This is a genomic window from Thermococcus sp. GR5 (genome assembly GCF_012027535.1).
In the GTDB taxonomy this organism is placed as follows: domain Archaea; phylum Methanobacteriota_B; class Thermococci; order Thermococcales; family Thermococcaceae; genus Thermococcus; species Thermococcus onnurineus.
Window position 1 is genome coordinate 1 of record NZ_SNUN01000006.1, and the last position, 53961, is coordinate 53961.

Consider the following 53961-nt stretch of genomic DNA (forward strand, 5'->3'; position numbering starts at 1 on the left):
TAACGTACTCCTCCACCACTGCCTCAGGACCACCTATTATTATGACCTCATCCGGAGCGTAGCTCATAATCTCAGCAGTTACGTTCGGATCGTAAACACCCCACGTAGTCATCACAACAACCGCACCCGTCTCGTTGGCCAAGTACTCCGCTATACACTTATCTGCAGCGTTGTCGCTGACGAGTATCACTGTGACGCTTTCGGTGGCCGCGCTGACGCCTGTGAAGCTTACTGGCATTGCTAACATCAGCAATCCGAACAGGATTGCAAGGACTTTCTTTCCTATCATAACACTTCACCCCAGTTATCTTTATGAAAAAGGATATATTTAAGCTTTTTTAAGGAAATCGTCCAGTTGTGTTACCCATTGTTTAGAAAAAAGTGTTGAGATCAGATTTTTATCCAGTAACTGTTAACAAAGGTTTCTCAATGTTTAGCTGCGTTTAAAAATCAAGGATTCACCGCCAAATCTAGAAAACGGCTGAGATGTGGAAGGCCAAACAGATATCAGCATGGACTTATTTGGTTATAGCAACTGCTCGGACTGGACTACCCGAACCCGTCCTAACTTTCAGTGGAAATGCTATGAATGTGAACTCTTCCCCCACCAAAAGCTCGAGATTGGTAAGGTTCTCGAAGATAGGTACCTCCTCACTGAGGAGTATCCTGTGCACGGCATCATCCCCTATGCTCATGGCATCTGTTCCAACAGCTCTAGCCCCCTCCGCAACAAGGAACAGGGCGACTTCAGGTGATAATTCCCTTCCTCCAGTGAGAAACAGAACGATCCTCCCCAGGAATCCAGAGTCAGGCACCTCTTCAAGCCCTACCAGTCCTTCACCGCTCCGGACATCGATAACGAGACCGGGGCCCATAAACTTCTCAAGGGGAAGCTCATCAACTGTTTTTCCCCCAGGTATGAAGTGCGCCGGCGCATCGACATGGGTCCCGCTGTGCTCACCCAGCTTTAAGACGTTCATGTAGTAGCCGTCACGTTCTATAACCGCCCAGGGCTTTATCCGTACCTCCGGGTCTCCAGGATAAACCCGGGTCTCCTCGGAGAGGGAAAGGGAAAGGTCGATTATCATGGAACCACCAATGGACTTTTAACGTTAAAGGATTAAAACCCTGCGGTGATAACGATGGACTGCACGAAGGATTACTGCGTCAAGGACATCAACCTGGCACCCAGCGGGGAGAAAAAGATAGACTGGGTATCACGCTTTATGCCGGTTCTCCAGAACATAAGGAATGATTTCGAGAAGAGGCAGCCCTTCAAAGGGGTTAGAATCGCGGCAACACTCCACCTCGAAATGAAAACGGCATTTTTACTGCTCACCCTCAAGGCAGCCGGTGCAGAAGTTTCGGCCGCGGCGAGCAATCCACTTTCAACCCAAGATGACGTTGTTGCGGCTTTGGCCAAGGCTGGCGTTAAGGTCTACGCGGTGAGGGGCGAGAGCCGGGAGGAGTACTACGAGAACATGCATAGAGCGCTGGATATTAGGCCGAACATAATAATAGACGATGGGGCAGACATGATAAGCGTTGTCCACCGCGAAAGGACGGAGCTGATAGACGAGGTTTGGGGTGCCAGTGAAGAGACTACGACCGGCGTTATAAGACTCCGCGCAATGGAGAAGGACGGCGTGCTGAGGTTCCCGATAATAGCTGTGAACGATAGCTACACCAAATATCTCTTCGACAACCGCTACGGAACGGGCCAGTCCACGTGGGATGGCATACTAAGAACTACCAACCTGCTTATAGCCGGGAAAAATGTCGTCGTTGTCGGCTATGGCTGGTGCGGAAGAGGCATAGCTATGAGAGCCCGGGGACTCGGAGCAACCGTTATCGTTGTCGAAGTTGACCCGATCAGGGCTCTCGAGGCAAGAATGGACGGCTTCATGGTCACGAACATGCTCGAGGCTGCAAAAATTGGCGATATCTTCATTACGGCAACCGGAGACATCAACTGTATCCGCAAAGAACACTTCGAACTCATGAAGGACGGTGTTATCCTTGCCAACGCCGGCCATTTCGACGTTGAGATAAGCAAACCCGACCTAGAGGCACTGGCTGTAGAGATAAACCAGCCGAGGCCAAACATCACCGAGTACAAGCTCGCCGATGGAAGAAGGCTCTATCTCCTCGCGGAGGGTAGACTCGTCAATCTGGCTGCGGCAGATGGCCACCCTGCCGAGATAATGGATATGAGCTTTGCTCTGCAAGCTAAGGCGGCCGAATATATCAGAAATAACCACGAGAAGCTTGAGCCCAAAGTCTATGTGCTCCCAAGAGAGATAGATGAGATGGTAGCGAGGATTAAACTCAAGGCAATGGGCATCGAGATTGAAAAACTCACGCAGGAGCAGAGAAAGTACCTTGAGAGCTGGGAACACGGCACATAAGGGGCAACGTTGATTTTTACTCACACAGATAATACAGAAGCCCTGCCGAATTTTATTCATTTTTGAAAACTCTTTTGTTGCTACTTGTAACGATAAGGGCTGCCATCAAGGCAAAATCTGAGGAAAATCTTTTATACATAAATCCATATCCCGCTGCGGTGGTACCCATGAAGAAGTTTTCAACCATATTCGTGGTGTTAGTAGTACTGCTTAGTCTACCCATGGCTGCCTCTGTCCAGCAGAGGCACGGCATAGACTACTCCAAGCCACTCTATGCAGAGGACGTAAAGATAGGATATAAAATGACCGTAGACTATATTCCAAGGGCCGCAGGATTCCGGGGCGGACAAGGCGGTGGAACCAGTGTCACAACGACAGCTACGGGCATTCTTGGAGCCCCCGTCGAGGGAGAGAAGTACGCGATAGTCATAGGCATCGCCGATTACCCAGGTACTTCAAGCGACCTTCAGTATACTGACGATGACGCTCAGCTTGTCTATGACACTCTGATTAACGTCTATGGGTTCAAACCAGAGAACATAATATTACTTCTAAACATGGACGCTAGCTTCTACAACATATATAACGCAGTCATGGAGCTTAAATCAAAGGTTCAGCCTGGCGATGAGGTTGTCTTCTACTTCAGCGGACACGGTTCAAACGGAAGGGCAGAGGATGGAGATGATGAAATAATCGACGAAGCACTCGTTACCCATGACGGCAATCCAGACGGAAGCTTCATCCTTATATGGGACGGCCAGCTCAAAGCGTGGTTCGAGGACTTCCCAACCGACAGGATAATATTCATCTTCGACAGCTGCTACTCCGGAGGAATGACCGACCTAGCTGCCGAGGGTAGGATTGTGGTCATGGCTTCCGGAGAGAGGGAGTTCTCACTTGAGAGCTCTGAATGGCAGCACGGCCAGTTCACGTACTACTTCTTCCTTGAGGGCATAAACTACGGCTACGCTGATGTCTACGACCACGATGGAGACCCCACCACCCCGGACGTCACCGTCGAGGAGGCCTTTGACTACACCCTAGCCAACTGCGAGCAACAGACACCAGTCATCGTGGACGGCTTTACCAACGATCTCCTTCCGTAAAGCGTTTTAACTCCCTCTTCTTTTCTTATTCTGGTGGTGTTATGGACTTTGGGTCCCTTAAGATTATTCCCGTTGGCAGAGTCAGGAAAGAAAACGAGAAAACTTGGCTTGAACTCTATCCCGAGTTCAGCGAAGCCGTAGAAGGGCTTCGAGAGGGAGATTGGATAAAGCTCATCCTCTGGTTCCATGAAAGCGACACGCCCGAACGGAAGAGCGTCTTGAAAGTTCATCCCTACAACAACACTAAAAATCCCCTCAAGGGCGTCTTCGCCACCCGCTCTCCCATTAGGCCAAACCCTCTGGCAATTTATGCGGTCAAAATCCATAGAATAAAAGGAAACAGGCTGTACATAGACTGGATTGACGCCCACGACGGAACGCCAATAGCCGACATCAAAATACTCGTCGAGAGGCTCGACTGTCCAAAGGAAATGCCCATCGAGGAGTGGGAACTCGACATCAAGAAATCGCGACAGGTGGGAGAGATAAACCTGATTCCGAGGAAGGACGAGCACCTCGACGAGCTGGAGGAAGTTTCTCCGGATGAATACGACGCTCTTGTGGTCGAAATCGGACCGAAGACGACGGTTCTAACTGCGGAAGAACTCGTAAAGCTCATTGAAGTGTTGGAGGAGTTCTACGATAAACTGCCCGTGGAAATTAAAGACAAGCTCAGAAGACACGAAGGGCGCTCTCATTGAGGCTCACGTAGATCTCTTTCCTTTTTTCAATTCCTATCACCAACATACAAAGAGCTTAAAGATAGAACTCTTCAACTGGACTCCACATTTCACTGAAACTATCAGAGGAATGCCTAAAAGCGATTATTTAAAATGTTTAAGCAAACAGAGACGTTAAAGTTTTTGTTTGTGCAGCCTTGCAAGCCCTTCCACCAACTCTTTGAAGTACTCGTAAAACTCGCTCTCCCTCAACTTTTCAAGAGCGCTCCAGAACTCGTCGAGATTCTTAAAGCCCGCCCGCTCGTATTCCAGTGCCTGAATCAACATCTCCAGCTTGTCGGCGAACTTAACGAGTCTGCCCTCAAGGCTGAGCCCTTCCTCGTACTCGCGCCAGAGCCTGAAGTACTCCTTTGCCAGGGATCCGGCCTTAATGAACATCTCCATTGCAGCTTTCTTCTCAGCTTTCCCCTTATCGAGGTAGTACTGAGCAGTTAGGGGAACGTCCGTTATTCTTGCCTCTGCCAGATCGTGGAGTATTGCTATCTTGAGGGCCCGCTCAACATCTATCTCAATCCCATTTTCCTTCAAAGAATCTGCCAGGAAAAGGGTTATCAGGGCCACACGGTAGCTGTGGTCAGCTATGCTCTCCGGATTTGAAACACCCCTCAGAAGCCAGCCTGTTCTCGGCAGCTTCTTGAGGTTCCCTGCTTCAAAAAACAGATCGAGCATGCTCACTCCTCCGTGATGAAAACGGCTTTTTCGGTCTCTATCGCGCTCGCCATTATGCAGTCGCCCAAGAACCTTCCGTAAACCCTCACCCACTCCCCTTTACCCAGACATGGGCTTCCGGAGAACTCGACCCTGATGCCGGAAACTTTAAACGTGGCTCTGTATCCAGGAAGTTCCATGGGGAGGAACTCAATCAAAGGCTTGTCCTCAATAGTACCCTCGATGACAACGTTCTTGCCCCTGAAACCCCTGGCATGGAGCTCATCAACCGTAACGATGTAATAATAATGATGACCGAGTTTCATCCTCTTGGGCATACTTCATCACCTTTATAGCCCGACTTCGAGTACTATCTGTGGGGTGAGGATATGATAAAGGTTGCGATTATAGGAGCCGAAAACGTCGGTAAATCAACGCTCATGAACGCCCTCATTGGAGGCAAAATTTCAGAGGTGGAGAACCTTCCAGGAACTACAAAGGGAACCATAAGACGGCGCTTCGGCAAGCTGAAGATACCGAAGAGCATGAAGAACCCGATGGGCGGTGCAGATGAGTTTGTCCTCATAGACACGGCCGGACTCTTCGATCCACAGAGGGAGCTCAGAGGGAAGGTCCTCAGTGAGGAAAAGTTCAGGGAGATTATAGAGGAGATAATATCATCGGACATCGTCATCCACATGGTTGATGCGACGGTCGGCCTCCACAGGGGTATGGAAAAGCTCCACCACATGCTCAAGTTCAGATACGAGAAGCCAATAATAGTGGTCATCAACAAGATAGACCTTGTCCCAAGGGAGCGGGTCGAGGAGCTGAGAAGGATAATAAAGAAGCGCCTTGAACAGGAGGCCATCCCTCTCTCGCTGGTCACCTATGAGGGCTTCAACGATCTGCTGAAGGCGTTAGCCTATTACGCCCAGTACGTCTGATCAGCACTTGCATATCTTTACCAGAACTTTTCTGTGTCTTGGCCCATCGAGCTCGACGAAGAGTATCCTCTGCCAAGTTCCAAGCAGGAGCTCTCCCTCGTCTATGGGCACGACGATCTCTGGGCTGAGGAAGAGGCTCGCCCTTATATGGGAATGGGCGTTGCTATCTATTGAGTCATGACCGTAGCCGGCCCCTTTAGGGACAAATTCCTTCATCTTGGCCTTTATATCCTGGAGGAGCCTCTCCTCATTCTCATTTATGAAGAGGCCCGTCGTCGTGTGCTTGGTAAAAACAACAACGATGCCGCTCGTGACGTCACTCCTCCAGACGAGGTGCTGAATCTCCTTCGTTATGTCTATTATCTGAAATCTCTCCTTCGTGGGCACCTCAATCTCGAAGAGCATTCACTTCACCACGCGGAGGTTCTTCCGGATATCAATAAGGACTTCCTCCGGACTTTTAATATCCCCAGAGACTACGGCCCTTAAAAGGACTGCCTTCTCATAAGCCCCAACGAGCTCGATTCTGCCGTTATCAATAACCTCCGAGCGCAGCGTGTTGTATATCTCCTCGACGGCGTCCCTGAACAGAAGTTCGTCCGAGTAAACATTATTGTCGGTTAAGAGAAGGGTTATGAGGTCGCCTATGAACTCGACTTTACTCTCCTTCCGCCCGATCAGTGCTTTGAGCCGTTCCATGACCTAACCCTCCCCGGAAGCTCACGCTCAAGCGCTTTGATGAGTATCTCCGAGATGAGTATCGAAGAGAACCTTGGATCCCTGACTTCAACGGCGGTGTCAATGGCCTTCTCAACCTCGCCATTCTTGACCAGATGATGGGCTATGTCCGCCATCACTATTGAGCGAAGCTTTCTGTCCTGGATGAGGGTCCCAACTTTCATTGCTCCCTCGAGCTTCCCAACGAGGACGTAGTAGCGGGCTATCTTGGCCCATACTTCTTCGCTTGGTGTGCTCTTCCCTATTGCCTTAACGATTTCCCAGCTCCCCTTTTCCGGCCTCTCGAGGATTCTGTTCATCACAGCCTTACCAACAGCATCCGCTTCCTCTTCATTCAGCGCGGATATGAACTTGGGGAGAACGTCATGGTCTCTTTCCAGAAGTTCCAGAGCCATCTTCACGAGAAGCGACTCACTGTCCTCGAGACGCCTGATGAGCTTGACAGCCGGAACACCCTCTCCGGTGAGGGCAAAGGCAAGGGCAAGCTCCACAGTGAACTCCTTCCCAAAGCGGTCTATGAGCTCGTTGGCCACCTCCTCGAGAGAATCTATGTAATGGCCAAGAACCTCCTTATCCTTCAGGTAGAAGGAGACCTCCTTAAAGGCCTGCCTGGCCCACTCTTTAACACTGATTGCTCTGATGAGGGCTATCCCGTTCTCATAGCTTCCAAGAATCATATAGGCCTTAATCAGCTCGAGAAGGGCCTTGGAGCGGTAGGGTTCAGAATCAATATACTCCAGGGCAAGCTTACTTCTCCTGAGGCGATAAGCGACTTTCAGCTGCTCTTTTCCAATCATCCGGGTGTTAGTGCGTATTATTTCTAGTAAAACCTCGTTCCTAAGCTTCCTATTGCTGATTTCGAGGGCATACGTCACGGCCTCACCTATTTCGCCGAGGAAAAGCATGTAAGTGGCAGCGCTCTGCATTATTAAATCCCGCTGAGGAGCTGGAAGAACGCGGGAATCCTCGAGGACCTCTTGGTATATCCTCTTGGCGGATTTGAGGCCAGCCTTGCTGAGAGAGTAGCCAACCGAGAGAAGTGCTCGGAACATTTTAACAGGCTCGTCGATTTCCTTTGTAGTCTCCACGGCCCTCAAAAAGGCAGTCTTGTAGTTGTTGTCCTTCGCCTTTGCCAGCCTCTCGCCGATTTTAGCGTAGGTAATCGATTTGATATAGGGATCCTGAATTATTTCAACAGAGTCGAGTATCTCCTTAACTAGCATATCCTTCACCCGTAAGAGTAAATTACCCGGGGCTCATTTCACCAAAAATACACGTTCGATGTTATTAAACCTAACCCTCGGAACTTTTTTAAGAGTTTGACTCCATGAAGAGACCATGTACGCAGTAATATTCGGTAAGAATCCCCGTCTCAGCGAGGCAGAGTTTCACTCCTTCGCGAGGAGGTTTCATCTAAAGGTTAGGCCAGTCGAGAGCGGGAGGGACTGGCTGGTTTTCGAGGCTGATCCCAACGTAGAAAGATATTTTAGGTGGCTCGGAGGCTCGCTGAAGCTGGTTAAGATACTTGGTGAGGGAGAGGGAACTATACGGGAGTTTGAATACTCAAAGCTTTTCACAGTGAGCCTCTACGGGAAGAGCGACTGGAAGCTCTGGCGGAAGCTTGGGAGCGAGATAAAGAAGGAGTTCAAAGTCGAAGGTCCCTCAAAGTTCTTCAAGCCGGCCAAAGTTTACGCCATGCCGGCCGAGCTCATCCTCAAGGGATTTCCAGAAACTAAGGACTTTGTATTCCTCTTCGGCGAGAGTCTCTGGGTTGGAGAGACTATTAAGGTCACTGACCCCTTTGAGCTGAAAAAGCTTGACGTCGAAAGGCCGATTCAGAGGCCGATACTCTCCATTCCACCCAGACTGGCGAGGATAATGGTGAACCTGAGCGAGGTGAGAAAAGGCAACTTCCTCGACCCCTTCTGTGGCATAGGAACGATAATCCAAGAGTTCGTCCTCCAGGGGCTTTCAGCTTACGGAAGCGACAGGGACGAGAAAGCCATTAGAGACGCCAAGAAAAACTTAGCGTGGCTTAGGAAGGAGTTCCACCTTAAGAACTCGGCCCATCTTGAAGTCTGCGATGCTAGGAAGCTGAAGAGGTGCCTCAGGGCAAGGTTTGACGCCATAGTCACGGAACCCTACCTCGGCAAGCCCCTCAAGAGGAACCCGAGCAGAGGGGAGGCGATAAAGCTCGCCAACGAGCTTGACCGCTTTTATTATCCGGTCTTCGAGAGCTTCAGTGAGATTCTCAAGAGGAACGGAAAGGTTGTCTTCGTCTTCCCAGCCTACAGGCTTTCCAGCGGTGGAATCTATAGAAAAGACAGGAAGTGGCTCGGGAAACTCGGCTTTGAGGTCCTGGGCAAATACACTGACTATGAAAAGAGGCACAAGCTGGTCAGAGACATTCATGTGCTGAGATACAGAGGTTAATCCCCGAGCAGCCTCACGTGCTCCTGCTTTATGTAACGGTGGGCAACTGCTATAAGTCCCGCTTCTTTCGCCTTTTTGAAGGCATCCCTGTTGTAGGTTCTAAACTGGAACCAGACGACCTTGGCGCCCTTCTCTATCGCCTGCTCAACGTAGTCCATCGTGAACTCCGGTCTGACGAAGAGGTCGACGATTTCAATATCATCGGGAATGTCAAGAACGCTCAGATAGCACTTCCTGCCGAGGACCTCCTCGTAGCGCGGGTTCACCGGATAGACCTCGTAGTCATGTTCAAGCAGATAGCGCATGACGTCGTTCGCATCGCGCTCCGGCTTCGGGGAAGCTCCAACGAGAGCTATCCTCCTTTACTTGGTAAGTATCTCCTTAATGTCGTCATCAGTCAGTCTGTCGACGGGCATTACCCTTACCATGCTACCACCGGAGAAACCTGGAAGTGAACCTTTAAAGGGGTAACGGGAAAGTTCCTTCGGTGGGAAGATGCCCCTTTACGAAGAAACTGTATCGAGCAGGATGTTCCAGCTTCTGATGGTCCTCCCCATGGCGGCAATGCTCTGGGGAACGTACCAGACGTACCAAGCCGGAGAAGGGTTCGAGATAATGGTGGCCTCCACCATCGGGGCTCTTATAATCCTGCTGGACGTCATGGCAATTAGGATTGAGATAGACGACCGTGAGCTGAGGATACGTGGTGTTGTGGGGCTCTTGATCAGAAAGACGATCTCATTGGAGAACATCGCGAGCTTTAGAGTTGGTAAGAGCTGGACCCTGTGCTACGGAATGATACACTTCAACCTTCCCGCCAAAGGCTGCGTCACGATACGCCAGAAACATGGCTGGAGCGTTTCCTTCACAACGAACAGACCAGAGGAAGTCGCGATGGTTCTCTCTACTCTGGGCATTCCACGAGAACCTTAGTGCCCTCAACGGCAACGACTTTCACTTCCTCACCCCTCCTGGCAGTTCCATTTATGCATTCTGCCTTCCAGAGCTCGCCTTCGAGCTTGACAAGACCTTCGGACGTTAAATCCTCAACAACCACTGCAGGCCTGCCTATCAACACCTCAACGCCGACTTCCACCTTTCTGTCGAAGGTATTGAGAAGGAACGGGACGATGACTATGTCCTTGATCAGGAGTACTCCCAAGATAACCAGCACACCCCTGGTGGGAACGTTTATGCCCATTGCGGGGAGGACGATTAAGAGCAGAACGGCCACAATAAGTTCGTCCGCCATCAATGCGAGAAGCTTGAGAATATTTCCCTTTTTCATTCCCTTCCCTCCAGCCAGCGCCAGTATTCGTTCAGCTCAACCACGCGCCACCAGTGTTTGAGCTCCCTTCTGGCGGTTTTGTAGTCAGGATAAAACCTTCCGACGAGTTCCCAGAAGGCCTTTGAGTGGTTGGGATACCTCAGGTGAGCAAGCTCGTGAACAACAACGTATCGCTTCAGATTTTCCGGAACGACTATGAGACGGAGGTTGAAGCTCAGGTTTTTCCTCGAAGAGCAGCTTCCCCACTTGCTCCTGCCGAGCCTCACGTAGATCTTTCCGGGTTCGACGCCCATCTTCCGGGAGTACTCACCGATAAGCTCGTGGAGTTCCCTCCTGAGGCGCTCTCTGAGGAGCGAGATCATCTGTTCGGGCATCGGAGGGAGGACGACCGTCCCGAACCGGTCGTGTATCTTCGGCTTTCTACCATGGATGACGTGGTAGAACCTGCCGTCGAGGGGAAAACCCTTTTCCGCCTCTTTCCGGGCTTTTTCAACCTCAGCAAGTTTTTTCTCAAGCCACTTCCTGTGATTCTCAATAAAGGAATCAACGTCAAAGCCGAACGGGGCCGTAACAACTACCTTTCCATCCGGCCTGACCTCAAGCCGGGCGTACTTCACCGGCCTCACGCGGAGCTCGTAGTCCATCCCGCTCACCTTTTAAGGAAAAGTAAGAAGCTGAGCTTATGAAAGTTGAGGTTCTCAAGAGAAAAGCCAAGAGCATCTACACCCGCTCGAAGATTCCAGGAGTTAACTGGACGGTGAACCAGTACGTCGGCTGTGCCTTCGCCTGCAGGTACTGCTACGCCAAGTTTCTGTGCCGGTGGAGGGACTACGGGGAGTGGGGGAGCTGGGTAGAGGTAAAGACCAACGCACCAGAGTTCGCCAGAAAGCGGGTGCAAGGGAGCGTTGTGATGTCAACCGTCAGCGACCCCTACCAGCCAATAGAAGCTGAACTGAAGCTAACTAGGCGGGTTCTCCGCTACATGGACAAGAGAAACGAGCTGTCCATATTGACGAGGTCACCGTTGGTCACCCGCGACATAGACTTATTCCGGGAGTTCCGCTCGATAGAAGTTGGCCTGACGATTAACGGCGTTGATGGGAGGGAAAAGAGGCTCTTTGAACCGCTGGCACCTCTGCATAAGGCGAGAGTAAACGCGCTCCAGACGCTTTACGATGAGAGCGTAAGAACCTACGTCTTCGTGAGCCCAATAATCCCAGGAGTTACCGATGTCAGAACCATCGTAGAGGAGACACGGGGCTTGGCTGACTACTACTTCTTCGAAGTTCTCAACCTCCGCGCTGCCGGGAGGGAGTTTGAGAGACTTTTGATGGAGGAGTATTCCGAGAGCTATGAGGTCCTGACCGACAACGAGAAGTTTGAGAGCTTCATAGGAGCGCTGAAAAAGGAGATAAAGGCGCTGAAGGTTCGAGCGGAGGGGGTAGAGACCCACAGGGAGGGGTGGGAGTTCGTTCCGCTCTGATCACCACGTCACACCAAGCAGTTCTCCACCATAGGCGAGCCATATCAGGAGGGCAGTTGCAAATGGAACCGTGAACTCGTCGTAGGCCGACGGGATGGGGAGGCTCTCCAGAAATACCGCAATCATAGCCACCAGTCCCAGGAACGGGAGGGAATACTGCATACCAAGGACTCTGTGGGCAAAAACCAGCATGACCAGAGATACACCGAACATTGTGGCACTTCCAATGATGGTTTTTCTTCTATTCCACGGAATCTTCGGGCCACCAACCGCCTGGCCGATTATTGCATTGAAGCAGTCGCCGAAGGTCGAGACCCACAGTGCCGAGAGGGCGGCTATCTTCGGAAAGATTGAACATATCATCGCCATCGTAACCCAGAAGAGGAAGCTCCCCAGATAGTTGTCGGCTTCGTCCTCCCTCGCCATCTGGCGGTAGCTCAGGTCTGCTACAGGGACGGTAAAGCGCCAGCTCCTCCTGAGCTTGAGATGCTGGAGAGTGTAGAGGAATGCTAAACCCCACACCACCAAGAGCGTTACCCACCTTGGCGTGAAGACTATTATTGGAGCACCAAGTATTCCCGGTGAGATATGCCAAGCCTTTCTTATCAGCTCCCTTCGAGATATACGGTTCATGATTTCACCCTCTAGAGTTCAGCGGAAGGATTTATATCTTCTACGGAATCACCACTATCACCAGCGAGTTGACGTTCGTCCTGGTCGGGCCGGTTTTGAGGAGCGCACCTACTTTTTCGAGGGCCCTGTAGGCGTCGTGTTTCTTAAGGACTTCCTCCACATCTATTCCAGCCGTTTTGAGATTTTCAAGGGTGGATCCGTCAACAATTCCCCCGGCGGCATCGGTGAGACCGTCGGTTCCGTCGGTGTCAAGAGCCAAAACTACGGCGTTTAAGCCAGCTATCTTCCTCGCTATGCTCAGCGCGAACTCCTGGTTCGGGCCGCCGAGACCAGCTTCCCCTTCAATCGTGACTGTCCACTCACCGCCGGCTATCAGAACAGCGGGCCTCTCAAAGGGCCGGTTTCTCGAGGCTATCTCCTGAATCAGCGAGCCGATTGCGAGCGCTACCTCCCTTGCCTCGCCTTCAGGGGTGGTCGTCAGGATGTGGGCATTAAAACCGAGCTCTTCGGCCTTTCTCTTTGCGGCCTCACACGCTATAGCCCCGCTCCCCACTATGAAGTTGTGAACGTTGGGCAGATCTTCTTTGAGGGTCTCCTCTGCTTCCCCCTGGAGGCCTTTTTCTATGTGCTCCCTAACACCCTCCGGGAGCTTGTTCCACACACCGTAGAGCCTCAGAGCCCTGTGGGCATCTTCAAAAGTTGTGGGGTCGCTCACAGTTGATCCAGAGGCAATGGCCTCCAAGGGGTCGCCGACAACGTCCGAGAGGATTAAACTTACAACCGTCCCCTTCACAAGCTTTGCCAGTTTTCCGCCCTTCACCTTTGAGATGTGCTTCCTGACGGTGTTTATCTCGTAAATCTTCGCCCCACTTTTCAAAAGAAGCTCGTTCGTCTGTATCTTGTCGTCAAGGCTTATGCCGTCCTCGGGGAGAGTAAAGAGAGCCGAACCTCCACCTGAAATCAGGACAAGAAGTAAATCCTCCTCCCCAACTTTTTCCGCGAGCTCAACGCCAGCCAGTGCGCCCCTCATAGAGTTCTCGTCGGGAACTGGATGACCCGCCTCGATTACCGTAATTTTCGGGTCGTCCACGCAATTTGCAGCGTATCCATATTTTGTGACGATGAGGCCTTCCGCTATCTTCTCACCGAGAACCTCATAAGCAGCTTTAGCCATCGCACAGGCAGCCTTGCCGAAAGCGAGGAGGTAAATTTTTCCAGAAACCCTAAATTTCTCCTCTTTAACAATCAGCCACTCCCCATCAAAGCCGAGGGAGTTTTTCACTGCCATATAAGGATCAGCCGCTTTGAGGGCGGTGTTCATTATTTCGAAGGCGATGGTCTTAGTGTCTCCAATCATCATTTCCTTCCCCCGCAACCGGCCAGCCTTTGAGACAAAGTAAGCCCTTTCACTTTCTATCGTTCCGAGGTGGAGGTCGTAGCCCCAGGCCTTGAGATCCTTAAAGCGGAACCTCCTTTCGGCAGGACAACGCCAGAGTTTTCAACTATGTAGTACCCTTCGAGCATTTTCATCACCAAAAGTTAATAAAATAGCCAAGAGTATTTAAAGGTTTATTCCCAGTGCTAGAGCATGGAGAAAGAAGCACAGGATACCCTCAGTCGAGGATAATCAGCTCTATCTCAGCAACAGTTTTTGGGTTCTTTAGAAGCTCAACGATGCGCCTGTCTATGTCTCTAGCGGCTTTGTTCGCTTTTATCGCAAGGGTTCTTCCATCGATGTAGTCGCTCTTCCTGACGACCATGGAGTAGGGATGTTCGAGAATCAGCCTGGGGCTCCCCTCGGCGAGAACTTCGTCGATAAGGTCAGCGATTTTTATCCTTATGAGGAGCCTCTTTCCTTCTTTCAGCGCTCGCTTAAACTCCTCACTCAGGTCGTTTATTCCTTTGTCAGCTTCAATACAGAGTATGCAATCTCCTCTCGGGGTCAGGTAGTCCTCCTTTGTAAACTCAAGCGTGGACTTGTGAGTGGCCCTAACGTTCTCGTGACCCCGGCAGCGGATGATTTCCCTGAGCATGGTTCAGGTTTTGAGAGAGGGTTTATAAGCCTGAGCCGGGGAAAAGTTTTAAAACGGCTTTCGAGATTGGGCATATGGTTGTCAAACTCAAGCTAACGGGGGGATTGATGATGGGAAACATCAGGCAGACGTTCATTAAGAGGGTTGCAAGGGAGCTCTTTGACCGCTATCCAGACCAGTTCACCAAGGACTTCGAGCACAACAAGAAGAAGGTCGGGGAGCTGACCAACGTTACCAGTAAGACCATCAGGAACAGGATAGCGGGCTACATCACCAGGCTCGTGAGAATGAAAGAAGAGGGCAAGATGCTCTGAATGCCCTATCCCTCGTTTTTCTGAGCTTTAACTTTCTCCTTCTCCAGCCGCTTTCTAAAAGTCGTCGAGGTCTTCCAGTATCTTCCTAGGGAGCCTCGGGCCAAACTCGCGCATGAGTCTCTCGAATTCGCGCTCGTTCTCCTGGGCTATTCTCCGCAGGAGATTCTCTATGTAAGTCTCGGTGATAAGGCGGACCTCTTCAAGCTCCTGCTTTGTCATTATGAGCTCCTCAATCCTTTCCTGAATCTCGGCGAGGAACATCACGAGCTCTCTAATCTTGTCCTCCACTGGCTCGGTAGACTTTATCAGCGCCCTCGCCTGAGCATACTCACGGGTGGGCCTTGGCGCCTTTGGCTCGTACATCTCTGTTCCAAAGGCATACGGCGTCAGGAGAACCTCTAAACGGAAGCCGCGCTTTATCGTGTAGTACTTCCTCGGTCTGCCACGCGGGATCTTCTCCACCCTACCTTCGATCAGTCCCGCACTCTCAAGTATTCTGAGGTGCTCCAAAACGGCCTTCTGGCCAACACCAAGCTCCTGACTAAGCTCGCTCACAAAGTACGGCCTCCTGGTGAGCAGGATGAGTATCCTTCTTCGCGTCTCGTTTCCTAGTATGTCAAGCAATCGTCCCATGTTCTTATTTGACTCCATGCTCTCACCCCCTTATCTTTCCCTAACTTAATGTAAGAAAAGGCCACTTTAAGCTTTTCGGTTTGGATGCCCAACTTTAAAAGACATCGAAAGAATTACCAGCGGTGGTCCCAATGTTCGCAGCGAAGCTTGTCTGCACAAAGTGTGGTGAGGAGTACTCCCTAGCATGTGGAGTTTATAAGTGCACCAAATGTGGTTCACCCCTAGATGTTTGCTATCATTACGACGATATAGCAGACCTCATCCAGGATAACGACCCCTGGTTCAGGGAGCATCCGCACGTCTGGAAGTACTGGATGTTCCTTCCAGTCTCAAATCTTAAAAAAGCGGTTACGCTCAATGAAGGCGGTACAAGACTTTACAGGGCAAAAAGGCTTGAGGAAAAAATAGGCATCTCGAAGCTGTACATCAAGAACGAAGGCGAGAACCCGACTGGAGCTTTTAAAGACAGAGGCTCAAGCGTCGAAATTACAAAAGCCCTTGAATTTCACGCGCAGAAAGTGATAGTAGCTTCAACCGGCAACATGGCAGCGTCAATAAGTGCATACGGGGCAAAAGCTGGCCTCAAAGTCACTATAGTAGTTCCCGAGGGAACCCCAGAGGGCAAGCTCGTCCAGGCCAAGATGTATGGAGCAAACGTTGAGGTTTTCGGAAAGACGTACGATGAAGCGCTGGCAGAGGCAGAGAGAAGGGCGCTTGAGGAGGGCTACTACCTGACCGGCAACTACCACTACCGTGTCGAGGGACAGAAGACGACGGGCTTTGAAATCATCGATCAACTCCACTTCAACGTCCCCGACTGGATAGTAGTGCCCATAGGAGCCGGAACACACCTCAGGGCAATCTGGAAGGGCCTAAAAGAGTTTTATCGGATTGGCCTCATCAGTGAGCTTCCAAGGATAGCGGGCGTCCAAATTGAGGGCTATGACTCAATAGTTAGAGCTTGGAAGACCGGCAAACCCATTGAAAAGATAACAAAAAAGGTCCCAACAATCGCCAGTGCAATAGCCGTCAAGGCCCCAGTTGATGGAGAAAACGTTCTCAAGGCAGTAAAGGAGAGCAACGGATACCTCGATACAGTTACCAATGAAGAAACAGCCGCTGCTGGCCTTCTCCTCGGAAGGGAAGGACTCTTTGTTGAGCCCTCCTCCGCAACCTCCCTGGCTCTTGCTCAGAAAATGAGGGAAGAGGGAATAATAGACAAAGGCGAAAGCGTAGTTATCATCGCAACCGGCCACGGACTCAAAGACATCAACACCTGGAGCAAAGTGCTGACGAGCTAAGGAACCTCGTGATGGAGCCTGCATCTAGCCTCGTAGCTCTCCCTTCCTCCAACGAGAATTACCGGGGAATCCCTGGGAGCAGGCTTTCCATCGATAAGCCTCTGACTTCGGGTCGCAGGCCTCCCACAGACAGTGCAGACAGCGGTTAGGTAGACTATGTTGTCAGCCCTGACAAGAAGTTCCCTAGTTACAGGGAACGGGTCTCCCTTGAAGTCGAGGTTCAGGCCACTCGCTATGACGTAAACACCATCGTCGGCAAGCCTGTTGAGTGTTTCAACAATGATCATCGGAAAGAACTGCACCTCGTCAATTCCTATGACCTCAAAGTTCTCCCTCTTGGTTATTTCCTCTATCTTTCTCACACCCTCTTCATCCGCCGGTATGACAAAAGCCTCGTAACGCAGCCCGTTGTGGGCAACGATCTCATCCTCGCTGTACCTGTTGTCTATGGCAGGTTTGAAGAGCGCTGCCTTTCTTTTTGCAAACATCTGGCGTTCTATGCGCTTAATCAGCTCCGTTGTTTTACCCGCAAACATTGGACCCGTGATGACTTCCAAGAACCCTCCCGGATGCATGGTCTCACCGAAGAACCAAGAACCTTGGGGTTAAAATTACCTGCGGAAGAAAAGTTGAACGGAAGACGAAAATGGGAAGAAAAAGCCGTCAGAGCGGTCAGATTGGGGTGACGTGGCCCCACTTCTCCAATGCCCTTGCGAGCTCCTTGTGGGTCTTGGCGTACTCGTCGAGCGGTATACCCTGGACGAGGGCATCGATAGCCTGCCTCACTGCTCTCGCTCCAGCGGCAGGCCCGTCCGGATGGCCGAGGGTTCCACCGCCGAGCTGGAGGACTATGTCGGTTCCAAGGGCGTCTATGACTATCGGCAGGTTGCCCGGGTGCAGGCCGCCTGAGCTGGTCGGGAAGGCTGGCTTTATGCTGTAGAACTTCTGCTCCAGGTGGAAGACGTCGTTCTCGTCGGGCTTGTAGTGCTCCTCCCTAAGGATTCTGGCGTTCTGTATGACGTCCCACTTGCCACCCTCAAGCTTGCCAGCTCCAGCGGTTCCAACGTGGAGCTGGTCGATACCGATGAGCCTGTAGAGCTTCGCCAGGACGAACATCGAGATGCCGTGGTAGGGGTTCCTAGTGAAGGTCGCGTGCATTGCCCTGTGGCCGTGAATGGCCAGACCGTAGTCTGCCGCGAGGTCGCGGATGTATTCAAGGGCTCCCCAACCGGTTATGACGACGTCAACCATCGCGTGCTTGAGGCCGAGGTCAGCCAAGATTTCCAGCCTGCGCTCCATCTCCCTAACGTCAGCTGTTATGTTGGCGAACCAAGTCTTCTTCTCGCCGGTCTCGCTCTCGACCTTCTCGATGATCTTGGCGATGGTCTCAGCCCTCTCCTCAAAGCGGTTGTACCATGGGCTGGTGAGGTTCTCGTCGTCCTTCATGTAGTCGGCCCCATTGAGAAGAAGCTCATAGGAAAGCTTCTCAAACTCCTCCGGGGAGTAGCCGACCTTCGGCTTGGGAACGACACCGTAGATGGGCCGGTCCTTGATCTCAAGCATCTTCCTGACGCCCTCGATACCAAAAGCCGGACCGCTGAACTCTCTGATGAGCTTCTCCGGGAAGTACATGTCCTCAAGGCGCAGCCCCTTGGCACGCCTCATTCCAAAGACGTTTCCGGCTATGCTCGCGAGAAGTCCCGGAAGGTTGGCCTCCTCGAAGGCGTGGAACGGATAAGCGATCTTAACTATCCATGAGCCGTCACCCATGTCAATGAAGTCATAGGCCTTAGCTGAAAGGTCGGCCCAGCGCTCCTCCTCGTACCAGTTGTAGAGCGTCGTCCAAGTTCCCGTCGAGCTTTCGGCGGCCACACCTCCGGCCACCTGCTCGATGGTATATCCCTCAGCAGGGGTTATGCGGAATACGGCTATGATGTCCCTCTTCTTGTTGGGTTCGTAGCTCTTGTCCACGTAGTAGTCATATATCTTGTCAAACTTCTCTACCATCCTTTCACCTCCTTGGTAACCTAAAGGTTGCATAAATCCCTATAAAAATGCTATGGTTCAATTTTGGGACATTGATGCCTCTATGTGCGTATTAAGGGCGCTTTTCCTTCGCCAGCGACCCAAACTCCCATCCCCTTTTGGGAAATCAGAACAACAAGCAGTAGGTAAACCTGATTTAAAGGCCTAAAATCGACTTTCGAAACTTCGCCCTGAAGTTAGTATTGAGCCGTTTATAAGTCACAGACCCAATGATGCCCAATTTCTCAATACCCCACTGAAAAATGGCCGAGTATTGCCTCCAGAGTGCCCCATTTCCGAAAAGTTTATATAGCTCCTTGTTCTTAGAATAGAACGCAGATGCCTGCAAAACAACGTTTAGGAGGTTGGGAAAATGGCTGAGTTGCCGATTGCCCCAGTTGACAGGTTGATAAGGAAGGCTGGCGCTGCCAAGCTCCTCGCCGAGCACCTTGAGGAGAAGGCCCTCGAGATCGCCAAGAAGGCGGTCGACCTTGCCCACCACGCTGGCAGGAAGACCGTCAAGGCCGAAGACATCAAGCTCGCCATCAAGGCCTGAAGGCCTTTCTTCTTGCTTTTCGACTTTTCTACCAGAACTTAACGCGCTCCACCGAGACTTTATCGCCCTCCACTTTGATAAAGGCAAAACCTGCCGAGTCCATTCTCGGGAAAGTCGGAGAACCCGGATTGAGAAGGGCAACCTTCTGGCCGTGAATCGAGTATGTGTCATAATAATACATATGAGTATGGCCAAAAATAAGTACATCAGCCTCCATGTCAAGGGCCTTAAGGGTCAAGAACTGCGCATTGAGACCGAAGAATTGATGACCATGCAGAAGGCCGATTTTAACGTCCTCAGCATCAACGACCTGCTCCTCAGGCAGTCCTAGGCGGTCGGCATTTCCCCTGACTGCAATTACAGGGGCAAACTCCTCCAGCCTTTCGAGGAGTCCCGGAGAAGTAACGTCGCCGGCGTGAAGAATAAGGTCTGGCCCTCTCTTCTCAAGCTCTCGGAAAAGAAGGGAAGGGAAATTTCTTGTCTTGTCGCCGTAGTGTGTGTCGCTCATCACCGCTATCAGCAAGGCCATCCCTCAGATCGGGACGTTTATGCCGAGCTTCTCGACGAGCTCCTTGTAGCGATTCCTGACAGTAACTTCGGTCACGTGAGCTACCTCGGCTACCTCGCGCTGGGTCTTCTTCTCCCCCTCGAGGAGTGAGGCAACGTACAGAGCCGCGGCAGCTAAACCAGTTGGTCCCTTTCCACTTGTTATTCCCCTCTTGATGGCCTCCTGAAGTATCTCCTTGGCGCGCTTCTTGGTTCTCTGACTCACGTCGAGGGCATCGCCGAAGCGGTCAACGTACTCGATCGGACTCGTCGGCCTAAGGTTCAGTCCAAGACCTCTAGCTAAAAAGCGGTAGCTCCTCCCTATTTCCTTCTTGGTTACCTTCGAAACTGCAGCAATCTCATCGAGCGTCCTTGGAATGCCCTCCATCCTGCAGGCGGCATAGAGGGCAGCCGAGACCATTCCCTCGATTGACCTTCCGCGGATGAGCTTCCTCATGACGGCCTTCCTGTAGAGCGAGGCGGCCACCTCCTTAACGCGCCTCGGCAGCATCATCTGGGCAGCCATCCTGTCAAGCTCGCTCAGGGCGAATGCCAAGTTACGCTCGGCGGCGTCGTTTATTCTCATCCTGCGCTGCCACATCCTGAGCCTACGCATCTTGGTACGATACATTCCCGTAATCTGGTTACCGTGAATGTCCCTATCGCGCCAGTCTATATCGGTGGAGAGGCCCTTATCGTGGATCATCAATGTCATGGGCGCGCCAGTCCTAGCGCGCTTTGTCCTTTGATCGGGGTCAAAGGCGCGCCATTCAGGACCCTCATCGATAACATTCTGCTGAACGACATAACCGCAGACAGAACAGACGATCTCGCCCCTCCGCGGATCGTAGAACAGCTTATCGGAACCACAAACCGGACAGATGTTCTTATCAGCCAAAAGTTCTCACCCCCTTTTTCTGGGGGCAGGGCGTCTACCCGTTCCGCCCTTAGCTCTTCGCTTCTTCCCGTGATTCGGCTTGGTCTTTTTGCGCTTGGTATCGACGTAGAGCAAAGCCCCAACGTACTCCCCAGGGTTCTTGACACGCGGCTTAACGGCCACGTATGGCCTTTTAACCGGCCCGAAAACATCCTTCACTACCCCGACCATGGTGAGATTCTTATCCACAACCGGTTCATTGAGCGATGGAACCCAGTCTGTACGCAGAATTAAGAACCCCTGCTTTGCATAGTGAGAAACCTTGCCCAGGCGCTTCATAGCCCCACCCCAAAAGGATATATCCTTTTAAGCTTTTCGCTTTTACACTTATAAACTTTTCGGTGAATTTCCAAAAGGTTTTTATTTAAGGCGCTCTCTATATCCAGAGTTAGGCGGGGTAAAATGAAGTGCCTTCTCGTGGGTCACATTGTCATTGACATCGTGGTCAGAGGTTTGAAGTCCGAAATCCGAATTGGGGGAGGAGCCTACTACTCAGCCCTCGCGTTGGCGAAGTTCTGCGACGTTGAGATTCTCACGAGCGTGGGGGAAGACTTTCCAGAGAAATGGCTCGAGGAACTCGGAGAGATGGGAATAAAACTCAACGTCGTTTCCTCAAAAACCAGTACTGCCTACGAGCTCAGATACCTGGACGGAAACACGAGAACGCTGAGGCTTCTCGCTAGGGCCGAGCAAATAACAGAAGTCCCGGATAAGCGCTATGACATGGTGATCCTCAACCCCGTTGCCAACGAGATTCCTCCCGAAACGGTCGCAGCGTTCAAGGAAAGAACAGACTTTCTGGCGGCCGACGTCCAGGGGCTCATCCGAAAACCTCGGCCCGGGATGGTAGAACTTATCGAGAGGGAAACCTCCTTCCTCAAGGAGCTCAAGGTGCTCCACGCTGACCTATCAGAGCTTCCGTACCTCAAGAACCTTCAGCCCGAGGACGTTGAGGTTCTTCTCGCTTCCAACGGACCGGAACCTGGAAGGGCGTATCTGAGAGGCAGGGAGTACATCTACCGGCCGGTTAGGGTTGAGGTCGAGGAATCCACCGGTGCAGGGGACGTTTTTCTCGCCGCGTTCAGCTACTTCTACAAGAGCTGTCCGTTCATTCAGGCGCTCAAGAGGGCAAATGCATTCACTGGGCTGTTCCTGGAGAGGAGGAGCTTCGACTTCTCCATGGAAGATGTGGACGAGCTGGCGATGAGGGTGAAAGTCGAAAGGAGCGAGGACGCTTCTTAACATTGAAAACTATAAAAGCCCCAGCGGAAACTATTATCGACCGATGATGAAACGTCAGCATGCTGAAGATTATGAGAAGGGACTTCCCTGAGGTGGTGATATGGACAGGTACGTTCTCCTCGTTAAAGCTCCAAAGGGAATGGATATCTTCCTCATAAGGGAGGAGCTGAAGGAGTTCCTCAGCGAGAGGCATCCTGAACTCAAGGTCGAGCTTCACAGATGCATAGGCCTAACCGTTGATTTAGTAATTCTCTACCGCGAGGGTGTTGTGCTCATTAAGAGGAAGCATGAGCCGTTTAAGGATCACTTTGCCCTGCCGGGGGGCTTCGTCGAGTACGGCGAGCCCGTTGAGGATGCGGCAGTAAGAGAAGCAAAGGAGGAAACGGGGCTCGACGTCAGACTATTGCGGCTGATTGGAGTTTACTCAGACCCCAACAGGGACCCGAGAGGACACACGGTAACTGTGGCGTTTCTTGCTCTGGGAACCGGTGAGCTGAAGGCAGGAGACGACGCCAAGGACGTTATGGTAGTCCCGATAGATGAGGTTAATGAAATCCCATTGGCGTTTGATCATGAGAAAATCTTGAGGGACGCCCTTGAACTGAGGTGAGGATATGATAGAAGTCCCCGAGTTCGGTCGGATAATCGTCGATGGAAAGGAGTATGCCCACGACATCGTGATATATCCCAGTGGAAGGATAGAGATGAGAAAGAAGTGGATAAGCAAGGAGAAACACGGGACAAGCCACAAGCTAGATCCAGAGGAGCTAAGGAAGTACCTGAGAGAGGACTTTGACGTTCTCGTTGTTGGGACCGGCCTCTGGGGCATGCTCTCCCTTCTGCCGGAGAGCAAAGAGCTGGTCAAGGACAAAGAAATCATTGAAATACCAACGCCAGAGGCGGCCGAGCTCTTCGAGAAGCTAAGAAAGGAGAAAAGAGTCCTCGGGATATTCCACGTCACCTGCTAACCGCTTTCAGGAAAACAAAAATTCCTAAAATAGAAAGCCCCATGGCGTAGGGATAGCCCAGGAGGAACCAGACCCCTGCAACGATTCCTAGGGTTATTCCGTTGAGTATCATCAGGGCTATGACGTGCCCAAAGTTCGTCTCCGGGAGGGATAGCTCTTTTTCCCCGTGATAGAAGAAGGTCATCGCCAGTGATGACGTCAGAAGAGGCAGAACTATTGCAGCGGGAACTAGTTTCAGGAGGTAGGGGTTGAGATAGGATGCAACGAGCACAAGGACTACTCCAGCGGATATTGGAACTGCGTTCATAGTTATCAGCTTCCCCTTCACGAACTGACCAAGGGTTATCGGCAGGCTTCTTAGGAACTCGAACTCCAAGCCGTCTATTTTGAGAACAGTGTCAATTCCGACGGAGGCCATCCATGCTATCATAAAGAGAACCGAAACAACGGCCCATTCACTGATGGAACCGGCCATGAGGAGGTTCAGGGCGCTCGGGAGGACGATAAAAAGGGGAAGTAAAAGCCCAACGAGCAGGGAGCTCTTTCTGAAAATTATCCTGAGGTCCTTCATGGTTAGCGCCAACACCGGGGACAGGATTTTGGCCCTGAACTTGGAAACGACAGTGCGAGAGGTCTTGAGGTTCTCACCCATCCTTTCCCACAGCCTACGAATAACTACCAGGTATAAGGGAGCAAGGATGGCAATGTAGCCGAGCAGTATTAAAACCGAGATAATGGGTTCGAGTATTGACGTCACAGAGAACGGGTATGCTATGGAATAGCGCGAAAAAACCGGGATAAGCTCCTCATAGTGTTCAGAAACGTAGGCCTGGATGTAGTTGAGGGCGTAAAACATGCTGATGAATAGCAGTACCCCAATTGTTCTCGCAAGGGTCTTCAGGCTAGAGAACCTTCCGCCGACACTGGCGGAGCCGAAGAACGTGAATATCATCAGACCCAGAACGTGGCCGAGGAACGCACCAATGGTTATCCAGAGGAGACCCAGGATGCCTGTGAGGCCGTAGTTGAGAGCCAAAACCCCGACTGACGGAAGCATGGCGACCAGGGCCGGAACGTTGTCAATCATGAGAAGCAGGCTGAGATATCTGGCCCCGGTTTTTATTGGGAGCGGCTTCAACGGCTCAAAAATTCCCATAGAGGTAGTGTAGGAAGCGTTGACTGCAGTTGTGTAGAGAGCCATCACAAAGGGAAGCATCGCGTATGTTGAGAACATTATAACTGCCTTGGTTTTGTCTCCGGTGGATTTTATGGCCATCGCCATTATGAAACCAAAGAAGAGGAACACAATGGACTGGAAAAGAATGCCCTGGATTATGTCCCCGCTGGTTTTAAGCTGCTTCTCGAACTTTTTGGGATCGCTTGCTATCTGAGGGTTACTTTTGAGCCGTCTGTAGTGCAACTCCCGGTAGAGTATCCTTACAACCTCGAACATGCTCCCACCTAAAGCCTCTCCTTGAGGGCCCGAACTACGGCAAAAATCTCGTCCTGGCTCTCGGTCAGTTTGAGGAAGACATCCTCCAAGCTCTCCTCATGGGCGAACTTCTTGAGTTCGTCAACCGTTCCCTCGGCAATTATTTCGCCGTTGTAGATAACGCCAACACGGTCGCAGATCATCTCCGCCAGCTGGAGCACGTGGGTGGAGAATACAATGCTCCTGCCCTCCCCTTTGAACTGAAGGAGAAGTTCCCTGAGAATGCGAGCGCTTTTAGGGTCGAGGCCGTTCATGGCCTCATCAAGGATAAGGACTTTTGGATCATGGAGGAGGGCGCTTATGAGGGAAACCTTCTGCTTGGTTCCGAAGCTGAGGGAGCCTATCAGCTCACCGAGGTATTTCTCTATCCCAAAGGCCTTCACAAGGGTCTCGACCATCTCATTGAGCCTTTCTCCTGGAATCCGTCTCACACTCCCGATGAAGTTGAAGAACTCGATTGGGGTGAGGCTTTCATAGAGAACGGGAGTTTCGGGGACGTAGCCGACTATTTCCTTCACTTTGATTGGATTTTCCGATACATTAACACCATCAACGAGAACCCTCCCGGAGGTGGGTCTCAGGATCCCCGCAAGGATTTTCATCGTCGTTGACTTTCCACTACCGTTGGGACCAAGAAGGCCGTATATCTCGCCATTTTTTACCGTGAAGCTGATTCCCCTAAGGGCGTGAGTGGAACCAAAGGTCTTGACGAGGTTCTCGGCTTCAATCACCCTACCACCCGGGATAAAATTTCACCCACCGCTAATAAGTCTTGTCCATTGAATAACTAAATAAAATGAGTGTCAAATTGTATGAAATCCAAACCCTTGTATGGGGCCTAATTTCGTTTCTTGCCTCCAAGGGTTTGGATTTAGAGGCGCCTTCATGAGAGAGACATCAAAGGTTCTAATTTTTGTATTCCTGACGTTATTAGTCATTATCAGCGGATGTGCGAGTAATACCCCACATCAACATCAACGGGAACGAGTCGAGGCGAACGACCACAGCAGGCTTTTGTATCACGACGATAGTGCGATAAGCATAAACTGGTCCTACATCAACGGCTATCCTGTCTTTGTAATGCCGCTCGACGAGGCCCGGAAGTACAGGAGGATTCTGATCAAAACCACCGGGTGGGACAACGACGACCCGGTGGGCATCGTGGGGATAACGATCCTGCTCGACGACGACTACTTCGACTGGCACGTTTTCTCCGGAATCCCGACCAAGGAGTGGGGCCTGGATTTCAACGTCTGCGGCGTCAGCGGAGGCTGCAGTAAGGCTTGGCTGTGGGTAAGGGTGAAGCCAGAGGGCTGAGGCTTTCCCTTCTTTTCCAAATTTTAAAAGGTGAAGAATCACTCTTTTGGCTCCAGATGCGCCCTCTTAACCTCAAGAACGCCGGAATAGCTGCACTCGTCCCACCGCTTTTCTACCTCATCGAAGACTATCCTGGCTTTGAAGAAGGGCGCATCGCGAACGAAGGTCTCAAACTCGCCACCCTCGCCAGCGACGTGAATGCTGTACTTTTCATGAATTTTGATAAGCTCTTCTAAAGCTTTCTCGTCTATCCTCCTTCCGAGCCACTTCTGGTCGAGGCCATAAGCGGAAACGCCAACCATCACGATGTCAAAAATGTTTATCAGCTCGCGCATGTAGTCAACCGGATCGCGATGCCAGGCAGGAGCGAAGCTCTCAAGTCCGAGCTCTTCTGCAACCCTATCAACCCTCTTCTTCTGGTACTCGCTCGCTAAAGCTCCAGCAACGATGCCGTCTACCTTCAGCCCCTCAAGGACGGCCTTCATGTCTTCGACTTCCTTCTCCTTCTCGCCGCTGGTGAAGCCCTTAATGAGGGGTATTCCAATCGCTTTGGCCTGAAGCTCGGTCAGGTGAATGTTCGGCACGTGGTACATGTAGCTCTCGTCGCTCTCGCTAACCATGCTGACAAGATATTTGACCTCAAAGCCCTGCTTCAGAGCCCAGTATAGGGCATAGTTCGAATCCTTACCGCCGGAGTAGAGCACTGCAACGCGCATCTCTCTCACCCGAAAGTTTTAAATCACCTTCAGTTAATTTAATTTCAGACTTCTAATCCAACGCACTTGAAATGCCTTAAAAAGGTGATGCCCATGGTTCCAACTACGGCAGTGATTCTGGCAGCTGGCCTCGGGACGAGGATCGGCGGAAGGCCCAAGGGACTGCTCAAGGTAGCAGGAAGAGAGATACTCTACCGCACCATGAAGCTTCTGAGCAATGAGGGAGTCAAGAGGTTCGTTATAGTCACCAACGAGCACTATGTCGAGCTTTACAGAGAGTTCATCGAAAAACACGGCTTCAATGCAGAGTTCGTGACAAACCCCGCCCCGGAGCGAGGAAACGGCTACTCCCTTCATCTCGCGAGGGGAAGGGTTAGTGGAAGGTTTGTCCTCGTAATGAGCGACCACGTATATTCGGAAGCCTTCGTCAGGGAAGCAGTGAAGGGTAAAGGACTCATAGCGGATAGGAAACCAGAATGGGCCGACGTTGAAGAGGCCACCAAGGTGAAGGTCGAGAACGGAAAAGTGACGAGAATCGGGAAGGATCTCCCGAGGTGGGATGCCGTAGATACCGGTTTCTTCGTCCTCGAGGAGGATATCTTTGAAGTCACGTCCTCACTAGTCATGGAGAAGGACAGCTTTGAGCTTAGGGAGGTTGTTGAAAGGGCAAAGCTGAAAGTCACCTTCGTTGACGGCCTTCCATGGATCGATGTGGACACTCCAGAGGACGTCAAGCGCGCCAGGAGGATGCTTATTAAGAGCGCTGTTAAAGAAACTGGCGATGGTTTCATCAGCAGGCATCTGAACAGGAAGATTTCAACCGAGATGAGCATACTGCTGATCGAGTACGTCAGCCCAAACTTAATGACCGTCGTTACGTTCCTCTTTGGCCTGCTCTCGGCACTGCTAAACCTCTGGAATCCAGCGGTAGCTGGAATTCTGTACCAGCTCAGTTCAATCCTTGACGGGATGGACGGTGAACTGGCTCGAGCGAGACTGCAGACAAGCCGCTTTGGAGGCTATGTTGATTCCCTCCTCGACCGCTACGTGGATGGAGCATTTTTGGCCCTACTCGCATACTCAACGCTAAGCGAACCAGTCTGGTGGCTCGTAGCTCTGTTGGCCTTGTTAGGCTCAGTGATGGTGAGCTACTCCACAGAGCGCTTTAAAGCGGCCTACTGCAAGGATGCTTACAGAGCCGTTCCAACGCTTCGATATCTGCCGGGCAAGAGAGATGAGAGGATATTTTTAACGATGATCCTGCTCCTTCCCGGCCAGGTTAAGGCTCTCTTTGCCCTCCTGGCAGTTTTGACGAACCTCCGGGTTGCACTTACCCTCCACCTCGTTAAGAAAAACCTCCCAAGAATTTAACGGGCGAAAACTATTTAACTGCCATAAAATATCTCATAAACAAGCAAAGGGGGTGGAAAAATGGTTAGGGTTGTAATCCTCGGACAGGGCTACGTTGCCAGCATCTTTGCGAGCGGTCTTGAGAAGATAAAGGCCGGAAAGCTTGAGCCCTACGGCGTCCCCCTGGCCGACGAGCTTCCAATTAAGATAAAGGACATTGAAATAGTTGGCTCCTACGACGTCGATGCCTCTAAGGTTGGCAAGGACCTCTACGAGGTCGTCAAGGCCTACGATCCAGAGGCGCCAGAGAGCCTCAGAGGAATAACCGTGAGGAAGGGAATCCACCTGAGGAGCCTCAAGAACCTGCCGATTGAGGCCGTTGGTCTGGAGGACGAGATGAGCCTTAAGGATGCCATTGAACACCTCGTAAACGAGTGGAAGGAGCTCAAGGCTGAGGTCTTCATCAACGTCTGCACCACCGAGGCCTTCGTTCCCTTCGAGAGCAGGGAGGAGCTTGAGAAGGCCATCGAGGAAGACAACAGGGACAGGCTCACGGCGACGCAGGTCTACGCCTACGCCATTGCCCAGTACGCTAGGGAGGTCGGCGGCGCTGCCTTCGTCAACGCTATTCCGACTCTCATCGCCAACGACCCGGTCTTTGTAGAACTCGCCAAGGAGAGCAACATGGTCATTTTCGGTGACGACGGTGCCACCGGTGCAACCCCGCTCACCGCCGACGTACTCAGCCACCTCGCCCAGAGGAACCGCTACGTTCTCGACATAGCCCAGTTCAACATCGGTGGAAACAACGACTTCCTGGCTCTCACCGACAAGGAGAGGAACAAGAGCAAGGAGTTCACCAAGAGCTCCATCGTCAAGGATCTGCTCGGCTACGACGCGCCGCACTACATCAAGCCGACCGGCTTCCTCGAACCGCTCGGCGACAAGAAGTTCATCGCCATGCACATCGAGTACGTTAGCTTCAACGGCGCCCATGACGAGCTCGTCATAACTGGAAGGATAAACGACAGCCCTGCTCTGGCCGGCCTGCTCGTTGACCTCGCCAGGCTCGGCAAGATAGCCCTCGACAAGAAGGCCTACGGAACCGTCTACGAGGTCAACGCCTTCTACATGAAGAACCCGGGACCGAAGGAGAAGGGCAACATCCCGAGGATCATCGCCCACGAGAAGATGCGCATGTGGGCCGGTCTCGAACCGAAGTGGCTCTGAGCCTTTCTCCCTTTTTCCAATAAAGTTTTAATCTCCTTGCCCTACTTTTCTCGGAGGGAAGCCGATGAGCTGGAAGAGGGGAGCCTATCCAGAGTTCACGCTCGAGGATGTCATTGCGGTTCTGTTTATGCTGAGAAATCCAGCGGGTAGAAAAACTATCTCGGAGGTTCTCGACCTCGGTGAGGGGAGTGTTAGAACTCTCTTGAAGAAGCTTGCCGGTCTCGAAGTCATTGAGTCGACTCAGAGAGGGCACTCACTAAATGATAAGGGCCTGAAACTCCTCGAAAGAATCTCCAAGAGCTTCTCAGAAGTTCAAAAAGTAGGGAAAGTTGAAGATTATCCAGCCTATGCTCTTATCGTGAAGGATCCGCCAGAGTTCAAAAGTATAGAGCTCCGCGACGAGGCAATAAGGTTCTTCGCGAAGGGAGCGATGATACTCGTCGTTAAGAAGGGTGAGCCAGTCTTTCCAGAGGATAGTAGGCCACTTAGTGACACAATGCCTGAACTGGCAGAAAAGCTCAAGAAGGCATTTCAACTGGAAGAGAGCGATCTTATCGTGGTTACCTGGGCTGAGAAGGAGCCCGAGGCCATGAAGAGCGCCTATCATGTAGCCCTGTTCTTGAAAGGGGAGGAGCTTCCAGAGGACATCCAGTGCCTTGTGAGGTGACTGCATGACATCCCACAAAGAGCGCAAGCTTATACTGGCGTTAGATGTCTACGAACAAGACAGGGCGTTGGAGATAGCCAAATGCACAGCTGATTATCTCTGGGCTATCAAGGTAAACTGGCCGCTTATAATCGGCTCGGGTTTGAGAATCATCACGGAGCTGAAGCAGGTTACGGGTCTCCCCATAATAGCGGACTTAAAGCTGGCGGACATTCCAAACACGAACAGGCTCATAGCAAGCAGAGTTTTCGAAGCGGGGGCAGATTACGTAATTGCTCATGGTTTTGTTGGCAAAGACAGCGTTAAGGCCATCATGGATCTCGGGAAGACGATAATCGTCGTCGAGATGAGTCACCTAGGAGCAAAAGAGTTCATTCAGCCTGTAGCAGACAAGCTCATCGAGATGGCAAACGAGCTCGAGCCCTTTGGTGTTATCGCCCCAGCAACGAGGCCCGAGCGCGTCGCTTACATCCGTGAGAGACTCAAAAAGAAGGTTAAAATCCTGACCCCCGGTGTCGGGGCACAGGGAGGAAAGGCTTGGGAAGTTTTAAAGGCCGGCGCCGACTACATCATCGTCGGGAGGAGCATCTACGCAAGTGAGAACCCAAGGGAGAGTGCGAGAAAGCTCCACGATGAAATAATGGGGGTGTGAAGATGGAGCTGAAAGTCAAGCACCCGCTCAGCAAGAAGGAGGTAAAAGAGATAATTCGTGAGATGAGCGAGATATTTGGAGAAGAGGTCGCCCAAAAGCTAATCAAGAAAAAAGACAGAGTCGAGCTAGCCGAGTTCGACAAGACTACCGAGATAATCATCGTGAACGGGAAGCCGACATTCATAAGGCGGAAGGACCTAATCTTCCCGCTCGTTATAGCGCTCTACGAACTGTCCAATGAGGAAGACCTGAGAACCTGGAAGCGCAGGGTTGTCGTCGATGCCGGGGCGGTGCCCTTCATCCTTAAGGGCGCCGATGTGATGGCAGCTGGAATAACCGACGCCGATGAGGGAATTAAAGAAGGTGATTTCGTCTTCGTCGTCGAGGAGGACTACGGCAGACCTCTCGCAATTGGGATAGCCCTAATGAGCGGAAAGGATATGAAGGAGAAGCCCAAAGGCAAAGCCGTCAAGGTCATACACCACGCAAAGGACAGGATCTGGGAGCTAACGGTGGGATGATATGGAAAAAAAGGAGAGAAAGAAGATTAGAGTCCTCGCCGGCGGAGTCTTTGACCTCCTCCACGTTGGCCACATCCACTTCTTGAGCCAGGCAAAGAGCCTTGGAGATGAGCTGGTGGTCATAGTCGCCCACGATGAGACGGTTAGAATGCAGAAGCGCCGCGAGCCGGTGAACCCCGCTGAGGACAGAGCCGAGCTTTTGAGAGCACTCAAGATGGTGGACGAGGTATACATTGGCTCTCCAGGGACGATAGACTACGAGCTTGTCAGGAAAATAAATCCGGATATTGTTGCAATAGGGCCCGATCAGGGATTCAGCTGCGAGAGGCTGAAGGAGGAACTGAGAAAGCACGGAATAAACTCCGAGGTCATAAGGATCCCATACCTCTACAAAGAGGATAGGGCAAAGACGAGCAAAATAATTCAAAGGATAGTGGAAACATACTGTGAGTGATTCCAGCTCTGATTTCAGTCCTTATTTCATCACGGATCCTTCCCAACGGGAGTTGGAGCCGATTCCGACACTTATTTCGCTTGTCCTAGATTAACGTTAGAGCTTAAACCGTCCCATGTACTCCCTCAGGAACTCGGGGTCTTCCCTCTTAACGGCACTCATTAACTCGTTGAATTTCTTTTCGCCAAGGGCCAGCTTGAGGTAGTAGTAGAGGTTAACTGCATCCTCCACGATGGCGCTCTGCCTCCTGCCCTCTTCTCCGTAGAGCTCAATGAGCTTCCTGTTCATGTCGAGGCTTATGTAGAGGGTCTTCTGCTTCTTCTCCTTCTTCAGGTCTTTTGATTTCAATTTGACCTTCTCCTCCAGTTTCTTTGGCCTAGAAGGCTTGGTAAGCTCGTTAACGGAACCGTCAAAAAGTCTCGGGATTTTATCCTTCGACAATCTCAACCACCTCTCTGGCGAGCTTTAAGAGGGCCTTTGCGGCCCGTCCGTCACCCTCAAACTCGAATATGCTCAGCCCCTGGCTCTGGGCCTTCTCGAGTGCTATGGCCTTTGGGATCGTCGTCAGAATCGGCGCATCTGGATAGGTTTCCTTCAGCTCCCTGAGGCGCATCTTGGGAACCTTAGTCTGGCGCGTGAACTTGTTGGGAACTAAACCAAGCAGCTTGAGGTTCTCGTTGGTCTCTTCCCTTATCATGCGCATCAGGTTGAACATGAGCTGCATTCCGATGACACCGAAGTAGCTGAGCTCGAGTGGGATTAGAACGTAATCTGACGCCGTGAGTGAGTTAACCAAGAAGATTCCCATGCTCGGCGGGTTGTCTATGAGCACGTAGTCGTAGTCGGGCAGTATAGGGGTTAAAGCCTTTTCAAGTCTCCTCTCGCGGTTGTAGGCGTTGATTATCTCTATTTCCTTGGCCGAGAGGTTGAGGTGGCTCGGTATCAGGTGGAGATTCTCCCTGACCTCGACGATGGTTTCTTCGACACTGCTCTCTCTCGTCATCAGCGTTCCGACGTTGTTTTCCCCGTATTCGAGCACATCCATGCCGATCAGGCCGAAGGTGAGGTTGAACTGAGGGTCGATGTCCACGAGAAGAACGCGCTTGCCCATCGAGGCCAGCGCGTGACCGAGGTTCATAGTGATCGTCGTTTTTCCAACTCCACCCTTTTGGTTGGCTACGCTAATCACCACTGCCATAGAATCACCTGCTCAAAGTTAAAGATGAAGAAGTCAGGTAAAGTCGATAAAGTCGTCGAGAACCCTCTTCGCGTAGGGGGGAAGCTCCTTTTTGTTCTTCTTGTTACCCGAGATAACCCTCCAGATTTTGTCCGCTCCATCGCCATCCGACTTGAAGGGCTTTATCGGCTCTGGGGCTATCAGGTTCTCCTTGAATGATGAGCCCATCTGGAGGGCGTGCTCCCCGCCAAGTATGTGCGGTGATTTAACCCCGGTCATGATTACCATCGCACGAACGACTTTACCCATGTCCTCGTCTATCCTAGCGCCCCACTTTATCTCCGACTTTTCACCGAGCTTCTCATAGACAATGTCCATAGCGGCGTTTATCTCGCCCAGGCTGACGTCCGGACCAACGGTGAAGTGAACCAGAGCCTTATCACCGCTGCCAAACTCAACTTCAAGCATCTTGTTCTCAAGGGCGTTCTTGACGGCATCCACTGCCCTGTTGCTGGAGTCACTCTCACCTATCCCGATGAGGGCAGCTCCACCGTTGTGCATGACGCTGTAAACGTCGGCGAAGTCAATGTTAACCATAGAGGGCAGCTTTATGGTCTCGGTGATGCCTTTGACCATCCTTGCTATTATCTCATCCGCAAAGCGGAAGGCGGCATTGATGGGCAGCTTCGGAACGAGCTTGAGGAGCTTGTCGTTCTCGATAATTATGACGGTGTCCGAGTAGTACATGAGGGCTTTTATACCCGCCCTGGCTTTCTCTATCCTTATCTTACCCTCGTTCCTAAACGGAAACGTGACAACGCTAACAACGAGCGGCTCCCTAAAGCGACCGTTGTGTCTAGCGCGCTCCTTGATAACTTTAGCGACGACTGGAGCGGCGCCCGTACCTGTGCCGTTGCCCATACCTGCTGTTATGAAAACCAAATCAGCGTCACCTATGGTCTCGGCAATCTCGTGGGCGCTCGCCTCGGCTGCCCGGTAGCCTATCTCAGGGTTCCCGCCGGAACCCTTGCCGTGAGTTATCTCTCTACCAAGGAGAAGCTTCTTATGAGCCTTCGTCCTAGCAAGGTGCTGAGCATCGGTGTTCATGGCTATCAGCTCAGCACCCTGGACACCAAGTTCGTAGAGTCTAGTTATGGTGTTGTTTCCAGAACCGCCAACGCCGACTATTACAATCCTTATCAGGTCGTCTAAATTATCCTCTGAAAATCCATCTAGCTTTGCCGTCTTCGGCTCGTCGTCCAAATCGAGTTTAATTCCGGCCTGTTCCAAGAGCTTAAATACCATTGGCCCCAACCCCCTCAGTCCATCAGCCATTAGAGGATAGTGATTTTAACGTTGATTTTAGCGGCTTATTTCATGATGTAGTCGGGCGTTGAGCGTTCCTCAGTCTCAAACTGATAGAGTTCCTTCTTCAGGAGCTCGCGAATGGCTTCTCTGATAATCTCGCTTCTGTTAGGATAGACTCCCTTCCTAACGAGTTGATCCATGGCGTTAATCAGTCCCCGGGGGAGCTGTACACTGATGATACGCATCTTGCTCATCGTTGCACCACCCAGTCCAGCAAGCCGCTGAAATAAGTAGTGCTTTAATTAGTTAAATACTTTGCGCTTGCTTAATATTACTAGCATATTATGATTTTCAAAAAATTTTTTGAAAAAACCAAAAAAACAAAAAATAGTCCAACCCAAGAAAAATTGGAGGGGAGAAAGGGTTTTAACTTCAGAAATTTCAGCTAACTCTGGGTGGCTCGATGAGAAAAATACTAGATCGCCTTCACATCGCAAAGGTCCGTGTAGACAATGCCGAGGAGCTCATCCCAAAGCTGGGTGGGGACTTTCAGATAGTGAACGTTGAATGTTGGGAGGCCGCAGCATTTGCAGCACTCTTAGCCCTTCGTTCATTTGAGAGGGGAACAAACCACGCGAGAACCGTGGGCGGCGAGCTGCTTCTCCGTCTTGCCGGGACACTTCAGATAAAGGATGCAATAGCCCAACATGGAATAAGAAATGGAGAGAACTACCTGGTTGTCTTTGGGGGCCGTGAGCGGGCAGAATCAATACTCCAAGAACTAGGTCTCAAGGAGTTACCAATGAACGATTGTGATAAGGAAAAAGTGAAAACTTTTTTTGAAAAGGCTGCCCTCGTTGAAGTTTTATAGGCATTAGATGCCCATTTTTGTACTTCATTGAGGATAGGTTTATAAAATTCCGTCCTCATTTTCGGACTGCCCGAGGTGATGCTCGATGAGATATAAAAAGCGCAAGTACTTCCTTGCAGGGCGTATAAACCTCATCCAGCGCTCAAAAATCAGAGAACTTTTTGAGAAAGCCAGAAAAATGGAGGATGTCATTTCCCTTGGAATAGGGGAGCCCGATTTCGACACGCCCGATGTCGTTAAGGATGCTGCGAAGAGAGCCATTGACGAAGGTTACACCCACTACACACCCAACGCAGGCATTCCAGAGTTCAGGGAGGCCATAGCTGAGTACTACAAGACCCACTACAAGGTTGACGTTTCTCCCGACGATATAATCGTTACCGCTGGCGCTTATGAAGCAACTTACCTCGCCTTCCAGACGCTTCTCGAAGGGGATGACGACGTTATAATCCCCGATCCTGCTTTTGTCTGCTATGTTGAAGATGCCAAAATCGCCGAGGCGGGGATAATAAGAATCCCCCTCCGCGAGGAGAACGAGTTCCAGATTGATCCTGATGAACTTGTCGAGGCTATAACCAAACGTACCAGGATGTTAGTTATCAACTACCCCAACAACCCCACAGGTGCAGTCCTCAAGAAGAAAACCGTGAAAGCCATAGCTGATATAGCCGAGGACTACAACCTTTACATCCTTAGCGACGAACCTTATGAGCACTTCCTCTATGAGGGGGCCAAACACTACCCCATGATCAAGTACGCCCCTGACAACACAATCCTCGCGAACAGCTTCTCGAAGACTTTCGCCATGACCGGCTGGCGTTTGGGCTTTGCCATAGCGCCGACCCAAGTAATCAGGGATATGATAAAGCTCCACGCCTATGTCGTTGGAAACGTTACCTCCTTCGTTCAGATAGCAGGAATAACGGCCCTGAGAGACAAGCGCAGCTGGGAAGCAGTTGAAAGGATGCGCCAGACCTACGCCGAAAGGAGAAGGCTCGTTCTTAAGTACCTCAACAAGATGCCCCACATAACGCCGTTCAGACCGAAGGGCGCCTTCTATATCTGGGCCAAAATTGACCCAGAGCTCGATATGAGCAGCGAGGACTTTGCCGAGTGGCTGCTCGAGAACGCGAGGGTTGTCGTTATTCCAGGAACCGCCTTCGGCAAGGCCGGTGAGGGATGGATAAGGATAAGCTACGCCACTAAGAAGAGTCAGCTCCTAGAGGCGCTGGAAAGAATGAATGAGGCACTATCAAAGCTCTAACGGTGAACAAGACATGGATGGTATCCTCACCATCTTCATTGCAATATTTCTTGCCGAGCTGGGGGATAAAACCCAGCTCGCAACGATAGCCTTTGCTTCCAAATACGGCTGGAAGACAGCCTTCATTGGAGCGATCTTGGGCCTGGCGGCGGTCAATCTTATCGGCGCATTTCTGGGGGACAAGCTTGGCGACGTACTGCCCCTGGACGTTGTTCACAAGCTTGCTGGAGGACTTTTCATTATTTTCGGCGTGCTAATGATACTCGGAAAGCTTTAGGGAGGAGATATCATGGACAAACGGTGGAGGTCAGTCCTGCTCGACACGCTGGTTATGACTGCCGGTTTTGGAACTCTCACCATGATGGCCGTTGCGAAGCCCGACGTCATGGCGCACTTCGGAATCGACAGTGCCGCCTACGAGTGGCAGCATATCGCTTATGTTTTCGGTCTCTTCATAGCCTTCCTTCTCGGCCATACCAAAATCTACGAGGGCAGCTTTAAGAGGAGCGTTGCAATAGCTTTGAGCTGGGCTGCTGTAACCCAGGCGCTCATCCCACTCGCTCCCAATTGGCACGTTGTCGTTTTCCTGAGATTCATTCAGGGATTCGTCGTCACGCTCGTTCCGCTCTTTAGCACCCAGATAGCTCACTTCTTCGTGGCTGAAAGGCCCTTCGCCAAGGGCATAATCCTCTCGGGCATCTTCTGGGGCGGCGTGTTTGGAAGCATAAGCGCAAAGTACGCTGTTGAGACTTTCGGCTGGAAAGGCGGCTTCTGGAGCACAGTCGTTATCATGTACACTGTCCTGGCCATATGGTGGCTGTTCACCGAGGACTTTGAGATAAGCCACAGAAATGAGGCCAGCACAAAGATCAACGTCTGGAAGATGCCGTTCACCTGGATTCTTGGCCTGACTTTCTTCCCAGCTCTGTGGATAATCTTCACCATCGTCGGTTTCTCAGCTTCGCTCGGCTATGAGATTGGCTGGACTAAGGAGCACGTGGCAACCCTAAGTACCAGCCTGAACATATCAAAGGCCCTCTGGAGCATAGGTATGGGCTACGTGGGCTACCTGCTCTCAAGAAAGAACCCGACAGCCAGGGGACTCTTCAAGGCCATTGTTCAGGTCATGATATTCTCCTACGCGGTGGCCTTTGTCGGTCTGCTCGTGTATGGGAAGGCCATGCTGGCGGGCAACTACACCCTCGCACTTGCTTCCGTTGTCCTCATCGGCGCCCTCCAGGGAACGGGACCGGCGTTCTGGACCAGCGCTCCAGCCACCTACCCGAAGAGCATCTTCCCCAAGGCCAGCTTTGCCCTTGGACTCATCTCCAACTCTGCCAACATCATAGCCCCGGGCCTTACTGATGCGCTGGCGAGGCAGAGTACTGCCCTTGCCCTCGGGGAGCTGGCGATAATGCCCCTTCTCGGAATTCTGACGCTGGTGATTGTTTCGAGGATGAAACTCCCCGTGGAGGAACTCGGCGATGAGGTCTAAGCCCATCGTCATTTCATTCTTTCTGATTTTGGCGGCTTACTTCTACGGAATGGCAGCGATAAGCTTTGGAGATAGGTACACCTTCGGGGGCTTTATCGTAATAGCGACGATCCATCTCCTATTCGCTTATGGAATCAAAACTGGCCGCGATCTCGTAGTCGATGTCGCTCCCCATATAGCACTCCTTGACTTTCTCTTCGGCCTGCTGTGGGTTCTCATCGGCCTTTCGATTCCAGCGGTAAGCTTAACGCTGCTCTCAGCACTGGCGCTTTTCATACTGCTGGATGAGGAAGTCAGAATGGAGCTGAAGAGCTGAACAATACCTCTGCCTGTGCATCCTGAGACTGTCGTTTCAGTTCCTCCCGCTCCACCGGAGGAAGTTTGATTAAAGAGTTAACTTCTCACTAAACTGGCTGGCACGCTTTCACGTCTTATCAAACTCGCGAGTTTAACACAGGTTTAACTCAAAAGTCAGCGAATGAAGAGCCTGCGAAGTTAGTATGTGAAGAAAAATGCACGAACCCCATCAAATTCCTCCAGCAAAGCGGACTTCACCTTAAATCCGCTGGAATGAGTTTGCATGTCTTTTTCAAAAACAGCAAATTCCAAGGGTTTAACTTGAAAACCTGTGAATTGAAATGTTTCACTTTCCTCTTAACGCCCGAAGGGCGTTATTCCTGCAGTGAAACGATATAAAACTGGCAAAATGCGAAGTAAACCACTCAAAAACTACCAGTTTGAGAGGACATGCGAGCCTTGATCAAACTCAACGGGACGATAGTCCCGTGCGTTGAAGCTTCGCTTCAACGTCGCGCAGGCGAAGTTTGTTAGAATGTGGTGCGGTGGCCGGGATTTGAACCCGGGTCACCGGCTTGGAAGGCCGGTGTCCTAGACCAGGCTAGACTACCACCGCATTGAGAGAAAGTGGTGGGGCGAGGGGGATTTGAACCCCCGACACCCGGATCTTCAGTCCGGCGCTCTCCCAGGCTGAGCTACCGCCCCACGCCCAATGGATAGGGTAGAGAGCGTATTTATAAATCTTGCGGTGGTATGGCCAGAGGTCTTTAAAAATTTAAAGAGGATGGAGAAAGGCAGTTATATCTTCGGCTCAACGGCATAAACGGTTCTGTCCTCTCCAAGTGCTTCCATCAGACCGCGATGCCTCCTGACGCAGCTCTCGCACTCGCCGCAGTGTATAGGCTTGCCATCCTCCGTGAAGCCCTTAGGCATGTAGCAAGAGTTAGAGTACTCGTACTTTGCATCTAGTTCTTTCAAGAGTTCTGCGATTCCCTTCTTGTCGAGGTCTATGAGCGGGGCAACGACCCTAACTTCCGCCATCGCTCCGTACTTCAGCATCTCGTTCATCCTCTCGACGAACTCGGGCGTGTTGTCAGGGAACGTTGCTCCCTCTTCAGCGTTGAAGCCGACTATTATATCGCCTCCACCAAGCGCATCAAGGAGCGAAGCAGCGACGCTGATGAGAACGACATTCCTTGCTGGAACCCAGACGCTTTTCGCGGTTTCCTGTGCAACGCCCATATCTTCGAGCTCTTCAGCGGTCACCTTTGGAGTCTCGCCGCCGACCAAGGTCGTCCCCCTCAGCTTCGAGAACTCCTCGAGAAAGTCAAGCCTAACTATTTTCAGCGGAACGTCCAGCTCCTTCGAGAAGAATTCCGCGACCCTATTAGTGACCTTCTCTTCATTGCTGCCGTAGTTTACTGTCAGCATTATCACCTCGTCGTAGTTCCTCTTCGCCCAGTAGAGGCAGGCCGTCGAGTCGAGCCCCCCGGAAAATAACACAACTGCGCGCTTCATGTTATCACCTCGCTTAGATTAAAAGGAGGACTGAAGGTTAAAAATCTACTCCAGCGCCAGCCCAACTATTTCCTCAATACTCTCAAAGCCTTCCTCCTCGAGATACCTCGCTATTCCCTCGTTTATCTCCCTGAAGACCTTCCAGCCCCGTAGAGCCACTGCAGTTCCTATCTGAAGTGCTCTTGCTCCAGCCAGAAGAAACTCGATCGCGTCCTGCCACGTAGTTATGCCGCCTATCCCGATGACCGGGATATTAAGGGCCTTGGCCAAATCGTAGACCGCCCTCAAGGCAACGGGCTTGACCCCAGGACCAGAGTAGCCGCCGACTCTGTTGCTCAGTATCGGCCTCCTCGCGTAGACGTCTATCGCTATCGCCTTCAGCGTGTTTATGGCTGCGACCGCATCTGCACCGGCCTTTTCAGCGGCCAGACCGAGCTTCGTTATGTCGTCTATGTTTGGCGTGAGCTTCGCTATAACGGGCTTGTCCGTCACATCCTTAACGGCTTTGACGACTTCGTAGACCATCTCCGGTCTCTGGCCTATCTCCATGCCGTAGCCCTTCGCATGGGGACAGCTGAGGTTGAGCTCGAAGGCATTGGCCACTTCGCTCAGCTTTTCAGCGAGAAAGGCAAACTCCTCCGGCGTTCCGCCGAATATCGATACTATCAGCGGAAAGTCAAAGGTGTAGCCTTCAACCATCTCCAGAAAGCCCTTCCAGCCGGGATTCGGAAGGCCCATCGCGTTTATCAGTCCATAGGGGAGCTCCACGATAGTGGGGTTGTCGTAGCCATTTCTCGGCTCGATTCCGATGGACTTGGTAACGACGCCGCCAGCACCTTCCTCATGAGCGCGTATCCACTGTTCAGGGGTCTTATCGTTTACTCCCGAGGCGAGAATAAGTGGATTTTCAAGCTTAAGACCGGCGACCTCAACGAAAAGCCTCACCACATTTAACACCCCGGAGGCAAAAGAGGTGGTTTGCTATTAAGGTTTTTGCCAGAATTTTAACGGCGGCGGGCGCGCCCGGGGGTGGGAACCCTCCACCGTCCGCTTCCACCGGGGCTCGCTCACCCCCGCTACCCCACGAGCGCCGAACGTCCCGCCTACCGCTGCTCCCTTCCGGGCCTGGCGGGGTTCGGCGGGCAAAGGGCGTTAGTCCGGCCCTCCAGCCGGACCCCGCCCACCGTCGGCCCCGTGGGACGAGGGATCATCGTTGTGCCCCGACTTCCGCAGGCGGCTTTGGGAACCGCCCCCCGGGCTTCGGCCCCGGCATATCGGCGGTTTCCGGTTACAGGGGACGCCGAACCCCCCGGCCTAGCCCGCCGCCAGCTAACTTATCCGCTCTTAGATATATAAAGCTTTGGTAGGTTCACAAACCAAAGGTTGCCCACCATTGGATTGAAAAATTTTCATAAGTTCCTGCACGGATGGGTGCACAGGTGATACATCATGCGCCTAACTGAACACCCTGTTCTGCGTTTTGAACGCGGAAGAGAAGTTATCATATACTTTGAAGGACAGCCAATCAAGGCCTACGAGGACGAAACCATCGCCGCTGCACTTCACGCTAATGGAATCAGAGTCCTGAACTACTCGGCCAACGAAAAGCGTCCAAGAGGCCTCTTCTGTGCCATTGGAAAGTGCTCCTCCTGTTTGATGGTCGTTAACGGAATCCCCAACGTCAGGACGTGCATAACCCTCGTCGAGGACGGCATGACCATAGAGCGCCAGAGAGGAAAGGCCGAGCTCCCGAAGGACGTCAAGCCGCCGGAGTGGAAGGATGCCAAGGTCGTGAAGGCAGACATCGTCATCATTGGAGGTGGGCCCGCCGGACTGATGGCGGCAATCCATGCGGCCGACGCAGGAGCAAAGATCGTTCTTCTCGACGAGAATCCGATGCTCGGCGGTCAGCTCGTCAAGCAGACCCACAAGTTCTTTGGCAAACGCGAGCAGTTCGCTGGAGTGAGGGGCGTCGAGATAGCTAGGATTCTGGAGGATGAGGTCAGAAAAAGGGAGAACGTCGAGGTCTTCCTCGAAACTTCGGCGGTGGGAATATTCCAAGATGGAGATGAGAAGCTCGTTCTGGCCGTCAAAAACAACCGCGAGCTGATAGAGTTCCGTGGAAGGGCCGTCATCGTCGCCACCGGTGCGATGGAGAAGATGATTCCCTTCGAGAACAACGATCTGCCCGGAATCTACGGTGCTGGAGCCATTCAGACCCTCATGAACACCTACGGGGTGAAGCCGGGCGACAAGGTTCTAATCGTTGGTGCGGGCAACGTGGGACTTATTCTGGCGTATCAACTCATTCAGGCTGGAGTTGAAGTCAAGGCTATAGTCGAGGCGATGCCGAAGGTGGGAGGCTACTTCGTTCACGCGGCCAAGGTTAGACGCTTGAGCGTTCCGATACTGACCAGGCACACTATTCTTCGCGCTGAAGGAAGGGAGAGGGTCGAAAAAGCAATTGTTGCTCAGCTCGACGAGAACTGGAACGTTATTCCCGGAACGGAGAAGGTCTTCGAGGTCGATGTGATAGCCCTCGCGGTTGGCCTGAGGCCGAGCATAGAGCTCCTCCACCAGGTAGGCTGCCAGATAAAGTACATCCGGGAGCTCAGCGGCCATGTGGCAGTTCGCGACGAGTGGATGGAGACAACCGTGAGAGGCATCTTCGTGGCCGGCGATTCTGCCGGAATAGAGGAGGCTACCACTGCGATGCTGGAGGGCAAGATAGCAGGAATAGCCGCTGCCCTGAGGCTCGGCATAGCCGAAGAGAGCTGGGTCAAAGAGATAGAGAAGGCACAGAGAGACTTGGACGAGTTCCGCTCCGGACCCTTCGGCAGGCATGCTATGGAAGGTGTTAAGAAAGCTCTGGTGGTGAGAGAATGAGCGAGATTCCTGAGTACCTGAGAACCGGCTACATAACGCCCGAGGAGCTTCAGAAGTTCATCCCGCTTCCGAGCGAGGAGAGGCTGAGGAAAAGGCCAGTAGCAATTCCAGAGTGTCCGCAGGAGATACCCTGCGCCCCCTGCAGGGAGATATGTCCTACTGGAGCCATAAGCATGCCCACGCCGAACGATTTGCCCATCGTTGACTATGACAAGTGCATAGGCTGCTCTCTCTGTGTCCAGATATGCCCCGGCCTAGCATTCTTCATGATGCACTACGTTGGAGACAAGGCGAGGATAACGATGCCTCACGAGCTTCTGCCAGTTCCGGAGAGGGGCGAGGAGGTCGTTCTCCTTAACCGCGTCGGGGAGCCTGTTGGCAAGGGGAAAGTCCTCACGGTAGTCCCGAGGGAGAGAAGCAAGGGGGACACGCCGATAATCACTGTGGAGGTTCCAATAGAACTCGCCTGGGAGGTCAGAGCGGTTAAGGTGATGAGAGAATGACGGCCGCCGAGATTGTATCTGATGGGTGCCAAAAGATGGGACACCTCTGTAAGGTTCACAGTCATCTCGCGCCCGAAGGGCGCATTTCAGGGGTGAACAACAGAATGGCATCAATTGCGCGGGCACCCAATATCGTTGAAGCTAGTTTGGGAGTCAGAAACATTCCGCCAGCGCTTTCATCAGAAAGAGCTGTGGTGGTGAAAGAATGAGCGGGAAGAAAATCGTCTGCCGCTGCAACGACGTCACGGTTGAAGGCGTCGAGAGGCTCATCGACTCGGGCATCACGGACATCGAGGAAATCAAGCGGCTTCTCAGGATAGGCATGGGGCCCTGCCAGGGAAGGACGTGCATCCCGATTGTAATCTCAATCCTCGCGAGGAAGACGGGAAAGAGGCAGGAGGATATACCGCTCCCAAAGTCGAGGGTTCCGATAATGCCCGTCCGCGTCGAGGTTCTGGTGGGTGGTGCCGATGAGTAAGATAGCGATCATCGGCGGCGGAATAATAGGCGTCGCGACGGCCTATGAGCTGGCAAAGCTCGGAGAAGAGGTAATCCTCTTCGAGAAGAACTACTTCGGCTCAGGTTCGACCTTCCGCTGTGCAACGGGAATACGGGCGCAGTTCACGGACGAGGCCAACATCAGGCTCATGAAGTACGCCATCGAGCGCTGGGAGAGACTTGAAGAGGAGCTCGGGGCCGAGATAGGCTTCCGGCACTCTGGTTACCTCTTCCTGGCGACGAGTGAGGAGGAGGTTGAAGCCTTTAAAAACAACATAAAGCTCCAGAACAGCTTTGGCGTTCCCACGAGGCTCATAGATATGGACGCGGCAAAGGAAATAGTCCCGCCACTCAACACGGAACCATTCTTGGCCGGGGCCTGGAACCCGATGGACGGAAAGGCCAACCCATTCAAGACGCTCTTTGCATATCTCACGAAAGCCAAGGAGATGGGCGTTGACGCGAGGGAGCACACCGAAGTTGTGGCTCTGGAGCGCGAGGGGGACAAGATAATCGCGGTGAAGTTCAGAAGCAACGGAAAGGTTGAGAGCGTTAAGGTTGACGCCCTTCTCAACGCGGCCAACGCATGGGCACCGCTGATTAACGAGATGGCAGGCCTGAGCAGGGAACTCGTTCCAATAACCGCGTACAAGCACCAGCTCGTGAAGACGGAGCCCCTCAAGCCGGGTCAGGTCGAACCCCTCGTCTGTCCGCCAAGCTGGAACGACAGCTACCTCATCCAGGACGGCGAGGACGGTGGAATAATCTGTGGCTCGGGAATAGAGCACAAAGCCAAAAGCCTCGACGACTACGAGCCGACCTACGACTTTCTGAGGGGTGTGCTGAAATACGCCGTTCAGATAATTCCCGCCATCAGACACGCCCATATCGTCCGCCAGTGGGCCGGCTTCTACGCTAAAACGCCTGACAAGAACCCTGCCATAGGAAGGCTCCTCGACAACTTCTACATTGCGGCAGGCTTCAGCGGCCACGGCTTCATGATGGCTCCAGCGGTTGCCCAAGCGATGGCGGAGTTCATGACCAAAGGAAAAAGCAAAGTGCCCCTCGACTGGGAGTGGTACGACCCGTACAGATTCGAGCGCGGCGAACTGAGGAGCTCGGCCTTTCAGATAGGCTAATATATCCCAAAAGTCTGCCAAATATTCTTTTGTTTTCTACACTATGTGACGCAGGTTATTCGAGAATGGGAGTAAAATTTAAATAGGTATTCTCAGAATTAATGCACGCATACGTACTTCCACGCCTCTTTCTGTCCTCTTCAAGGTCAGGAGGTGATCACCGTGATTAGGGTTGAGAGTGCCCTTTCAGCCTTTGGGGTTGAGAAGTCTCCATGGGGTCTTGAGCAGGGGGTGGGGCACGGAGAATTCATGGAAATCTTCGAGCCACTTCCAGAAATAGGCGAAATTCTCCAGAAGAGCGAGAGTCTTGAGGAGGCAAGGGAGAAGCTCCTGGAATTCACGAGGAACCTGGGGTGGAAGTTCAAAAGCGGCGAGATAGAGGTAAGCCCCATAGACAGGTGGCTCGCCATCTATGCCTGCGACGTCTTTGAGAACATTCTCTCGCCATACAACGAAAAGGCAGCAGGCTTCTCAACGCTGGAATATCTCTGGAAAGCCGCCAAGGGCGACGAAAAGACCCTTAGTGTTCTCACTAAGGGATTCCTCGAGGAGTTCAGGCACCTCTTCCTTGCCATGTCTGGCAAGGCCAACTACTCCAAGGGCTGGCTTGGGCCGAAGCTGGAAAAAGCAGGCATAGTTTCACCCGACTTCAGTAAGGTTCACGGCAGGGAGGCAGGGAAGCTGCGCTCCGACTACCTCGATAAGGTCTACGAGTACATAAAGGCCTGGCTCGACCGCTATCCGAGTGGACTCGACGGGAGGATAATCAAGAAGAGGGAGGAGCAGAGGAAGCAGCTCGAGGAGTACTGGGGCATAGGCGATGAGGAGTGGTTCGACTACAGGTGGCAGTTCAGCCATGTCCTCAAGGGCAGGAAGGGCCTTGAAATCCTCAGAGAGCTCAACGAACTTGGCATCGTCAAGGTTCCAGAGGAGGATCTGGAAGAAGTCGAGAGAGCAGTCAAGTATCGCATTCCCTGGGGAATAACACCTTACTACCTCCACCTCTGGGACTTTAAGGAGCCCTACAAGGAGGACAGGCACGTCAGAAGGCAGGTGATGCCGCCCAAGTGGTACATGGACAACATGATACTCCACCGCAAGGACAGAGAGTACGCCTTCGACTTCATGGGCGAGCACGACACCTCTCCGATAGACCTCGTCACGAGGAGGTACGTGATGATAGCGATCCTCAAGGCCTTCGACACCTGCCCACAGATATGCGTCTACTGCCAGAGGAACTGGGAGGTCCTTGAACCCTTTATGGCAGGCTCGTTCCCGGGATGGGACAAGATAGAGAAGGCTATAGAGTGGTTCGGCGAGCGCGAGTCGATGATAGACGTGCTCATAACTGGAGGAGACCCCTTCGCCCTGAGCAACAAGATTATAGACAAGATAATGTCCCGTCTGAGCGAGTTCGACCACGTCATTAACATCCGCTGGGGAACAAGGATTCCAGTGACCGTCCCAATGCGCATAACTGAAGAGCTGGCCGAGATACTCGGATCGTACATCGAGCCAGGCAAGAGGAACGTGGCCGTCTCGACCCACGTAGAAACGGCCTACGAGGTGACCCCAGAGATGGCCAGGGCAGTCTACAACCTCAGGAGGCAGGGAATATACGTCTACAACCAGCTAGTCTACCAGAGAAACGTCAGCAGGCGCTTCGAGAACGTTGCACTTAGAATAGCCCTCAAGAAGATCGGCATCGATCCATACTACACCTTCTATCCCAAAGGTAAGATCGAGCAGAGAGACTATCTCGTGCCGATAGCGAGGGTCATCCAGGAGAGGAAAGAGGAGGCAAGGCTCTTACCGGGCCAGTTCAGGACGGACGAGCCGATCTTCAACGTGCCGAGGATGGGCAAGAACCACCTGAGGGCCTGGCAGGACAGGGAGCTCATAGCCATAAAGCCCGACGGAAGCAGGGTGTACCTCTTCCATCCGTGGGAGAAAGGCATCAGCGAGACGAAACTCTACACATACACAGACGTCCCAATAGAGGAGTATCTCCGCTATCTGGAGAGCATCGGGGAGAAGAGGGAGGACTACGAGACCATCTGGTACTACTACTGAGGACTTTCTACTCTTTTTGATATTTTACTGGCAAGAAAAGGTTATAAAGGGGCCCCAATTAGCATCGTGAGGGTCATCATGAGGATAGTCTTTGACATAGGCGGTTCAGTTCTCGTTCCGGACGATCCCGACATCGATTTTATCAAGGCCATCGCATATGAGCTCACCAAGATAAGCGAGGACCATGAGGTGGCTGTGGTAGTCGGCGGCGGCAAAGTGGCGCGCAAGTACATCAAGGCTGCGAAGACCTTCACGCCCAACGAGACCTTCAAGGACTACATAGGAATTCACATCACCAGGGCCAACGCAATGCTTCTAATAGCTGCGCTCGGCGAGAAAGCTTATCCCTTCGTCGTCCAGGACTTCAGGAAGGCCTGGGAGGTCATACAGCTCAAGAAGATACCCATAATGGGCGGAACTCACCCAGGACACACGACCGATGCGGTCGCTGCCCTTCTCGCCGAGTACCTGCAGGCCGACCTTCTGATCGTGGTCACCAACGTTGACGGTGTCTACGACAGCGATCCGAGGAAGAATCCTGACGCAAAGAAGCTCAACAGGATAACCGTCGACCAGCTCGTCGACATAGCGATGGAGGGCGAAAGCAAGGCCGGTGGAAGCGGCGTCGTCGATGCCCTTGCTGCGAAGTTCATCCAGCGCGGCAAGATAAGGACGTACATCGTGGGCAAGAAGGACGCCTACAGCCTCTTCGATGTGATAAAGGGTAAGCACAGCGGGACGGTTGTGGAGCCCTGAGGTTTTCTTTCCTTTTGACGGTTTTTAACGAAAACTTTTATAGTTCTGAGGAGTAAGGTATAGCCATGTGCAAGATGGCACACTTCGGGAACTGCGACCCCGAGACGGCCGACCAGGAGTACTGCATTTTTCACAAGCCGAACAAGACCGAGGAAGAGGCCGTAGAGTTCTACAGGAAGTTTCTGGAGAGGTTTAAGCCGAGACAAAGGGAGATTAAGAGAAGTGTGCCTCAAGGACAAAAAGTTGTTACATGTACTATTTTTGATATTCCTGTTGATTGTAGAGGATTCGTTTTCCCTAAAATTCCAAAAGATATGAAATCTCTATTTTCACATGCCATTTTTAGGAGAGGGGCAATATTTGATTGGACCATTTTTGAAGAACATGTCGATTTCACAGGAGCAGAGTTTTATGACTCTCCTAAAGGGAAAAGGTTCTTTGGAGGAGCTCGTTTTTATAAAGCTATTTTCAAAGGCAATGCGGATTTTGCGGGAGCGATATTCCATTGCAATGTCAAGTTTGAAGAAGTAGTTTTCGAAGGAGAAGCTTGGTTCGAGGGCTCTCATTTTGAACAAGTTACAGAGTTCACTAAAAGTAAATTTGAAGATATTGCAAACTTCGAATATGCAGTATTTGAAAAAGAGGTAAGTTTTTGGAAGGTTTCTTTTGGAAAAGAAGCTTGGTTTGTAGCAACTATTTTTAGGGGTGATGTAGATTTTGAGGAAACAACCTTTAATGAGGTTCCAATCTTTGCAGACTGGGAAGATTTTGCAGACGAAAATTGGAGGTCGCAGTATAAGTTTAAGTTTTATGGCAAACTGAACTTTTCTAATAGTGATATTCGCAAAGGAATAAAATTGGACCTTCCAAGTGAATGGTTCAAACTCCCAGAAGCCGAAATCGAAGCTCGCCGCGTCCAGCGTCTTAGCTATGAAAAAGAAGGCAAGCGCGACGAAGCCGACAGAATGTTCGTCCTCGAAATGCGCGCCAAAAGAAGGGCACGGCTAAGGAACGCACAGGGTAAGTTGGAGAAACTTAAAGCTCGCACTCACAACTTCATTGAATGGCTTTTGGGTGATCTGCCCTCAGAATATGGCACGAACTGGGTTCGGCTCTTTCTGCTTTCACTGCTCGTTATTATTGGCAACGCGGTTCCATACACCCTCTGGAGCGCCTACATTGACGGCTTTCCTCAAACCTCAAATTACCTCGTCCGCTTCGCCGACGCCCTCTACTACTCCCTCGTCACCTTCACAACCCTCGGCTATGGCGACATGCACCCGACCGGCTGGCTCAAAGCCTTGAGTGCCATTGAAGCCCTCACCGGTGCCATCTTCATGGCGCTTATCGTCGCCGTCATAGCAAGGAAGTGGATGCGCTAACCAACCTTCGGTTAAGGGCAGATTTTTATATCCCTCCTTCCTCTTTTCTCCGGTGGTGTCTATGAAAATCGTGGTCATCGGTTCTGGAACTGCCGGAAGCAACTTCGCCCTTTTTATGAGGAAGCTCGACAGGAAGGCGGAAATCATCGTCATCGGAAAGGAGGAGACGATGCAGTACTCGCCGTGTGCGCTCCCCCACGTGATAAGCGGCACGATAGAGAAGCCCGAGGACGTTATCGTCTTCCCGAACGAGTTCTACGAGAAGCAGAAAATAACCCTCATGCTCGGCACCGAGGCCAAGGAGATAGATAGGGAGCGGAAGGTTGTCATTACAGACAAGGGCGAAGTTCCCTACGACAAGCTCGTTCTGGCTGTAGGCTCAAAGGCCTTCGTCCCGCCGATCAAGGGCGTCGAGAACGAAGGCGTCTTCACGCTCAAGAGCCTCGACGACGTGAGGAAGATAAAGGCCTACATAGCCGAGAGGAAGCCGAAGAAAGCCGTCGTCATCGGTGCTGGCCTGATCGGTCTTGAAGGCGCGGAGGCCTTCGCAAAGCTCGGCATGGAGGTCCTCGTCGTCGAGCTGCTGGACAGGCTTCTGCCCACGATGCTGGACAAAGATATCGCCAAGCTCGTTCAAACGGAGATGGAGAGGCACGGCGTTTCCTTCCGCTTCGGCGTCGGTGTGAGCGAGATAATAGGCAGCCCCGTCAAGGCCGTAAAAATTGGTGACGAGGAAGTCGAGGCTGATCTGGTTCTCGTCGCCACCGGTGTGAGGGCCAACGTTGACCTCGCTAAAAAAGCGGGCCTCGAAGTTAACCGCGGAATAGTTGTCAACGAGCACCTCCAGACGAGCGACCCTGACATATACGCGATAGGCGACTGTGCGGAAGTTATTGACGCCGTTACTGGAGGGAGAATCCTCAGCCAGCTGGGAACTTCTGCAGTGAGGATGGCGAAAGTGGCAGCGGAGCACATAGCAGGAAAGGACGTCTCCTTCAGGCCCGTCTTCAACACGGCAATAACCGAGCTCTTCGGCCTTGAGATCGGCACCTTCGGCATAACGGAGGATAGGGCGAAGAAAGAGGGCATCGCGATAGCCGTTGGTAAGTTCAAAGGCTCCACCAAGCCCGAGTACTATCCCGGCGGCAAGCCGATAACCGTGAAGGTCATCTTCAGGAAGGACGATAGAAAGCTCATCGGAGCGCAGATAGTCGGCGGCGAGCGCGTCTGGGGCAGGATAATGACGCTCTCAGCTTTAGCACAGAAAGGTGCAACTGTCGAGGACGTTGTTTACTTAGAGACCGCCTACGCCCCGCCGATAAGCCCGACGATAGATCCGATAAGCGTTGCAGCCGAGATGGCTTTGAGGAAGTTCAAGTGACACCTCTTTTCTCTTCACATTTTAGCAAACTTTAAGTCCATTCTGGCAAACTTGGGTTTTAGATGATGCTAGTGAAGGTTAGCGATAGGAATAAGATACTGCTTGGAATCGGGACCGGAGTGCTGCTGGCGTCGAGCCTGAGGATCTTCGTTGCCGGCGCTTATTCCAGCCTTGAGAAGACGTTCTTCTACGGCGTGAACTTCCCATCGGGACTTGATATAATACTCCTCATACTCGCCTCCATCTCGTTGGCAAAATGAGCAGAAAAGCTGGAGCGGCCCTAATGGCGGCCTACGCGGTGGCTTCCCTTGCCTTTGCATCAGCCATAGCTCTCGTCGAGAGCGCTAAGGGCAGCAGGGGTGGGGTAATCGGCGCCGCTTACCTCTTCCTCGTGGCAACTTTGGCTTTGGGTGCCTACGTCGGCATGGACATCGGTTTGGCGTTCATGGATGACAACCTTGAAGCCCTAATTCTAGCCGCTTCCGTGATCTACGCCCTCGCGAGCTACGGTGGAAGTACCGAGGTTAGGCTTCCAAACGCGAAAGAAATAGTGGGCCCGCTTCTCGGCCTCGCAGTGGTTTCGGTAATAGTTCTCGCCCTCTTCAACGTGGGCCCAACTTACGTTGAAGCCAAGAAGGAAGTCCTCATCTGGAGCTACAACGTCCACCAGGGCTTCGGGCCTTACCAGGGGACGTTCAACGGCTACGAGCTGATTAATCTCCTGAAGGAGCAGAAACCCGATATCTGGGCGGCTCAGGAGGTCGTCGGTGGAATGATCGGCAACGGCTACCAGGATATCCCTCTGATGATCTCCGCATACCTCGGCTACGCCTATGAGTACAAACCGGCCGTTGAAGGAACCCACGGCATAGCGGTCTTCTCGCACTGGCACATGAAGACGGAGAGTGAACTCAACCCCGAGAGCCTCGGACAGGCGAGGTCAGCCCAGAAGGTAACCATCGATGAGCTCGAATTAACCCTCGTCAACGTGCACATGGGGCTGAACGAGACAGAGAGAGCAATGCAGGCGGGAGAGCTCCTCAAGTTCGCGGAGAGCGAGCCGGTAGCCCATATAATAGCAGGCGACACTAACGTCGAACCGGACGAGGAGGCGATAGCAATACTTACGCGCAACTACTATAACTCCTTTGAGAAGAGGCCGCCATACACTTTCAAACTGGGGCAACATCGACATCGAAAACATCGACCACATCCTGCTCAAGAAGGACTGGCCGGCAAAGGTCAAAGACTACGGATGCCTCTGCGATGTGGAAGTTTCCGACCACAGGCCGATATGGGCCGTCATCGAGCTACCGTGAGGTTTTTACTCTTCCAACCTTTTTTGAAAATTGAACCACAACTCTTAAATTCCAAACCAGACGTATCTCCGCCCGGTGAAAAATATGAAAGAGATTTCATTGGTTCTGGTGTCCATTGCAACCGTTATTATTCCTCCCCTCGTCATGAGACACTGGGGCCGCAAAATCCTGAGAGAAGAGCTACCAAAGAAAGAGAAAAACTATAATCTGCTGAAGGCTGAGGTGGTCTGCATTTTCGGGGCCTTCATACTCTACTTGCCTGCGATGATAGCCCTCGGAGCCCTTGACTGGGCCTCTGACATAGTGGATAATCTCCCCCTACCCGAAATATTCAAGGTGTTTGCATTTGCAGCAATCCTGATCTTCCCGCTTCTGCTGTCAATCTTCCTCATCATCTACGAGACCGTCAAAGTAGGGGTGAATATTACAGAGGAAAAGATTGAAAATCCAAAAAAGGAGGTTCTGAAAGTTCTCGCACTTATTCTTGGTCCAACAGTTGGCTTTGCCTTTATCTGGCTGCTGCTGATACTCTACCTGCCAGAGAGTTTGACCTCAAAGTGGTGGTTTGACCTGCTCATGTACTCAACCCTAATACTCGCTTTCTTTGCGCTCTTTCCACTCATCCTCATTAGAGTTGGGACAAAGAGCGAGCTCGACCCCGAGCTTAAGGCCGAGCTCATGAGGTTCTGTGAGGAGCAGGGAGTTAAAGTCAGGGGCATCATCGTTAAAGGAAAGCCCGGTCAAAAGCTCGCAAACGCCATGGTTACGGGTATAATCCCCCGCTACCGCTACGTTGTTTTAACCCACTATCTGGTTGATAACTTCGAAGAGGACGAGATTAAAGCGGTCTTAGCCCATGAGATTGGGCACATAAAAGGAAAGCACCTCTGGATAAACGCGGCTTTGAGCATCGGTTGGTTCATCTTCTGGATAGGACTCATCTACATCCTCCACAAATTCAACGTTCAGCTGTTCTCATCGCCGTGGGTTTTCTTCGGCGTTTTCTTCTTTGCCTTCTACTTCTGGCTCTTTGTTATTGAATCAAGAATAGCCATAAGGAACGAGTTCAAGGCAGATGAGTTCGCGGCGAATGTCGTGGGGCTTGAGCCAACTCTAATGGCACTTAAAAAGCTGGCTGAGCTCAACTTGCTGCCGGAAAAAACAGGGAAATGGTTTAACCTGTTGAACAGACACCCTTCGATTGAAAAGAGGATAGAGCATTTAAAAGAACTGGAGGGTCGGAGATGAAATTGCTTCAGTTTGTTAAAGATGACCCTGGAAGGACGGTGATTATCTGCGGGCTTTTCTTAATGGTTCTGGGACTCCTCTTTCGTGACGGCAGTGCGCTATCTCTGAGCGTGATGTTTCTTTCGACTGGTTTAATCCTTCAGCGGAGGGGACGGCATTGAAACAAATTAAAAAGGAGGCATGAATAATGAAAAAGCTCAGCATCCTGTTGCTGGTCGTTTTTCTGGTCGGAATTGGTGCTGGATGTATATGGGAGAACACGGGGACATCCACTACGCCCGCGGCAACGTCAAACACATCATCCCCAAAAGTAGTCCTCCAGCCCAAGCACTACCCGACGGAGGAGCTCCTCAAAAACATGAGGAGTATAAAGCAGTTCACCTACCTCGAAAACACAAGCATGATACTTCACGTCAGGATCTCTCAGGGGAACGTTACCCGGGATGAAGGCAACGTTACTGTGATTTACAAACGGAAGGGCTATATCGATCTTGATAGCAAGGAAGCCGACGTCAACACTACGACCAGGACATTTCCGGGAGGGGCCGCCGTTTTCTCGCGCCAGATTATAAAGGACGACGAAATCTATGTCTTTTCAAGCGGAACATGGCAGAAGATGACGAACGAGACCCTCGGAATTGATCCGGAGACCATTTTAAACCTCACCTGGGAATACAACATCGTGAGCTTCGTGGCAAAGTATCTACAGGAAGAACCATCCAACACAACCATCGAAAACGATACGCAGCTGCTTTACTATCAGATAACAAAGGAAGACCTCGATGCCATGACTAAGCTGTTCATAGGCTCCAATGCGAACATGACGTTCAACGTTACCAACGGCATCCTTGAGGTCAGGTTCAGGGATGGCGTTCTTGTCGGAGGCAGAATAGCCTATCAAATGGAGATCCGTATCTGGGGCAAGGACATCTACGGTCAGGAATTTGAAGTATATGAAAAAGGCCACGTCTACGATGAGTTCGTTGTTAGGGACATAAACGTCAAGAAGCCCGTCAAAAAGCCCGTTTCTTACCGTGCGTAAGGGAAAGCTTTTTGGAGCTTCTTTCCAACTTTTCACGATGTTTCCGGGCAGAAGAAAAGTCAGCAAGCTAATGGCCTACATCCTGCGGCACTCGCCGGAAGAGTTCGGACTGAGGCCTGACGTGGAGGGCTTCGTGCCCCTTTCCGAGCTCGTCGAGGCCCTAAAAACTGTCTATCCAGACGTTACGGAGGAGTTCGTACGCGAAGTAGTCGCCCGCGATGCGAAGGGCCGCTACGAGATTCAAGGAGACAGAATACGCGCCCGCTACGGCCACAGCTTTCCGGTGAGTCTAAACCACGAAGAAGACACCGAGAGCCGCTTCCTCTACCACGGCACGCCGAGGAGGAACCTCGAGAGCATTCTCCGCGAGGGGTTGAAGCCCATGAGGAGGCAGTTCGTCCACCTAAGCACGAGCAAAAGCGAGGC

Annotated in this window: 64 protein-coding genes, 2 tRNA genes, 1 other RNA gene and 3 pseudogenes (1 of these 70 only partly in view); 38 read left to right on the top strand and 32 right to left on the bottom strand. The window is 52.0% G+C overall.

Annotated features, from left to right (window positions below):
- Together E3E33_RS06630 and E3E33_RS06635 are read right to left on the bottom strand one after the other, a co-directional pair.
- Nucleotides 1-289, bottom strand: a pseudogene (locus E3E33_RS06630) (cell wall-binding repeat 2 family protein); the annotation flags it as partial.
- A gap of 229 nt (nt 290-518) precedes the next feature.
- Nucleotides 519-1088, bottom strand: a complete 570-nt coding sequence (locus E3E33_RS06635; RefSeq protein ID WP_012572171.1) for a cyclase family protein — start codon at nt 1086-1088, stop codon at nt 519-521.
- A gap of 54 nt (nt 1089-1142) precedes the next feature.
- On the opposite strand from E3E33_RS06635, the gene E3E33_RS06640 reads away from it, so the two are divergent.
- From E3E33_RS06640 to tsaA, 3 genes are all read left to right on the top strand, one after another.
- Nucleotides 1143-2408 carry an adenosylhomocysteinase gene (locus E3E33_RS06640; protein ID WP_167711390.1) on the top strand — a complete coding sequence of 422 codons (1266 nt, stop codon included), beginning with the start codon at nt 1143-1145 and terminating at the stop codon, nt 2406-2408.
- A 167-nt stretch (nt 2409-2575) separates the two neighbouring features.
- Entirely contained in the window at nt 2576-3514 is a 939-nt protein-coding gene (locus tag E3E33_RS06645; RefSeq protein ID WP_012572173.1) for a caspase family protein, read from the top strand.
- A 41-nt stretch (nt 3515-3555) separates the two neighbouring features.
- Nucleotides 3556-4215, top strand: a complete 660-nt coding sequence (gene tsaA, locus E3E33_RS06650; protein WP_012572174.1) for a tRNA (N6-threonylcarbamoyladenosine(37)-N6)-methyltransferase TrmO — start codon at nt 3556-3558, stop codon at nt 4213-4215.
- Nucleotides 4216-4368: 153 nt separating this feature from the next.
- Here tsaA and E3E33_RS06655 read toward each other — a convergent pair whose 3' ends face one another.
- Together E3E33_RS06655 and E3E33_RS06660 are read right to left on the bottom strand one after the other, a co-directional pair.
- The gene (locus E3E33_RS06655; protein ID WP_167711389.1) at nt 4369-4923 is read right to left on the bottom strand and encodes an HD family hydrolase; all 555 of its coding nucleotides are present in this window, start codon (nt 4921-4923) and stop codon (nt 4369-4371) included.
- Between the two features lie 2 nt (nt 4924-4925).
- Complete coding sequence (locus E3E33_RS06660; RefSeq protein ID WP_012572176.1) at nt 4926-5240, bottom strand: hypothetical protein; 315 nt, start codon at nt 5238-5240, stop codon at nt 4926-4928.
- Between the two features lie 51 nt (nt 5241-5291).
- On the opposite strand from E3E33_RS06660, the gene E3E33_RS06665 reads away from it, so the two are divergent.
- The gene (locus tag E3E33_RS06665; RefSeq protein ID WP_167711388.1) at nt 5292-5849 is read left to right on the top strand and encodes an Era-like GTP-binding protein; all 558 of its coding nucleotides are present in this window, start codon (nt 5292-5294) and stop codon (nt 5847-5849) included.
- On the opposite strand, the gene E3E33_RS06670 is transcribed toward E3E33_RS06665, so the two are convergent.
- From E3E33_RS06670 to E3E33_RS06680, 3 genes are read right to left on the bottom strand one after another with little or no spacing between them, the layout of a single operon-like run.
- Nucleotides 5850-6254 carry a secondary thiamine-phosphate synthase enzyme YjbQ gene (locus E3E33_RS06670; RefSeq protein ID WP_167711387.1) on the bottom strand — a complete coding sequence of 135 codons (405 nt, stop codon included), beginning with the start codon at nt 6252-6254 and terminating at the stop codon, nt 5850-5852.
- On the bottom strand, nt 6255-6548 hold the full coding sequence (locus E3E33_RS06675) for a hypothetical protein (protein ID WP_167711386.1): 294 nt from the start codon (nt 6546-6548) through the stop codon (nt 6255-6257). It abuts the gene before it with no gap.
- Complete coding sequence (locus tag E3E33_RS06680) at nt 6527-7810, bottom strand: prenyltransferase (protein WP_167711385.1); 1284 nt, start codon at nt 7808-7810, stop codon at nt 6527-6529. Before E3E33_RS06680 ends, E3E33_RS06675 begins: the two co-directional genes overlap by 22 nt.
- A gap of 115 nt (nt 7811-7925) precedes the next feature.
- Here E3E33_RS06680 and E3E33_RS06685 point away from each other — a divergent pair, with 115 nt between their 5' ends.
- Nucleotides 7926-9020: a TRM11 family methyltransferase gene (locus E3E33_RS06685; protein ID WP_167711384.1), complete on the top strand. Its 1095-nt coding sequence runs from the start codon at nt 7926-7928 to the stop codon at nt 9018-9020.
- Here E3E33_RS06685 and E3E33_RS06690 read toward each other — a convergent pair.
- A pseudogene (locus E3E33_RS06690) lies at nt 9017-9448 on the bottom strand (CoA-binding protein). The gene E3E33_RS06685 and the pseudogene E3E33_RS06690 sit on opposite strands and share 4 nt — an antisense overlap.
- Nucleotides 9449-9515: 67 nt before the next feature.
- On the opposite strand from E3E33_RS06690, the gene E3E33_RS06695 reads away from it, so the two are divergent.
- Nucleotides 9516-9953 (top strand): hypothetical protein, encoded by a 438-nt coding sequence (locus E3E33_RS06695; RefSeq protein ID WP_167711383.1) that lies wholly within the window; start codon nt 9516-9518, stop codon nt 9951-9953.
- Here the strand turns inward: E3E33_RS06695 and E3E33_RS06700 are convergent.
- Complete coding sequence (locus E3E33_RS06700; RefSeq protein WP_167711382.1) at nt 9925-10308, bottom strand: NfeD family protein; 384 nt, start codon at nt 10306-10308, stop codon at nt 9925-9927. The two genes, E3E33_RS06695 and E3E33_RS06700, sit on opposite strands and share 29 nt — an antisense overlap.
- On the bottom strand, nt 10305-10952 hold the full coding sequence (locus E3E33_RS06705) for a M48 family metallopeptidase (protein ID WP_167711381.1): 648 nt from the start codon (nt 10950-10952) through the stop codon (nt 10305-10307). The genes E3E33_RS06700 and E3E33_RS06705 overlap by 4 nt, the downstream gene beginning before the upstream one ends.
- A gap of 38 nt (nt 10953-10990) precedes the next feature.
- Here E3E33_RS06705 and E3E33_RS06710 point away from each other — a divergent pair, with 38 nt between their 5' ends.
- Nucleotides 10991-11791, top strand: a complete 801-nt coding sequence (locus E3E33_RS06710) for a radical SAM protein (RefSeq protein ID WP_167711380.1) — start codon at nt 10991-10993, stop codon at nt 11789-11791.
- Here the strand turns inward: E3E33_RS06710 and E3E33_RS06715 are convergent, their stop codons facing one another.
- The 4 genes and pseudogenes from E3E33_RS06715 to E3E33_RS06730 form a co-directional block, all read right to left on the bottom strand.
- The gene (locus tag E3E33_RS06715; RefSeq protein WP_167711379.1) at nt 11792-12424 is read right to left on the bottom strand and encodes a diacylglycerol/polyprenol kinase family protein; all 633 of its coding nucleotides are present in this window, start codon (nt 12422-12424) and stop codon (nt 11792-11794) included.
- Nucleotides 12425-12464: 40 nt separating this feature from the next.
- On the bottom strand, nt 12465-13745 hold the full coding sequence (locus E3E33_RS06720; protein ID WP_370519871.1) for a glycerate kinase: 1281 nt from the start codon (nt 13743-13745) through the stop codon (nt 12465-12467).
- A 3-nt stretch (nt 13746-13748) separates the two neighbouring features.
- Nucleotides 13749-13948: pseudogene (locus E3E33_RS06725) on the bottom strand (UPF0128 family protein); the annotation flags it as partial.
- An 89-nt stretch (nt 13949-14037) separates the two neighbouring features.
- Nucleotides 14038-14457, bottom strand: a complete 420-nt coding sequence (locus E3E33_RS06730) for a DUF371 domain-containing protein (RefSeq protein WP_012572189.1) — start codon at nt 14455-14457, stop codon at nt 14038-14040.
- 110 nt (nt 14458-14567) lie between these two features.
- Between E3E33_RS06730 and E3E33_RS06735 the strand changes: the two genes are divergently transcribed.
- Entirely contained in the window at nt 14568-14771 is a 204-nt protein-coding gene (locus tag E3E33_RS06735) for a 30S ribosomal protein S17e (RefSeq protein WP_012572190.1), read from the top strand.
- Between the two features lie 54 nt (nt 14772-14825).
- Here E3E33_RS06735 and E3E33_RS06740 read toward each other — a convergent pair whose 3' ends face one another.
- On the bottom strand, nt 14826-15422 hold the full coding sequence (locus E3E33_RS06740) for an ArsR family transcriptional regulator (RefSeq protein ID WP_012572191.1): 597 nt from the start codon (nt 15420-15422) through the stop codon (nt 14826-14828).
- A gap of 113 nt (nt 15423-15535) precedes the next feature.
- Between E3E33_RS06740 and thrC the strand changes: the two genes are divergently transcribed.
- Nucleotides 15536-16705, top strand: a complete 1170-nt coding sequence (gene thrC / locus E3E33_RS06745; protein WP_167711401.1) for a threonine synthase — start codon at nt 15536-15538, stop codon at nt 16703-16705.
- Here thrC and E3E33_RS06750 read toward each other — a convergent pair.
- Both E3E33_RS06750 and rbcL read right to left on the bottom strand, forming a co-directional pair.
- Nucleotides 16702-17280 (bottom strand): thymidine kinase, encoded by a 579-nt coding sequence (locus E3E33_RS06750; protein WP_167711378.1) that lies wholly within the window; start codon nt 17278-17280, stop codon nt 16702-16704. The two genes, thrC and E3E33_RS06750, sit on opposite strands and share 4 nt — an antisense overlap.
- A 97-nt stretch (nt 17281-17377) precedes the next feature.
- Nucleotides 17378-18712: a type III ribulose-bisphosphate carboxylase gene (rbcL, locus tag E3E33_RS06755; protein WP_012572194.1), complete on the bottom strand. Its 1335-nt coding sequence runs from the start codon at nt 18710-18712 to the stop codon at nt 17378-17380.
- Between the two features lie 391 nt (nt 18713-19103).
- Here rbcL and E3E33_RS06760 point away from each other — a divergent pair, with 391 nt between their 5' ends.
- Nucleotides 19104-19286: a histone family protein gene (locus E3E33_RS06760; protein ID WP_167731674.1), complete on the top strand. Its 183-nt coding sequence runs from the start codon at nt 19104-19106 to the stop codon at nt 19284-19286.
- Nucleotides 19287-19314: 28 nt separating this feature from the next.
- On the opposite strand, the gene E3E33_RS06765 is transcribed toward E3E33_RS06760, so the two are convergent.
- Genes E3E33_RS06765 through E3E33_RS06775 form a run of 3 tightly spaced genes read right to left on the bottom strand, consistent with a single transcriptional unit; the run spans nt 19315 to nt 21048 of the window.
- Nucleotides 19315-19809 (bottom strand): metallophosphoesterase, encoded by a 495-nt coding sequence (locus tag E3E33_RS06765; protein WP_167711400.1) that lies wholly within the window; start codon nt 19807-19809, stop codon nt 19315-19317.
- 9 nt (nt 19810-19818) lie between these two features.
- A complete protein-coding gene (locus tag E3E33_RS06770; RefSeq protein WP_167711377.1) occupies nt 19819-20730 on the bottom strand; it encodes a transcription initiation factor IIB in 912 nt (303 codons plus the stop codon).
- A 6-nt stretch (nt 20731-20736) separates the two neighbouring features.
- The gene (locus tag E3E33_RS06775; protein ID WP_012572198.1) at nt 20737-21048 is read right to left on the bottom strand and encodes a Gar1/Naf1 family protein; all 312 of its coding nucleotides are present in this window, start codon (nt 21046-21048) and stop codon (nt 20737-20739) included.
- A 123-nt stretch (nt 21049-21171) separates the two neighbouring features.
- Between E3E33_RS06775 and E3E33_RS06780 the strand changes: the two genes are divergently transcribed.
- The 3 genes from E3E33_RS06780 to E3E33_RS06790 all read left to right on the top strand — a co-directional run bounded on the left by E3E33_RS06780 (nt 21172) and on the right by E3E33_RS06790 (nt 22979).
- Nucleotides 21172-22011, top strand: coding sequence for a carbohydrate kinase (locus tag E3E33_RS06780; RefSeq protein WP_167711376.1), 840 nt, complete (start codon nt 21172-21174; stop codon nt 22009-22011).
- 100 nt (nt 22012-22111) lie between these two features.
- Nucleotides 22112-22621 carry an NUDIX hydrolase gene (locus E3E33_RS06785; RefSeq protein ID WP_167711375.1) on the top strand — a complete coding sequence of 170 codons (510 nt, stop codon included), beginning with the start codon at nt 22112-22114 and terminating at the stop codon, nt 22619-22621.
- A gap of 4 nt (nt 22622-22625) precedes the next feature.
- Nucleotides 22626-22979 carry an Mth938-like domain-containing protein gene (locus E3E33_RS06790; protein WP_167711374.1) on the top strand — a complete coding sequence of 118 codons (354 nt, stop codon included), beginning with the start codon at nt 22626-22628 and terminating at the stop codon, nt 22977-22979.
- Here E3E33_RS06790 and E3E33_RS06795 read toward each other — a convergent pair.
- A complete protein-coding gene (locus E3E33_RS06795) occupies nt 22969-24432 on the bottom strand; it encodes a hypothetical protein (protein WP_167711373.1) in 1464 nt (487 codons plus the stop codon). The genes E3E33_RS06790 and E3E33_RS06795 overlap by 11 nt on opposite strands.
- Nucleotides 24433-24440: 8 nt before the next feature.
- Entirely contained in the window at nt 24441-25202 is a 762-nt protein-coding gene (locus E3E33_RS06800) for an ABC transporter ATP-binding protein (protein ID WP_167711372.1), read from the bottom strand.
- A gap of 283 nt (nt 25203-25485) precedes the next feature.
- Between E3E33_RS06800 and E3E33_RS06805 the strand changes: the two genes are divergently transcribed.
- A complete protein-coding gene (locus E3E33_RS06805) occupies nt 25486-25788 on the top strand; it encodes a hypothetical protein (RefSeq protein ID WP_167711323.1) in 303 nt (100 codons plus the stop codon).
- A 38-nt stretch (nt 25789-25826) separates the two neighbouring features.
- On the opposite strand, the gene E3E33_RS06810 is transcribed toward E3E33_RS06805, so the two are convergent.
- Entirely contained in the window at nt 25827-26504 is a 678-nt protein-coding gene (locus E3E33_RS06810; RefSeq protein WP_012572207.1) for a TIGR00289 family protein, read from the bottom strand.
- Nucleotides 26505-26597: 93 nt separating this feature from the next.
- On the opposite strand from E3E33_RS06810, the gene E3E33_RS06815 reads away from it, so the two are divergent.
- From E3E33_RS06815 to E3E33_RS06840, 6 genes are all read left to right on the top strand, one after another.
- A complete protein-coding gene (locus tag E3E33_RS06815) occupies nt 26598-27875 on the top strand; it encodes a bifunctional L-myo-inositol-1-phosphate cytidylyltransferase/CDP-L-myo-inositol myo-inositolphosphotransferase (RefSeq protein ID WP_167711399.1) in 1278 nt (425 codons plus the stop codon).
- A gap of 60 nt (nt 27876-27935) precedes the next feature.
- Nucleotides 27936-29084: an inositol-3-phosphate synthase gene (locus E3E33_RS06820; RefSeq protein WP_167711371.1), complete on the top strand. Its 1149-nt coding sequence runs from the start codon at nt 27936-27938 to the stop codon at nt 29082-29084.
- A 64-nt stretch (nt 29085-29148) separates the two neighbouring features.
- Nucleotides 29149-29751, top strand: coding sequence for a DUF4443 domain-containing protein (locus E3E33_RS06825; protein ID WP_167711370.1), 603 nt, complete (start codon nt 29149-29151; stop codon nt 29749-29751).
- Nucleotides 29752-29755: 4 nt separating this feature from the next.
- Nucleotides 29756-30403, top strand: coding sequence for an orotidine-5'-phosphate decarboxylase (gene pyrF, locus E3E33_RS06830; RefSeq protein ID WP_167711369.1), 648 nt, complete (start codon nt 29756-29758; stop codon nt 30401-30403).
- A 2-nt stretch (nt 30404-30405) separates the two neighbouring features.
- Nucleotides 30406-30924, top strand: a complete 519-nt coding sequence (locus E3E33_RS06835) for an RNA-binding protein (protein WP_012572212.1) — start codon at nt 30406-30408, stop codon at nt 30922-30924.
- Nucleotide 30925: 1 nt separating this feature from the next.
- Nucleotides 30926-31378 (top strand): adenylyltransferase/cytidyltransferase family protein, encoded by a 453-nt coding sequence (locus E3E33_RS06840; RefSeq protein WP_167711368.1) that lies wholly within the window; start codon nt 30926-30928, stop codon nt 31376-31378.
- A 96-nt stretch (nt 31379-31474) separates the two neighbouring features.
- Here the strand turns inward: E3E33_RS06840 and E3E33_RS06845 are convergent, their stop codons facing one another.
- The 4 genes from E3E33_RS06845 to E3E33_RS06860 form a co-directional block, all read right to left on the bottom strand.
- Nucleotides 31475-31819, bottom strand: coding sequence for a hypothetical protein (locus E3E33_RS06845; RefSeq protein WP_012572214.1), 345 nt, complete (start codon nt 31817-31819; stop codon nt 31475-31477).
- Nucleotides 31806-32576 (bottom strand): ParA family protein, encoded by a 771-nt coding sequence (locus E3E33_RS06850; RefSeq protein ID WP_167711367.1) that lies wholly within the window; start codon nt 32574-32576, stop codon nt 31806-31808. Before E3E33_RS06850 ends, E3E33_RS06845 begins: the two co-directional genes overlap by 14 nt.
- A gap of 33 nt (nt 32577-32609) precedes the next feature.
- Nucleotides 32610-33860: a cell division protein FtsZ gene (gene ftsZ / locus E3E33_RS06855; protein ID WP_167711366.1), complete on the bottom strand. Its 1251-nt coding sequence runs from the start codon at nt 33858-33860 to the stop codon at nt 32610-32612.
- Nucleotides 33861-33925: 65 nt separating this feature from the next.
- Nucleotides 33926-34117, bottom strand: a complete 192-nt coding sequence (locus tag E3E33_RS06860; protein WP_167711365.1) for a ribbon-helix-helix domain-containing protein — start codon at nt 34115-34117, stop codon at nt 33926-33928.
- Nucleotides 34118-34326: 209 nt separating this feature from the next.
- On the opposite strand from E3E33_RS06860, the gene cgi121 reads away from it, so the two are divergent.
- From cgi121 to E3E33_RS06885, 5 genes are all read left to right on the top strand, one after another.
- Entirely contained in the window at nt 34327-34734 is a 408-nt protein-coding gene (gene cgi121 / locus E3E33_RS06865; RefSeq protein WP_167711364.1) for a KEOPS complex subunit Cgi121, read from the top strand.
- Nucleotides 34735-34819: 85 nt separating this feature from the next.
- Complete coding sequence (locus E3E33_RS06870) at nt 34820-35998, top strand: pyridoxal phosphate-dependent aminotransferase (RefSeq protein ID WP_012572219.1); 1179 nt, start codon at nt 34820-34822, stop codon at nt 35996-35998.
- Nucleotides 35999-36011: 13 nt separating this feature from the next.
- Entirely contained in the window at nt 36012-36275 is a 264-nt protein-coding gene (locus E3E33_RS06875) for a TMEM165/GDT1 family protein (protein WP_012572220.1), read from the top strand.
- 12 nt (nt 36276-36287) lie between these two features.
- Nucleotides 36288-37493 carry an MFS transporter gene (locus E3E33_RS06880; protein ID WP_167711363.1) on the top strand — a complete coding sequence of 402 codons (1206 nt, stop codon included), beginning with the start codon at nt 36288-36290 and terminating at the stop codon, nt 37491-37493.
- Complete coding sequence (locus tag E3E33_RS06885; RefSeq protein WP_012572222.1) at nt 37483-37809, top strand: hypothetical protein; 327 nt, start codon at nt 37483-37485, stop codon at nt 37807-37809. Before E3E33_RS06880 ends, E3E33_RS06885 begins: the two co-directional genes overlap by 11 nt.
- 519 nt (nt 37810-38328) lie before the next feature.
- Here the strand turns inward: E3E33_RS06885 and E3E33_RS06890 are convergent.
- The 5 genes from E3E33_RS06890 to ffs all read right to left on the bottom strand — a co-directional run bounded on the left by E3E33_RS06890 (nt 38329) and on the right by ffs (nt 40633).
- Nucleotides 38329-38406: transfer RNA gene (locus E3E33_RS06890), tRNA-Gly, on the bottom strand.
- A gap of 12 nt (nt 38407-38418) precedes the next feature.
- Nucleotides 38419-38495, bottom strand: a tRNA-Phe gene (locus tag E3E33_RS06895).
- A 93-nt stretch (nt 38496-38588) separates the two neighbouring features.
- Nucleotides 38589-39308, bottom strand: a complete 720-nt coding sequence (queC, locus tag E3E33_RS06900; protein ID WP_012572223.1) for a 7-cyano-7-deazaguanine synthase QueC — start codon at nt 39306-39308, stop codon at nt 38589-38591.
- Nucleotides 39309-39353: 45 nt separating this feature from the next.
- Complete coding sequence (locus E3E33_RS06905) at nt 39354-40256, bottom strand: dihydroorotate dehydrogenase (RefSeq protein WP_167711362.1); 903 nt, start codon at nt 40254-40256, stop codon at nt 39354-39356.
- A 63-nt stretch (nt 40257-40319) separates the two neighbouring features.
- An RNA gene (gene ffs, locus E3E33_RS06910) (signal recognition particle sRNA) lies at nt 40320-40633 on the bottom strand.
- 124 nt (nt 40634-40757) lie between these two features.
- Between ffs and E3E33_RS06915 the strand changes: the two genes are divergently transcribed.
- From E3E33_RS06915 to E3E33_RS06970, 13 genes are all read left to right on the top strand, one after another.
- Entirely contained in the window at nt 40758-42194 is a 1437-nt protein-coding gene (locus tag E3E33_RS06915) for an FAD-dependent oxidoreductase (protein WP_167711361.1), read from the top strand.
- The gene (locus tag E3E33_RS06920) at nt 42191-42697 is read left to right on the top strand and encodes a 4Fe-4S dicluster domain-containing protein (RefSeq protein ID WP_167711360.1); all 507 of its coding nucleotides are present in this window, start codon (nt 42191-42193) and stop codon (nt 42695-42697) included. The genes E3E33_RS06915 and E3E33_RS06920 overlap by 4 nt, the downstream gene beginning before the upstream one ends.
- A 205-nt stretch (nt 42698-42902) precedes the next feature.
- Nucleotides 42903-43175 (top strand): (2Fe-2S)-binding protein, encoded by a 273-nt coding sequence (locus E3E33_RS06925; RefSeq protein ID WP_167711359.1) that lies wholly within the window; start codon nt 42903-42905, stop codon nt 43173-43175.
- Nucleotides 43168-44334: an FAD-binding oxidoreductase gene (locus tag E3E33_RS06930; RefSeq protein WP_167711358.1), complete on the top strand. Its 1167-nt coding sequence runs from the start codon at nt 43168-43170 to the stop codon at nt 44332-44334. The genes E3E33_RS06925 and E3E33_RS06930 overlap by 8 nt, the downstream gene beginning before the upstream one ends.
- Nucleotides 44335-44496: 162 nt before the next feature.
- Entirely contained in the window at nt 44497-46407 is a 1911-nt protein-coding gene (locus E3E33_RS06935) for a KamA family radical SAM protein (RefSeq protein WP_342764294.1), read from the top strand.
- A gap of 78 nt (nt 46408-46485) precedes the next feature.
- Complete coding sequence (gene pyrH, locus E3E33_RS06940) at nt 46486-47163, top strand: UMP kinase (RefSeq protein ID WP_167711397.1); 678 nt, start codon at nt 46486-46488, stop codon at nt 47161-47163.
- Nucleotides 47164-47228: 65 nt separating this feature from the next.
- Nucleotides 47229-48545, top strand: a complete 1317-nt coding sequence (locus E3E33_RS06945) for a potassium channel family protein (protein WP_167711357.1) — start codon at nt 47229-47231, stop codon at nt 48543-48545.
- Between the two features lie 61 nt (nt 48546-48606).
- Complete coding sequence (locus tag E3E33_RS06950; protein WP_167711396.1) at nt 48607-49926, top strand: NAD(P)/FAD-dependent oxidoreductase; 1320 nt, start codon at nt 48607-48609, stop codon at nt 49924-49926.
- 65 nt (nt 49927-49991) lie between these two features.
- Nucleotides 49992-50186 carry a hypothetical protein gene (locus E3E33_RS10980; protein ID WP_240912042.1) on the top strand — a complete coding sequence of 65 codons (195 nt, stop codon included), beginning with the start codon at nt 49992-49994 and terminating at the stop codon, nt 50184-50186.
- A complete protein-coding gene (locus E3E33_RS06955) occupies nt 50183-51451 on the top strand; it encodes an endonuclease/exonuclease/phosphatase family protein (RefSeq protein WP_240912043.1) in 1269 nt (422 codons plus the stop codon). The genes E3E33_RS10980 and E3E33_RS06955 overlap by 4 nt, the downstream gene beginning before the upstream one ends.
- Complete coding sequence (locus E3E33_RS06960) at nt 51390-52493, top strand: M48 family metalloprotease (RefSeq protein ID WP_240912044.1); 1104 nt, start codon at nt 51390-51392, stop codon at nt 52491-52493. The genes E3E33_RS06955 and E3E33_RS06960 overlap by 62 nt, the downstream gene beginning before the upstream one ends.
- A gap of 187 nt (nt 52494-52680) precedes the next feature.
- A complete protein-coding gene (locus E3E33_RS06965) occupies nt 52681-53535 on the top strand; it encodes a hypothetical protein (protein WP_167711355.1) in 855 nt (284 codons plus the stop codon).
- 37 nt (nt 53536-53572) lie between these two features.
- Nucleotides 53573-53961, top strand: partial view of an RNA 2'-phosphotransferase gene (locus E3E33_RS06970; protein ID WP_167711354.1) — the 5' portion only. It continues 154 nt past the right edge of the window; only the first 389 of its 543 coding nucleotides appear in the window; its start codon is at nt 53573-53575; its stop codon lies beyond the right edge, outside the window.

Coding starts and splice junctions, on each gene's coding strand:
- E3E33_RS06760 (WP_167731674.1), top strand. CDS start 19,104: ATGGCTGAGTTGCCGATTGCCCCAGTTGACAGGTTGATAAGGAAGGCT.
- E3E33_RS06635 (WP_012572171.1), bottom strand. CDS start 1,088: ATGATAATCGACCTTTCCCTTTCCCTCTCCGAGGAGACCCGGGTTTAT.
- E3E33_RS06645 (WP_012572173.1), top strand. CDS start 2,576: ATGAAGAAGTTTTCAACCATATTCGTGGTGTTAGTAGTACTGCTTAGT.
- E3E33_RS06750 (WP_167711378.1), bottom strand. CDS start 17,280: ATGCATCCGGGAGGGTTCTTGGAAGTCATCACGGGTCCAATGTTTGCG.
- E3E33_RS06790 (WP_167711374.1), top strand. CDS start 22,626: ATGATAGAAGTCCCCGAGTTCGGTCGGATAATCGTCGATGGAAAGGAG.
- E3E33_RS06710 (WP_167711380.1), top strand. CDS start 10,991: ATGAAAGTTGAGGTTCTCAAGAGAAAAGCCAAGAGCATCTACACCCGC.
- E3E33_RS06810 (WP_012572207.1), bottom strand. CDS start 26,504: ATGCGCGTTGCAGTGCTCTACTCCGGCGGTAAGGATTCGAACTATGCC.
- E3E33_RS06780 (WP_167711376.1), top strand. CDS start 21,172: ATGAAGTGCCTTCTCGTGGGTCACATTGTCATTGACATCGTGGTCAGA.
- queC (WP_012572223.1), bottom strand. CDS start 39,308: ATGAAGCGCGCAGTTGTGTTATTTTCCGGGGGGCTCGACTCGACGGCC.
- E3E33_RS06885 (WP_012572222.1), top strand. CDS start 37,483: ATGAGGTCTAAGCCCATCGTCATTTCATTCTTTCTGATTTTGGCGGCT.
- E3E33_RS06730 (WP_012572189.1), bottom strand. CDS start 14,457: ATGCTCAGGGAAATCATCCGCTGCCGGGGTCACGAGAACGTTAGGGCC.
- E3E33_RS06925 (WP_167711359.1), top strand. CDS start 42,903: ATGAGCGGGAAGAAAATCGTCTGCCGCTGCAACGACGTCACGGTTGAA.
- thrC (WP_167711401.1), top strand. CDS start 15,536: ATGTTCGCAGCGAAGCTTGTCTGCACAAAGTGTGGTGAGGAGTACTCC.
- E3E33_RS06670 (WP_167711387.1), bottom strand. CDS start 6,254: ATGCTCTTCGAGATTGAGGTGCCCACGAAGGAGAGATTTCAGATAATA.
- E3E33_RS06880 (WP_167711363.1), top strand. CDS start 36,288: ATGGACAAACGGTGGAGGTCAGTCCTGCTCGACACGCTGGTTATGACT.
- tsaA (WP_012572174.1), top strand. CDS start 3,556: ATGGACTTTGGGTCCCTTAAGATTATTCCCGTTGGCAGAGTCAGGAAA.
- E3E33_RS06945 (WP_167711357.1), top strand. CDS start 47,229: ATGTGCAAGATGGCACACTTCGGGAACTGCGACCCCGAGACGGCCGAC.
- E3E33_RS06680 (WP_167711385.1), bottom strand. CDS start 7,810: ATGCTAGTTAAGGAGATACTCGACTCTGTTGAAATAATTCAGGATCCC.
- E3E33_RS06660 (WP_012572176.1), bottom strand. CDS start 5,240: ATGCCCAAGAGGATGAAACTCGGTCATCATTATTATTACATCGTTACG.
- E3E33_RS06815 (WP_167711399.1), top strand. CDS start 26,598: ATGGTTCCAACTACGGCAGTGATTCTGGCAGCTGGCCTCGGGACGAGG.
- E3E33_RS06820 (WP_167711371.1), top strand. CDS start 27,936: ATGGTTAGGGTTGTAATCCTCGGACAGGGCTACGTTGCCAGCATCTTT.
- E3E33_RS06915 (WP_167711361.1), top strand. CDS start 40,758: ATGCGCCTAACTGAACACCCTGTTCTGCGTTTTGAACGCGGAAGAGAA.
- pyrH (WP_167711397.1), top strand. CDS start 46,486: ATGAGGATAGTCTTTGACATAGGCGGTTCAGTTCTCGTTCCGGACGAT.
- E3E33_RS06685 (WP_167711384.1), top strand. CDS start 7,926: ATGTACGCAGTAATATTCGGTAAGAATCCCCGTCTCAGCGAGGCAGAG.
- E3E33_RS06965 (WP_167711355.1), top strand. CDS start 52,681: ATGAAAAAGCTCAGCATCCTGTTGCTGGTCGTTTTTCTGGTCGGAATT.
- E3E33_RS06950 (WP_167711396.1), top strand. CDS start 48,607: ATGAAAATCGTGGTCATCGGTTCTGGAACTGCCGGAAGCAACTTCGCC.
- E3E33_RS06665 (WP_167711388.1), top strand. CDS start 5,292: ATGATAAAGGTTGCGATTATAGGAGCCGAAAACGTCGGTAAATCAACG.
- E3E33_RS06675 (WP_167711386.1), bottom strand. CDS start 6,548: ATGGAACGGCTCAAAGCACTGATCGGGCGGAAGGAGAGTAAAGTCGAG.
- E3E33_RS06825 (WP_167711370.1), top strand. CDS start 29,149: ATGAGCTGGAAGAGGGGAGCCTATCCAGAGTTCACGCTCGAGGATGTC.
- E3E33_RS06860 (WP_167711365.1), bottom strand. CDS start 34,117: ATGAGCAAGATGCGTATCATCAGTGTACAGCTCCCCCGGGGACTGATT.
- E3E33_RS06720 (WP_370519871.1), bottom strand. CDS start 13,745: ATGAACACCGCCCTCAAAGCGGCTGATCCTTATATGGCAGTGAAAAAC.
- E3E33_RS06955 (WP_240912043.1), top strand. CDS start 50,183: ATGAGCAGAAAAGCTGGAGCGGCCCTAATGGCGGCCTACGCGGTGGCT.
- E3E33_RS06785 (WP_167711375.1), top strand. CDS start 22,112: ATGGACAGGTACGTTCTCCTCGTTAAAGCTCCAAAGGGAATGGATATC.
- E3E33_RS06655 (WP_167711389.1), bottom strand. CDS start 4,923: ATGCTCGATCTGTTTTTTGAAGCAGGGAACCTCAAGAAGCTGCCGAGA.
- E3E33_RS06705 (WP_167711381.1), bottom strand. CDS start 10,952: ATGGACTACGAGCTCCGCGTGAGGCCGGTGAAGTACGCCCGGCTTGAG.
- E3E33_RS06850 (WP_167711367.1), bottom strand. CDS start 32,576: ATGGCAGTGGTGATTAGCGTAGCCAACCAAAAGGGTGGAGTTGGAAAA.
- E3E33_RS06930 (WP_167711358.1), top strand. CDS start 43,168: ATGAGTAAGATAGCGATCATCGGCGGCGGAATAATAGGCGTCGCGACG.
- E3E33_RS06840 (WP_167711368.1), top strand. CDS start 30,926: ATGGAAAAAAAGGAGAGAAAGAAGATTAGAGTCCTCGCCGGCGGAGTC.
- E3E33_RS06960 (WP_240912044.1), top strand. CDS start 51,390: ATGAGACACTGGGGCCGCAAAATCCTGAGAGAAGAGCTACCAAAGAAA.
- E3E33_RS06775 (WP_012572198.1), bottom strand. CDS start 21,048: ATGAAGCGCCTGGGCAAGGTTTCTCACTATGCAAAGCAGGGGTTCTTA.
- E3E33_RS06695 (WP_167711383.1), top strand. CDS start 9,516: ATGCCCCTTTACGAAGAAACTGTATCGAGCAGGATGTTCCAGCTTCTG.
- E3E33_RS06700 (WP_167711382.1), bottom strand. CDS start 10,308: ATGAAAAAGGGAAATATTCTCAAGCTTCTCGCATTGATGGCGGACGAA.
- E3E33_RS06795 (WP_167711373.1), bottom strand. CDS start 24,432: ATGTTCGAGGTTGTAAGGATACTCTACCGGGAGTTGCACTACAGACGG.
- E3E33_RS06870 (WP_012572219.1), top strand. CDS start 34,820: ATGAGATATAAAAAGCGCAAGTACTTCCTTGCAGGGCGTATAAACCTC.
- E3E33_RS06875 (WP_012572220.1), top strand. CDS start 36,012: ATGGATGGTATCCTCACCATCTTCATTGCAATATTTCTTGCCGAGCTG.
- E3E33_RS06920 (WP_167711360.1), top strand. CDS start 42,191: ATGAGCGAGATTCCTGAGTACCTGAGAACCGGCTACATAACGCCCGAG.
- E3E33_RS06740 (WP_012572191.1), bottom strand. CDS start 15,422: ATGGAGTCAAATAAGAACATGGGACGATTGCTTGACATACTAGGAAAC.
- E3E33_RS06715 (WP_167711379.1), bottom strand. CDS start 12,424: ATGAACCGTATATCTCGAAGGGAGCTGATAAGAAAGGCTTGGCATATC.
- E3E33_RS06735 (WP_012572190.1), top strand. CDS start 14,568: ATGGGAAACATCAGGCAGACGTTCATTAAGAGGGTTGCAAGGGAGCTC.
- E3E33_RS06640 (WP_167711390.1), top strand. CDS start 1,143: ATGGACTGCACGAAGGATTACTGCGTCAAGGACATCAACCTGGCACCC.
- pyrF (WP_167711369.1), top strand. CDS start 29,756: ATGACATCCCACAAAGAGCGCAAGCTTATACTGGCGTTAGATGTCTAC.
- cgi121 (WP_167711364.1), top strand. CDS start 34,327: ATGAGAAAAATACTAGATCGCCTTCACATCGCAAAGGTCCGTGTAGAC.
- E3E33_RS06835 (WP_012572212.1), top strand. CDS start 30,406: ATGGAGCTGAAAGTCAAGCACCCGCTCAGCAAGAAGGAGGTAAAAGAG.
- rbcL (WP_012572194.1), bottom strand. CDS start 18,712: ATGGTAGAGAAGTTTGACAAGATATATGACTACTACGTGGACAAGAGC.
- ftsZ (WP_167711366.1), bottom strand. CDS start 33,860: ATGGTATTTAAGCTCTTGGAACAGGCCGGAATTAAACTCGATTTGGAC.
- E3E33_RS10980 (WP_240912042.1), top strand. CDS start 49,992: ATGCTAGTGAAGGTTAGCGATAGGAATAAGATACTGCTTGGAATCGGG.